Raw genomic sequence first — 57,671 nt, forward strand, 5'->3', positions numbered from 1 at the left:
ACAAATGGGAAGGCATCGACAGGAGTAGGAGTTCCGCTTGGGATGTTTTCCATCGCTCTAAAGAGCATTTCTTTGGTACCACACGCTCCAGGCAATACACCAACGCCTACTTCTACAAAGCCCAGATAGGTTTCCGCCGCTACTTGCACCTGATCAGCCATATAACAAATCTCTACTCCGCCACCAAGCGTCATTCCGAACGGCGCAGCTACTACCGGACGAGGCATTGTACGTATTCGGTTAACGGTGTTGTGGAATTTCTTTGCCAGCATATCTAGCTCAAACCAGTTTTCGTCCTGTGCCTCCATTAATGCCATCGCTAGGTTTAGTCCAACACAGAAGTTCTTACCTTGGTTTCCGATCACCATACCGGTGAAGTTTTTCTCTACTTCATCTGCTGCTTTATTGAACATTTGCAAAATATCTACGCCAAGCGCATTATGCGGGGTGGTAAATTCAAAGCAAGCAACCCCATCACCTAAATCAATTAAGGATGCACCTGCATTTTTGACAACCACCTTGCCCTGTTCTTTTAGAGCGGCTAGATTAATGACTTCCTTTTTCTCTTCTAGTTCTCTAAAGGCTCCGCCGATATGAAAAGCAGCAACCTTTCCTTCCGCTTTTTCATAGAATGAGGTTTTTCCACTAGCCAATAGCTCCTCTACCAAAGTTGGAATGGTTTCGCCCTCTTCTCTCATGCGAGCTACTGATTTCTCAAGACCTATGGCATCCCATGTTTCAAAGGGACCTAGCTCCCAACCAAAACCCCATCTCATTGCTTTATCTACTGAAACAATGTCATCTGCAATCTCTGGTACTTTTGCGGCTGCATACAGCATTGTCTTTTTCAATACGTTCCATAAAAATTCGCTGCCTTTATCTTTTCCATACACAATTGCCTGCAATTTTTGTGGCAATGTTTTGGCTTGCTTAGCAGCCTCCAATGAAGCAAACTTCGCTTTTACCCTTGGCTTATATTCCAACGTCTTCGTATCCAAGACTAAAATCTCTTTTCCTGCTGCTGTTTTCTCCTGCTTAAAGAAGCCCTGACCTGCCTTTTGACCTAACCAGCGATTTTCCACCATCTTGGTAAGGATCTCAGGAATTTCAAACATGGCTTTTTCAGCTTCGTCTGTAGCTTTATCGCGAACATTTTTTGCAACGTGCACATACGTATCCAAACCCACCACATCCAAGGTTCGGAACGTCGCACTTTTTGGACGACCAATTACTGGACCTGTAAGAGCATCTATTTCATCTGCGCCTAACTCAAGACGCAGCATTTCCTGAATGGACACTTGCAGACCATATGTACCTACGCGGTTGGCGATAAAGTTAGGTGTATCTTTACAAAGAACAGTTCCTTTTCCGAGTACAAATTCTCCAAAATGCATCATAAATTCAACTAAGGCTGGATCAGTATGCTCACCTGGGATAATTTCTAAGAGCTTTAAATAACGAGGGGGATTAAAAAAGTGAGTTCCCAGGAAGGATTTTTTGAACTCTTCTGAACAATCCTGGCACATTTCATTGATGGAAACACCTGAGGTATTAGAGGACACAATCGCGCCAGGTTTGCGATAAGCTTCTATTTTAGCAAATACCTGCTTTTTCACATCTACATTCTCGACAACAACCTCGATGATCCAATCCACTTCTCTTAGTTTGTCTAGATCATCCTCCAAATTGCCTACTGTGATGAGGGAGATGGAATCTTTATCATACAGAGGCGCCGGCTTTTCCTTTAGCAGTCGATCACGACCCGCTTGTGCAATACGATTACGAACGGCTGGGTGATCCAGCGTCAATCCCTTTTTGCTCTCTTCCTCCGTCAGTTCACGCGGTACGATATCCAGCAGATAAGTAGGGATACCTACGTTAGCCAAATGGGCTGCAATACCAGCTCCCATGACCCCTGATCCCAAGACCGCAGCTTTGTTAATTTTGCGTTCCATGAAGTCTCCTCCTTCATATGCCGTATCATGGCTTGATTTTAGCAGGTAGGCAGATTTGGTGTCGTTTTTCATCTTGAATGAATGCTCATTCATTATCTGCCTATAAAAACATTCCACAAAAATCGCCTTATTTTTTCGATTCTGTGGAATGTTGACATTTACTACCAAAAAAGTACTTGTTCAGATTCATTGTAAACCAAATAACCATACCTTGCAATCTTATTTTCTGAATTTCATCACTATTTGGTTAGATTCTATAATGATGTAAAGGATTCATCGCGCAGCATAGTTAATTCGCCCATAAAGAAAGCTAACTCCTCTGTTTCTTCCAGCTTGCCAGCTTCTTGAAGCATTTCAAAACGACGGAGCATCATATTTGCGAAATCTTGAATTTGAATAGGTGTCGAATCAGGGTCTACAGTGTCATGAATGTTGATGCTTTCTACCCCTTCATAATGCGTAATAATCTTAAAATCACCAAGCTCACCTAGATATTCTGTTGAATTGTATTTGGATTTCTCCAGCTTCGTAATCATACTCATAATATCAGCGGCCTGAGAGCTGTGAAAAGCGACTTGGAAAAAGTCACGGCCTCTGCCATCTTTTGTTTTTACCAGCAATACGTCATACGTCATTAATTTTCTTTGTTTATTTCCAAATCCGAACATGCGTTATTACCACCTCAAATAAACCGGGGCTTCCCCCTATTTTCGAATGCTTATCCCTTTTATGATAGTGGGAAAACAGCCAACAAACAACCCCTCGTCGTTCTTTTTTCCCTTTTCTCGTTTCAATATTGTCTTATCATAACCATCTCCTCCTTCCTCCATGCCCTTTTTTAGTAAAATCTAACGGGTTTGAAATCGACTTCCTACTCAAAAGCTAGCAAAAAAGGAGAAACGAGGTGCTTTTTTATGCACAAAAATTGGTATATTCCGTTGATAATAGCTCTGCTTATAACTGGTGCAACGGGATGTAAAGGTGGTAAACCACCAGAGCAATCAAAGAATACCAGTGAAAAGGAACAGAGCCAAAAGGCTGAGAAAACAGTCAAATCAAAAGGTGCTACAAATAAATCCAAGGACGATTCTGCTACAACTGCTGAAAAATCAGATCACATAAAAACAGCCAGTACCAAAAAGGAACAGGCTAAATGGCAAACGACAGCAATGGCTCATATGGAAACAAATCTCAATGATGTGTCGGTATTCTTACAAAAAGCCGAACAGGTCATTAATGATTTAGAATATGCTGCCGCTACCCTTCCTGATGGCAAAGAGATTAAAGAAGATGGGATCATTTATCGACAGCTTCCAAAGCCTTATCATACCAGAGATGGGATTCTCGCTTTCTTTCAGCAGTATTGGAGCAGACCATTAGCTGTTGCCCTGTACGATCATTTGGATACAAAAATCGTTGATGGACATGTTTATTTGTCTACTTCGACAAAACGCTATCCTGTATTTATCTCTACTCAGAATATGAAGGTCTCCGTTGAAAATAGCGGTTTGATTGTGGAGGTTTCTGGAATTTCACCTACTGTTGCATCCTCTAGCTCGCTTGTGAGGTATCACTTAGGACGGGATCAGGAATCCAAACGGTACGAAATAACAAAACGCTCTGGCATATATGGACAAGAAAATTTCCAGTAACGTCCCTTGACATTTTCCCGTCCTCCCCATCATAATGATGTAAATAATCATACTTCATCGCTTTGAAGGGAAATAGTAAAGCCCCCTTTCTGCTCCAGAGAACGCGATCCATTGGCTGGAAGATCGCGTGCATGAAACAGCTTGAACCCATCCCAGAGCGGCTAGGGATGACCTAGACAGGATTCTTTCCCCTGTTATCAAGGAAAGCGCTTATCGGCCATGTATGGCTTTCTTAAGTGTAAAGATAGATGTCGATCCATGTAAGGGTTGGTTCGGCATTTAATTAAGGTGGTACCGCGAAAGTAAACCTTTCGTCCTTATGTTTTTCTAAGGATGGAAGGTTTTTTTGTTTGTTAGAGATGAAAAAGGAGAGCAGATCAACATGAATCAGACCGGAAAAATGCGCATTGTGGTGAAAGTAGGAAGCAGTTCCTTAGCAAAAAAACAAGGCGGCTGCGACCAGCAAAAAATGAGTCTCTTGGTAGACGCCATTGCAGCTCTGCGTGGTGAAGGACACGAGGTCGTACTCGTGAGTTCGGGAGCTGTAGCAAGTGGATATTGCCTGCTAGGCTATGAACAACGACCGCGAACCATCGTAGCTAAGCAAGCCGCAGCAGCTATCGGACAAAGTATTTTGATGGAGCATTACTCAGCTTTGTTTGCTGCCTATAACTATCATATCGCACAGATTCTGTTGACTCGCAGTGACTTCTCTAATCAGGAACGATACCGTCATGCGTTTCAAACGATGTCCCTACTCCTTTCACGCAACATCACTCCTATCATTAACGAGAACGATACTGTCTCTGTTGCCGAGTTAACGTTCGGCGATAACGATATGTTAGGTTCATTAGTGGCTGGTATGCTGCATGCTGACATCTACATCATTTTGACTGATACAGATGGTATTTATAATAAAGACCCAAGAAATAATCCTGACGCAAAGCGGTTCGACAAGGTCGCTACCATTACAGATGAAATCAAAGCAGTAGCTGGCGGTTCAGGTTCATCTCTTGGTACTGGAGGAATGCAATCCAAGGTAATTGCTGCTGAAACGGCCTTAAAGGTAGGCACGCGTACCTTTATCGGCCGGTTATCCTCCAAGGATAGTTTATTGCATGTCATCAATGGGACAGGAGAAGGAACCTATATTGGAGATTTTGGCGGAATAAATTCGAACACCTCTACTACTCATGCTGCTGAAAAGCGCGAGAGTGTTTCTACACAGAAGCAGTGGATTGCCCTGCATTCCGCTATCGCCGGTCGCTTGCATGTAGATGCTGGGGCCCAAGAAGCGATTCAGCAACGCAAGAGCAGTCTGCTACCAGCGGGAATTACCAGTGTAGAGGGTGATTTTTCACAGGGGGATGTTGTTGAAGTGTATGCCCCTACTGGCTTAATTGGTCGAGGTGTCTGCCGCTATGATAGTGAACTGTTGCGCCAAATCATCAGTGAACCGCAGAGGGAAAAACCTTTTACAGAAGCTATTCATCGAGATCAATGGGTATCTCTGCCTCATCTCATATAAAAATAAGCAAGAAAAAGGAGCGGGAAACATGAGAGAAGGAAACCACCAAACGAATGTAGCCTCCAAGCAGGTGATTGATCAGGTTACGAAGCAGGCAAAATTAGCTCAAGTAGCCTCACGAAAGTTGGCACTTTTGACCAGCGAACAAAAGAACGCTGCATTACGCGCTATAAAAGAACAGCTTTTAGCTGATCAAGCTTATATTTTAGCTGAAAATAAACAGGATGTTGACAAGGCAATTGAAAGCGGACAGCTTACGAGCTTAATTGATCGTCTTAGTCTAACACCCGAACGAATTACTGCCTTAGCTGATAGCCTAGAGGATTTAGCTGCTCTTGCTGATCCTATTGGCGAAACAACTGCGGAGTGGGTTCAAAAGGACGGCTTGGCTATTCGTTCCGTGCGTGTACCACTAGGGGTAATCGGGATGATATATGAAGCACGTCCAAATGTTACAGTAGATGCGGCCGCCATTTCACTAAAAACAGGAAATGCCGTTGTCCTGCGCGGTAGTGCCTCAACCACTCGTTCTAACCTAGCTTTGGTAAAAAGTATTCAAACCGCCCTTCAAAATCTTGGGCTGCCACATGAAGCGGTTCAGTATCTTGGTACGACCGATCGGGCAGCGGTAGATGTGATGTGCAGCCTCCATGGAATTATCGACGTGATCATCCCACGTGGAGGAGCATCCCTAATCAATCGTGTTGTGAAAAACTCCATTGTGCCTGTTATTGAGACCGGAGTAGGTAATTGCCATATCTTCATTGATCAATCTGCTGATTCGGCTATGGCCCAAGCTATCGTACAAAATGCTAAGCTAAGTCGTCCTGCTGTATGCAATGCTCTTGAGTCCCTACTCATCCATCAGGATTTTGGACATGATCAATCCGCAGCTCTTTTGACATCCCTGCTAGATGCAGGCGTAGAGCTACGCGTATGCGAAGGAACAATGGCTTCCCACCCAGAGCTACGCGATCGCTTTGTCTTAGCTACCGAACCGGATTGGCATGCTGAATTCCTAGACACCATTCTTGCTGTTAAAACGGTTACGAATATAGATGAGGCCTTGGAACATATCGCTACTTATGGAACCAAGCACTCGGAATCAATTTTGACTGAGGATCAAACGCAAGCAGAACGCTTCTTGCAAGCCGTAGATGCTGCTGTTGTTTATCATAATGCTTCTACACGTTTTACAGATGGTGGAGAATTTGGCTTTGGAGCTGAAATTGGAATTAGCACACAAAAATTGCATGCTCGCGGTCCTATGGGTCTAACAGCATTGACTTCCATTAAATATCGTGTCTTAGGAAACGGACAAACAAGGTAATTGTTATTTACGAAAGGAGATCTCTCTCATGAACGATCATCAAGCTAACCAGATATGCCAACAACTTCACGTAGGTTTTATGGGAGCAGGTTCCATCGTAGAAGCCATTGTAAAAGGTATCACAGCTAAACATTTACTACCTGCAAATAGCATCTATGTGACTAATCATTCAGATGATGCTAGGCTCCGTGAACTACAAGAACAGTACGGAGTGATCCCAACTCGTGATTTATCAACTATGCTTCTACAGTCTCAAGTGATCATTTTGGGAATGAAACCAAAGGACGTCGCCTCAGCATGCCAGACCCTGCGCGAGTACGTAACTCCTGATCATTTGATTATCTCTGTCATTGCCGGAGTCCCTACTTCCTCTATTCAGGAATGGCTTGGCGTCGAATGTCCAATCATTCGTGCGATGCCAAACACATCTTCAGCCGTAGGTTTATCCGCAACTGGAATAGCTGCTGGTAAATTTGCGTCTGAGCAACATCTGGCTATAGCAGAATGTTTATTTCAAGCAATCGGTCATGTGTGTATCGTTTTCGAACAAGAATTAGATATTATCACTGGCTTATCTGGGAGTGGGCCTGCTTATATTTATTATCTTGTGGAAGCCATGGAGGGTGCTGGACAGCAAGCGGGTCTTTCCCAAGAAATATCCCGGGAGTTAACCGTACAAACATTGCTTGGCGCCGCTCACATGTTGATCGCGACCAAGGAAGAGCCAGCGGTCCTGCGTAAAAAAGTAACTAGTCCAGGCGGAACTACACAGGCAGGCCTAGAGGTATTGCAGTCACACGGCTTTAAACAAGCCATAACAGAAGCCATTCTGCGAGCTACTGAGCGAGCACGAGAGCTAGGGGCGCCTTATCGGTAAAAAAGTCATCTCAGACTTCTAAAAGCGATTTCGCTGTGCTTCTATTCGGCACCCCGCTTTTCTCCCTGCGCTTGATTAATCCATGCTATACTGAATAAAAAAGTGGAGGAGGGAAGTTTGTGCAAGTATATGCTCTCTATGGCCCTAGTGGTACAGGTAAAAGCACCAGTGCATTAAGTCTCGCTCACTCACGTCACATTGATGCCATCATTGATGATGGAATTCTTATCTATCAAGGTCGTAAGGTTGCAGGCTACTCAGCTAAATATGAAAAGACAAAAATTCGTGCAGTAAAACGCGCTATCTTTCATTTTTCAGATCATGTGGATGAAGTACAGCGCGTTCTGCACAAGCTTCCTATTGAGAAGATTTTAATTTTAGGCACCTCAACACGGATGATTGGAAAGATTATCACTGCGCTCGATTTGCCGGAAGTAACGGAATACATCCCAATAGAAGCGATTAAACCTGAAAAAGAGATTGAAGCAGCCCGCTATGTTCGTGAAACAATGGGTCAGCACGTAATTCCTATTCCACGCGTAGAAGTGGAGAAGGATTTATTTAAACGGATTGTTGATTCAGCATGGCAAATCTTTGCCTCTAAAAAACACATGGGTGAAACCACAGTTGTTCAACCTTCCTTTTCCCAAGGCCGGATTCAAATTCATGAACAGGTACTGCGGAAACTGGTACAGCAGGCCTGCTATCGAAATAGCACTGTCGTGAAAGTGCACAGGGTGGATTATACATTTCAAGCCATGCCTCGCCTTGAGGTAGCACTATCTGTACAAGCAAAGCTTGGAGAAGATTTACGTTCTCGGTTAATTGAGCTACAGCATCAATTACAGGAGGAGCTAGAATACTTCTTATTCATCGCTCCAGCCAGCATCGACTTTGAAATAATCGCTTTGCAATTCATCCAAGCTACAAACGACAACTCAAAGTAAACATACCCGATCAAGCATGAAAATACATACATCATAGCCCTTTCCTAACAGGCCGATTTGGCTTTGGAAAGGGCTTTTTTGTCTTGTATGAAACCTTCTGTTCAAACAAAAGCTATCCCTGTAAACTGTCCAGATTTGAAAGGAGGCTTTCCACTATGCAAACCATCTCTTCTAAATTAGCCAACACCCAAAATCAACAAATTCCATTCCCTACTCCGCCTACAGTCATTACGGGCAAGGATTTATCTTACCTAAAGGATGCTATGTCCTGGGAGTTAAACGCCTTTAAGAAGCTGCATTATTTCGCACAGCAGGTACAGGACCCTCAGATTAAAGATTTGTTAAACAAAACGGGCTACATGCACCAAATGCATTATGAGCAACTGTTAACACACCTTACTATCAATAATACAAATGTCATCAAAACGTTGCCACAGATGCAATAATTTTCTAGGAAAGGGAGGGAGTCTTCCTCATGCAAAACAAACAAATTGCGAATCCGCAATCCAATCAATTGCCAAAGGTCAAAGGCCCTGAAATGAACGATCGTGATTATATCAATGATGCGCTTAGCACTTGCAAATATTTAACTGATAGCTTAAATGATGCAGTGCGAGAAGCAAGTCACCAGCAATTACATGAAGCCTATATGCAATTATTAACGGAAACTCATCAGTCAGCCCGTGAATTATATAATTGTATGTTTCAAAAGGGCTGGTATAAGCTTGAAGCAGCAGATCAGCAAAAGGTAACACAAGCTCATCAGCAATTTAGCGGATATTCAACTCAATTCCCATATAACCATTAATCAACAACGAAAAGCTTATCGTAGTCTTGTAAAGACACGTAAAAAAGAATGGATAGCAGTCATAAATCATTTGACTCGCTATCCATTCCCTTTTTACTTTTTTATGACACTGAGGAAGCCTTGACTTACAATGACTTTTCAACCTGTTGGCTATTTATCTGTTCCCGAGCCTTCTTTCTTGCTATTTTCCTTTGCTTGCCAATTGCAAGAACCGTATACAGGGATGGAACTACAATCAGTGTTAGCAGCATAGAGAACAACAAACCAGAAATGATAGTAATAGCGAGCGGTTTGAACATCACGCTCCCCGTAATCGCCATTGGTGTAAGCCCTGCTATCGCTGCCACAGATGTTAACAGGATCGGTCTCAATCGGGCTTTACCAGCTCCAATAACTGCTTCCTTCAGTTCAACACCAGTATGTCTTGCCTCCTCGATAAACTCAATCAAGACAATCCCATTTCGAACAACAATCCCAGACAAGGAAATAAAGCCCGCCACTGTCATAAATCCGATTGGTGTTCTTGTGATGAATAACCCGATTAAGCTGCCGGAAATCGCCAGGTAAACCGTACTCATGACCAAAATAGGAATGGATAATGAATTAAACTGTATGACAATCAAGAGAAAAATGAGGAAAACGGCTACAACCGCCAGCATTCCTAAATCAAGTAAAATATCGGTTTCCTCTTCTGTTTCACCAGTTACATTCCATGCATACTCTGCTGGTAATTCTAGCTTCTCCATCTTCTCTTTCAATTCCCTCATCACATCATCGGCAGTCCGATCTCCTACATCACTTGTAATCGTGACACTGCGTGATAAATTGTAGCGAGGTATATTCTGTAATGATAAGGTTGGCTTCATTTCCGCTATTTGAGAGACAGGAATGAGCTGCCCCTGAACGTTGGGAACCGTGAGCTGTTGAAAGACTTGCTGAGTCGTCATTCCCGACTGATCCGCAAGCAGAGTGAGATCAACTAAATTCTTCCCATTATCAAATTGGCCCATAGGAATTCCTTGGCTAATCAGACGTAATGTCCGCGTTAAGTCAGCTTCACTGATCAGCTTCTTATCCATGTTTCCCTGATTCACATTAAATTGCAGGGAATATTGCTCGTTACCCAGAGTATCGTTTATATTATAGGTTCCCTTCGTCTCGGCAATCAGTTGTTTTATTTGCTCCGAAATGGCGTATAGCTGATGCAAATCGTCTCCATACACCCGAATGGCTACCGGACTTCCTGTATACATCGCTGCCTTTACACTATAGGGGATAATATTTGCTTCTGGGTACATCTGTTTAAACTGTACCATCCACGGCTCCAGAATTTTTCTTGAATCCATCTGCTTATTATCAAATGTAATCACCAATTGTGCCAAATTTTCTCCTGATCCGACAGGTGGTGCACTCGGAATCATCTGTGGCCCGTTCCCACCTACGAAAGCAGAGACCTTTTCAATATGCGGCTGCTTCTGAATCCACTCTGTAACACCCTGAACAATTCGATCTGTTTCCTGTAAATTACTACCAATAGGCGTGCTAATGTTGACAACCATCTGTGGTCTGTCATCATCTGGAAAAAGTTGAACGGGTATAAATGTAATCAGTCCATAAAATACGGTTGCTATCAATACCCCAGTGACTCCTGTTTTTAATGGATTCTTCAGCATAATCGGCATGACGCGATCTCCATACCAATGGATCAAGGAATTGATTTGGTTGCCTAATAGACCGGCTGGCTTTTGGTAGTTTGTCTGTTTTTTGTTCCGTCTCTGGTTCCATTCTCTAAAAATAGGAACTATCGTAAGTGACATGAGCATTGAGGCTAGCATCGTAAAGATGATGATCACCGGAACGGGAAAGATAAAGTGCCCCGCATCTCCAGGAAGAAAAATAATTGGCCCAAACGCCGAGACCGTAGCGAGAGTAGCTGTGATAATCGAAACCGAGACCTCTTTGGTTCCAAGTACGGAAGCCGTATACGCATCTTCCCCCAGTACAGACAGCCTTCTCTCGATATTGTCATTCACCACTACTGCGTCATCCACTAGAATACCAAGTACAATGATAAGCCCGAAGATCGTCATCTGGTTGAGTGTAATTCCAAAGAAGGGAAGGACAGCCATCCCTGCTGCCAATGAGATTGGAATCGCCAAAGCCACCATCATGGATGTCGTCAGGTTCAGGCCTAGCGTGCATATGAAAAGAACGGCCACAATGGCAATCAGCATCTCGTGAAACAGTCCGGAGAAAAGCTCATCAATTCGATCCATCTGGGAAAAAACAGGTTCTTTTTTTGCCCACGAAGGAAGATTCTTTTCTAACGTTTCTAGCTTTTGATCGATGGCTTTCTGAACACCAGGAACATCGCTTCCCAATTCGGCATTTATGCTGACCGTAACAGCAGGCTTTCCGTTATAATAGGTTCGATATTCAAGTCTTTTGGTACTGTCTGAAATCGTCGCGATATCCTGAAGATAAACAGGCACTCCCTCTTTTGTACGGGTTACAATTACTTTGTTGAATGTGTCAGCCTTGTAGCTAACAGGTAAGGTAAGCTGATATTTACGGGTGTCAACGTTAACGTCCCCAAGTGGCGTCGTTTCGTTTTTCGTTCGAACAGCATTCATTACCTGCGTCCAGGAAATTTTGTATTGTTGCAATCTTTGGGCATTTACATATATTTTTAGTTCCTGTTTGGGCAGACCGAGTATAGAGACATCTGAAACACCAGGTATGGTACGAAGCTGATCCTTCCAAAGATCAAGTGTATCGCGTAGCTGAAGGATTTCCTCAAATGATTCTGCCGTAATTTGAAAGGTCTGGATAAATGTACGACTCATGTCATCATTAATGATTGGTTGCTCTGCTTCCTCAGGTAAATCAGCCTCAGCATCCTTCACTTTTTTCCGCAGTTCTTCAAATACCTTTTTCGGTTCGACTTTGCTCTCTGACCGAACGGTAATAAGGGATATCCCCGAACGGGATTCGGAGCTAATTGATTTGATGCCTTGAACCTCATTGATCTTTTCTTCCAATTTCTTTGTTACGGTTTGTTCCATTTTTTCTGGAGTGGCCCCTGGGTAAATGGTTGTGACTGTAGCCATACTGACAATGGTGTCTGGTGATTCCTGCTTAGGAAGTGAGAGGGAGACGAATATCCCGATCAGCACCACCATTGTAAAGAAGACAAGCGTTATTTTTCGCTTTTTGATGAAATACTCAATCATGCTGTTTGCCCCCTCCCACGGCAACAATGTCACCGTCAAGCAATCGGTCAGCACCTTTCGTAATCAGCATATCTCCTGCTTGAAGCCCTGATGTAATTTCCAAAAAGTTATCAACGTACTGGCCAATGGCAACAGGCGTCTTTCTGGCTTTACCATCTTTTATCACATAAACGAAAGGACCGGACCCTCGGCTAAAAACAGCTTCGACCTGCACAAAAATTCCTTCTTTTTGTAACAAGGCGCGCTTGGCACTCACTACTTGTCCGGGAAACCAGTCATGCTTTGCATTATCAATCACAACTTCTACACTGATCGTACCTGTCTGCTCATTGGTGGCCGGATAGATTTTTGAGACCTTTCCTGTTCGTTTTTGCTCATACAGTGTAAATTCGACTGTATCTCCTACATTCCAGGCGGATATATCCCTGTCAGGTACGGGTAAAACTGTTTTCAATTGAGTAATATTGCCAATACGGTAAACAGGAACGCCCGGACTCGCCAGTTGTCCCACATCCACTAATTTGGATAGTACTGTTCCCGTAATCGGAGCTTTTATCTGTGTTTTTGCTAGAGTGGCTGCGGCCTGATTTCGACCAACAACAGCGCCCTGATAGCTCGCTTGAGTCGAGCTTATATCTTCTGCCCGAGCCCCTGCCATTACAAGCGAGTAGGATTGCTGGGCCGAGGCAAAGTCTTTTTTAGCAAGTTCAAGTGCATTTTTGACATTTTCAAGCTCAGTTTGAGGGATCGCACCACTCTTATAGAGTTGCTCCATGCGTATGTAATCTTTTTGTGCCTTTTCCAGCAAGATTTTCTTTGCATCAACCGCTACTTTTGCTTGCTGAACCTCTTGTTCTCTGAAGCCGTTTTTTACTTTAGCCAAATTAGCATTCGCACCATATACATGAGCCTCGGCCAAAGCTAGCTGGAGAGAGTAATCTGTGGAATCAAGTTGGGCCAAAATGTCCCCTTTTTTTACTTGATCTCCTTCTTTGTATGGTAGGGACTTGACCTCTCCTGCTACTTCAAAAGATAACGTTGTTTCTTCCTTGGGAGCAAGCGTTCCGGAAAGCTCACTCATCTCTTTAAATGTTTTCGCTTTAATTGTCTCTGCTACAACTATTTTCGCCTCCTGCGGTTGAACAGTTGCTTCCTTATCTTTACTGCATGCCGTCATCACGATCATCGAGAGGGAGAGTATGAGTAGAATCCAAAACCTTTTTTGTACGGTAGCATTCATGTTCTTATCACTCCTATTTTTTAAATCTGGTAGATTGTGAAAACTGACTTTGGCTCGGAATGAATATTCATTCCGTTTTGATAAGAGGGGTCTGAATTAATGAATTCTGACCGCATCCCAGCATGCTTCTTGTACACCTGCAATTAATTCTGATGGATTCTTAATTTCGCAAAATCGAATGGCCTTATTTAAAGCAATAAAGGCACCGTCAACAATCGTAAGCAATGCTTCAGCAGGTAGTGGGCGAATGATGTTCTTTTGTTGGCCCTGATGAATAAAGTCAATAAAGAAATCCCGTAGCATATTGTAGGATTGGCGACTAGCCTCGTCCAGATAATGCCTATTCGCATGTGAATCAAGAAACAATAATGCATACATGTTGTTCAATAAATAGCTAATCACCTGATTGGAAATGTGTTGAAATTGCTCATATACATCTTCAGAAGAATGAGGATATCCTTTTTTTACAGTCTCTAGTAAATCCATTACACATTCTTGAAACAAGGTATTGACGAGCGACTCCTTATTTTCGAAATACCGATAAAGAGTACCGGCACCAACTCCCGCTTTCTCTACAATCATCGGAACTGTTGTCCCATCAAAGCCTCGTTCCTCAAAAAGAATTAGTGCAGCTTTCATGATTAAATCTCGTTTAGATTCCGACACATCCTGTACTCCTTTGCGGAATGAATTTTCATTCTGTAAGGCGAGTATAAATCACAGCTCTGATGATTGTCAATTATTGTAAGTGACATCGTGTAGCACGCTTTATATCATAAGGTATAATGTAAAAAATTGAATTCTCTTTCTCTTTTTTTGTTTTCTAATCACGTTTTTAACATAAAAAAACCGACTGAAAGACCTTCTAACATGGGCCTTTCAGTCGGTTTTCAGTTATATTGTTGCCGATTCTAACCTTGTATCTTATTTTGTAGCAACCTCTTCTGAACGGCGCTTCCAAGGACCATAACAGATGAGCAATAAAGGGATGATTCCGAGTAAGGTAGAAATCCCAAAGAATGTATACGTACGCAAAATACCGTAATATTCCATAACCCAGCCTGCTGTGTAATTAGCAACCATGGAGCCTAATCCCTGTCCAAATGAAGCAAATAGGGCTAGAGCTGTTACCTGCAAAGCAAGCGGTGTATTATCCCGTACATATTGAGCAGCCGTAGCGAGGAATAGCCCAACTGATAATCCTTGTAGGAAAAATAAGCTTAAGACAATTGTCGTACTAGGAGCTGATCCGTAGAAAAACCACCTGACACCAGAGACAAGGCAAGCAAATAAGAGTGTTTGCTCCAGACCTATTTTTTTGACAAGGCTTGATGCCAGCTTCATACAAGGTACTTCACTACCTGCAAACAGTAAAAAAGCAAGTCCTAATGTGGCAATCTCTCCACCGATATGCTGATAGTATAGATTAAACCAGGTATTATGAGCAGTCATTGGACCAAATACGAAAAATGTAGAGACGAGAAAGAGGATAAAGCGTGGACCTTTAAAAAGCGTCCCAGCCTCTTTAAAGCTATTTCGCGTGATCGCCTTTCGCTCAATTCGCTCATCAGGAATTCTGATCAAAAAGAGTACAGCGATAAAATAAGCAAATCCTGTGCTGTAAAAAATAGCAGATGGACCCCACTGCTGAACAGCCAAGGCAGTAAGAAAAGCGGCAATAGCAAATCCAATCGCTCCCCATAAACGAATACTGCCAAAATGCATGGAGCGCTTGCTTACATAGCTAAGTGTTAAGCTATCTGAAATCGGGATAGCCGCGCATTGAAAAACAGACCAGAACGCAATGGTAAAAAACACCCATGCGTACGAATGAATAAAGGTAAACAAAAATGAGACGCAGGCTACAACGATAAGTGCTAGAATTAGCGCCTTTTTCCGAACCTGAAAGCGATCACAAATCATTCCCCAAACGGGTTGTAGCAGCAAGGATACTACAGGAGTGATCGAACTAAGCGTACCAATTTCAACTCCAGTTAAATGAATAGATTTAAAGTACTCTGTTAGTAGAGGCGAGTAAGCACCCATAGCGTAATACAAAAAGATATAAAGCCCACCTAAGGCTACATAAGCATTTGAAGCGCTTTCGTTTGTAAAAGTATGCTGGTTATTTTTGCTGTTCATGCAGTTTTCTCCTCTACTTTCCACATAAAGAACAGCTTCAATCGGAATTACCGAAGAAGCTGTTTTTGTATCAGATTGCTACTTTTACTCTTTTTTCTCTTCCTTTACGGTAGGTAATAGCTTACCGAAATTAACTGTCCGTACTTTTTCCCACGTAGAAGGATCAAGCTCATCAAACTGTTCAAGAAAAGCAATAACTTCCCTTGTTAATGGTGTCGGAGTAGATGCACCCGCAGTAACAGATACACTCTTTTTACCCTTCAGCCACTCAATATTAAGCTCAGACAGATCAGAAATGCGATAACTCGGAATCCCCGCAATCTCCTCTGAAACCTGCGCTAAACGATTGGAATTATTACTTCGAGGGTCACCTACAACGATCGTTACCTCTGCTTTACCAGCATGTTTTGCTACTGCTTCCTGTCTAACCTGTGTAGCCATGCAAATTTCATTGTGCACCTCTACCGAAGGGTATTTCTTTACAATAGCCTCCATAATGTGTCTGACATCCCATTGGCTCATCGTTGTTTGGTTGGTGACCACCAATTTGTCAGTCGTAATGTGGACGTTTTGCAAATCCTCCAGCGTCTGAACCAAATGAACACGATCAGGCGCTATCCCAATGGCTCCCTCTGGCTCAGGGTGTCCCTTTTTACCAATATAGAGAATATGGTAGCCTTCCTCCACCTTCTCTTTAATGAGATCATGCGTTTTCGTTACATCAGGACAAGTAGCATCCACAACCGTCAGACCTTTTTCCTTCGCCTTTTTGCGGACTTCTGGCGATACTCCATGAGCAGTGAAGATAACGGTTCCGTGATCAATTTTATCTAAAAGCGCTAGACGATCTTCTCCATCCAACGTGATAACTCCTTCACGTTCAAAGGCTTCTGTCACATGCGCATTATGCACGATCATTCCCAAAATGTAGATAGGGCGCGGCACATTTTGATTTTTTGCCGTTTTAATAGCCAGTACCATGGCATCCACTACGCCATAGCAATAACCACGGGGAGCAATTTTTACAACTTCCATTTCAGCATAGCCCTCCTTTTCTGCCCCTTATTATAACATTAGAATGTGCTTTGACGCTTTTGTTCATAAATTCTTACGTTATTATAAACAATTCGCAGCATTGGTGTTTCTATTCCCTGCTGTTCGGCAAGATGTAACAAGTACCCCTGCAAATGCTCTCCTTCAATTGGCAGACGTTTTTCCATATCCCGTAGCATGGAGGATTTCATTTTATAGCCTTGTTGCTTAAAAGTCTCCATCACACGATCTACTATGTCAGCAGAGATAGGTGCGCCAACCGCCATCATGACTCTCACACATTCCTCTGTTACTTGTTTCGTTAGCTCGATTCCAAATGGAGAATCGCGAATTGGTCCTACTGCGGAGTTCATCAAGGTGGTAATGCCTGAGAGCATCGTAATAAACAAATATTTTTGCCAAGCCTCCCGCTGAATGTTATGGGATAATTCGAAGCTCGCATTCGCTCCTTTTACATACTCATATAATCGCTCTACTCGCTCGGACGTGCCACCATTCCATTCCCCAAAAACGAGCCTGTGAGCCTTACTAGTTTGGACGATATCCCCGTCAGTGCTTAGCGTTGTCTCTATAAAACACAATCCGCCCAAAACCTTTTCTGCCCCAAAATGCTCCTGTAATGGCTGCATATGAGCAATTCCATTTAAAAGCGGGATGATCATCGTATCCTCACCACCCACATAGGGAGCAATATCATTGATTACATCCTCCAGATGGTATGCTTTTGGCGATAACATAATGACATCAAAAGGGGGCGCTTCTTCTCCAGCTACTAATAAGGCGGGTTGGACTGTGGAATCGCCATTTACGCTTTGAATAACTAGACCTCGCTCTTCTAGTTGTTCCTTACGTTTTTGACGTACAAGAAAAGTAACATCTCTGCCACTCTCCACTAAACGACATCCAAAATATCCACCAATTGCACCCGCACCTACCATCAGTATCCGCATTACACTTACCCCCTATAATCATTTCTCTTATTGTATCGTCTCACATATATTGTAGCTGGTTTTTGGGAAATCCCAAGCAGAATTTTTGAAAGCAATGTGTAGAAAAATCGGCATATAAAAAAGGAGTCTTTCAAAACGAAAGAGCTCCTTTTAGCAGAATTGCACCTTTATTTATGATCAATCCCAATAATTTCACTAATATGCGTAAATCCATCTCGCTTCATAAGCTGAACCAAACGCTTGTTAATCTCTGTGGCAGCACCAGGTCCCACATAGATCATGCTCGTGTAAATCTGGGTCATAGACGCACCTGCTCTCATCATGCGGTACGCATCATCACCAGTGAAGATACCCCCTACCCCAATGATAGGCATTTTGTCGCCTACTGCTTTATAAATATCACGAACGCATTCGGTTGCACGTGGCAATAGCATTGGACCACTCAGTCCCCCTGCTTCCTTCGCCAGCCTGCGATCGGAAACACTCTCCCGAGACAGAGTAGTGTTGGTAGCAATCAAACCATCCATTCCCTCTTCTAAAGCAACATAAACAACATCGCTCATATGCTCATCCGACATGTCTGGGGCTACTTTTAAAAGGATTGGTTTACGCTTCGCACCGTATTTCTCTAGCTGATCCGCTTTCTTACGGATTGTCCGCAAAAGATGACGTAAACTATCTACTTCCTGCAAGTCACGTAAGTTAGGAGTGTTAGGTGAGCTTACATTAATCGCAAAATAATGACCATAGGGATATAGCGCTTCGAGGCATTTTTCATAGTCACTTGCTGCTTGATCATTAGGAGTTAGTTTATTTTTTCCAATGTTTACCCCAACTGGCATGCAGGCATCCTGATAATGACTTAAGGATTTCGCTGCTGCTTGTACACCGTGGTTATTAAAACCCATACGGTTGATAATCGCCTGATCTTCCTTTAAGCGAAAACAACGCGGCTTGTCATTACCTGGTTGAGCTAGCGGAGTTAACGTGCCGACTTCTACATGGCCGAATCCCATTAATCCGAGCGGAATATACACCTCGGCATTTTTATCGAACCCAGCCGCCAGTCCTACCGGATTAGGGAAAATGATATCCCATACTTTGTTTACGAGCATTGGATTTTCATAGCCATACATCATGTTTAATACCTTTTTGCCTAAAGGAATGCTGTCAGCCATTCGTAGTCCATTAATCGCATTCTCGTGTGCCGATTCAGGGTCCATTTTAAAGATAAACTTTTTTAGGTGCTTATACATTGTTGCTACTTCACTCCTAACGCATATTCTGTTCTCGATATAAGAGCATACCACAAACCTTTGGCATTGGATAGAAAGTCAAAAAAAGAAAAAGTGCTATACCTTTTTTAACAAAAAGTATGGCACTTTTTCAAATGAATTATTTTTATAATTTGGAACTTCTTATTTACTTGCTACTAGTAACGCATCTTCCAAAGAAACAAATGGCAGATTGTGTGTATCCGCTACTGCTTTATAGGTTACTTGACCATTAATAACGTTAACACCTTTTGCTAGAGCTTGGTTGCTACGGATTGCTTCCACATATCCTTTATTAGCAATTTGCACAGCATAAGGAACAGTTACATTTGTTAGAGCAAGTGTAGATGTGCGAGCTACTGCTCCTGGCATATTGGCTACTGAGTAATGAATAACCCCATGCTTTTCATAGGTTGGGTTATCATGTGTAGTGATGCGATCAATCGTTTCAATAGAACCACCTTGGTCAATTGCAACGTCAACGATCACAGACCCTGGAGCCATTGTTTTTACCATTTCTTCTGTTACCAGACGTGGCGCACGAGCACCTGGAATTAGAACTGCTCCTACTAACAAATCTGCTTTTTTCACTGCGTTAGCAATGTTAAAGCTGTTAGAAATCAATGTGTGAACACGTCCACCAAATAGGTCATCTAATTGACGAAGACGATCAGCACTAATGTCTAAAATCGTAACATTTGCACCTAAGCCTACTGCCATTTTCGCAGCGTTAGTACCTACAATACCACCACCGACAATGACAACCTCACCTTTTGGAACGCCTGGAACGCTTCCTAGAAGTACACCTTTACCGCCGTATGGTTTTTCAAGGAATTGAGCTCCGATTTGAACAGACATACGTCCTGCTACTTCACTCATCGGCATTAACAGCGGAAGTGAGCCATTTGGCATTTGGATGGTTTCATAAGCGATCGCAATCACTTTTTTATCAACCAATGCTTTGGTCAATTCTGGTTCTGGTGCCAAGTGCAAGTAAGTAAATAAAATTTGTCCTTCACAGAAATAGTTATATTCAGAAGCAAGTGGTTCTTTTACTTTCATCACCATATCAGCTGCCCAAGCATCTGCTGCTGTTGGAACGATAGTAGCCCCCACTGCTTGATATTCAGTATCAATAAATCCACTGCCTAGCCCTGCATTTGTTTCAACTAATACTTGATGACCGCTTTGTACCAATGCTGTCACTCCAGCAGGCGTGATCGCTACACGGTTCTCATTGTTTTTAATCTCTTTAGGAATTCCGATAATCATAATTAAATCCTCCCCTTGATAGCCCCTGCTCAGTTCTCTTTCACTTACAATATTTTCTTCACTTCTCAATAATACAGCGTTTTCATAAAGGGGGCATTAGAGATTCTTTTGAGAGAAAAAGCGTTCGTTTGTGAATTTTCACAAATGCGCAAAAGAACTATCCCAGCTTCATTACCTTTAAATCAATATAGAGCGAATATCGCTGGTTCGGATCATCTAAATCAATCTGCATGATTTCTTCAATGCGCTTTAAACGATAGCTAAGCGTATTAATATGGATATGCAGATGAGCCGCTGTTCGGTTAACCTTTCCGACATGATCGAGAAAGACCTCCAACGTCTCGGTTAAATTCGTTTGGTTTTCTTGATCATAATAAAGCAGTTTAGCTAGCTGATCATTCTTGTAGGCTTGTTCTTTATTCCAGCTTTTCATCTGAGGCAGGAAACGGTAGATTCCCAATTGCTGAAATCTCAGTATCCGCTCTGTCTCCTGAGGAAACAGCCGTTTGATCACATTCATTTGCAAGGCCTCTTGATAGCTTTGACGCCCTTCAATGAGGGAACAAACCGGGCGGCCACAGCCAATATGGGCTTTTCCCTTTCCAAACTTATCTGTGAGCTTTGACATACATTCCCCTAAAAATTGCTCAGAATAAGTAACCAACGCGTCTTCTGTAGCAGCTTGCCCTTTAGGGTGCTGCATAAGCAAAATCAGCTGAGAACCATCTGTTAAGCTATACATTTTATCTCGCATCAATAGAGGATAAAGCAATTGGTGCAATTGTTCACCCTTGCCTTCCAGAACCTCTATGGTACAAACCATCAATGGAGGAGCAATCTTCATGTATAGATTAATCGCCTTCTGTTGCAGCTTCGTCTCCTCGCTATGTCCACCAAGTAAAAGCTCCCAGAGGAATTCTTTTTGTCTATCCTGCTCGGCTTTGCGCTTTCCTTGTCGTTGTAGCAGTCGAGGCACCGCTTCCTTAGCAGCCTGACGAAGAATTTCATCATCCCAGGAGGTCAAGGCACGATTTACCTCCTGTGCCCAGATATAGCCCAAGATATCATTGCCTCTGCGTATCGCAATTGCAACCCGTTTTCCAAGTCCAATCTCTTTCTTTTCAGGAATATGTACGGGGTCCTTTTGCGAAAAGAGCTGTTGAAAAACGCCATCCTTCCAAAGCCGTGCTAATACTGTTTCTGGCACACGCCGTCCCATAATCGTAGACCAACGCGCTGGATCGGTACTATCACCATGAGAGCTATAAGCAATCAGTCGATGATCCAAATCTTCAATGGTAATTGGATTTTGTAGTAATTCACCTATAACATCTGCCAATTCATCAATATCACTATGCTGATACTGCTCAAAAAAATTTTGCTGCATACATGAATTCCCCGCTTTTTTAGTTACCTACATGGATCCGTTATCATCCTTTTGTCTCTTCATTATAACGAATGGGCATAGGGGGAAAAAGCGATTTTTCAAACGAATTGTTTCCATCTATTCGCTTTTACATCTGTTGTTCAACAACTCGCTTATTTGCAAAATTCTTTTGAAAGATATAGTAGTAAAAAATGGCCGCTAGAAGCATACATGTGCCGTGTATGAAGAATAAGAAGCTTACACTTATATAGACAGGGAACGTAACTGCGATAATCCCCAACGTAACAGAATGTGACAGCATCATCATAGGCGTCAGGCACCCGTATACTCTTCCAATTATTTTGGGGTCAACGAGGCTTGGCAACCAACCACCAAAACCTATATTTAATAAGGGAAAAGCCAGAGAAATGAAAAAATCAAGGAGAATAAAAATGGAGACGTTGTTCGTAAGACCTGAGAAAACAACCGAGCTCCCCATAATTATAAGGGAAAGAACTGCTATGTGATATAGTTTCATTTTAGTTGCTAAATAGGACCCGACTACACTTCCAAACAAAGAACCTACCCCTGACACAATCCCCATCCAAAGCAATACTGTCTCATATGACTCTGGAGCAAGTTTATACTTCAATGCGTAAGTAGGAATGAGTGCATAACCGGCATTTATAATTCCAAATAGAAAAAAAGCACTTGATATGGCTAATACTAGTTTATTATTCCAAATATATCGAACACCTTTGCTGAAATCTGATATCAAGGCTACGATTGATACATCTTTCCACGATTTCTCACCATTTGGCAATCTGATTTCTACTTTGATATTGCATAATTGGATTAGCAATCCAGATACCAGATATGATATGGCATCTACCAAGATTGCTCCCTCTATACCAATGTGCCAATAAAGAAAGATACTAATGGAACTGCCTACTAATATAAGAATACTGTTTACCATTTGATTTAAACCGGTAGCTACTGGATATTCCTTTTCGGTTAAAATGCCTTGCATGATAGCTCTTTGTGCAGGACCAAAAAAATTAGAGACCGCACTCCTCACAAATATGATGAAAAAGGAAAGGACGATGGAATCAATGGCAATAGAAAAAAGTAATCCTAGAGAAAGAAAAGCACAAATAAAATCCGCCCAAGAAGCAATCTTTTTGCGGTCAAAACGATCTGCTACAGCACCAATGAACAAGAAAATGACAAGCATGGGGAGAGAGTACATTAATTCTGTAATGGTAGCAAAGATAGGCTGTGAAGAAAATCTTGTAAGAATATATAATGTGAATGCGATGAGACCAATTTTATTGCCCATAGAGGAGGTTACATTCGCCAGAAAAAGATATGTATAGTTTTTATTTTTGAATATTCTTATGATATCCAAACCAAAATCTCCTTCTTAACGTACAAATATTTTTAGATGCTACAGGGCATGATTGCATGTACTTACTTATTATCTTAGATGGTCATGCCCCAATTTGTTTGGCGTTGATATCCATCATTTTCGTTGTCATGATAGCAAATAGACACATTACCTAGGTAGTAAGTAACCTATGCCTAACTAATTCATCTAAAAACATCTGTATATCATTTGTAATCATCGTATTTTCTGTATTAACATTAAATTTTCCCGATATCTCTTTTAGCATCTCTTCAAGCGTAATTGTTTCTTTCGTGCAAATATGTGTCCACAGTGTACAGGCTACTTCATCCTCAAACAATATCGTTTGTCCTTCAGGTGTAAGGACAAATATACCCTCTGCATTTTGATCATAAAAGATATCTTTGTTTACTTGATAGGGAGACATCATTAGGAAGGAACCTCCTCTTTTGATTTTCTAAAATAATTCCACATATGTTTTTTCAAGTTGCTTTTTATAATTTTGCATTCTTCCGTGTTTGTGCCATCTATACTGTCTGTATCGCTCCATTGGATAGCTCTGCATCCACCTCCACACATATGTTTAAATGTACATTTTCCACAAATCGGTAAGTTATCCGTGATTCTGTTTCGTGATGCAGTAAAGACTGGAGATTCGTAATAAATTTCTTCTAACGATTTGTCTTTTACATTTCCACCTAAAAACTGGGGATTATGCATGATTTTACAGGGAAATACATCGCCTTTGCTATCAACCGAAAACTCACTGTACGCGTGACCACAATGATTTTTAATGTAAAACTGGTTAACAGCATCAAAATTAGGTTGTTTGTTGATGATTGTGTTTTCGATTTTTATACGTTGTACATAATTTAATTCGTGTTCGTGAGTCTTGCCTCTTCCTAATGAAGCTACAGGAGCTATAATGAGCCTGATGTTATTTTTATTTGTATAATCGATTACGTCCTCCACAGCATCCATATTATTTTTCGTGATTGTCTGGTTAATTTTTAACTTACAACCAGCTTCTAGCAATAAATCAATGGCCTTTTTCGCCTTCTGCCACGATCCTTTTCCCCTATTTTTGTCATGCTCGTCCTCGATCATGGAATCAAGGCTTATCGTTACTAATTTCGTAATCTCAGCAATTTTGTTAGCTATCTCTTTGTTAGAAATAAAAGAACCATTTGAAATCATATGGACATTTAACCCTAAGGAATCGGAATATTCCATTAATTCCACAAGATCTTTTCGTAAAAATGCCTCTCCCCCTGTAAAAACAATCGTTTTTGTCCCTAATTCCTTTACTTCTGTGATGACTCTTTTAGCCTCTTGGGTAGAGATATCATTATCCATAGATCTGCTGGGGCTACTTTCTGCATAACAATAGACACAATTTAAATTACATTTGTATGTTGTAACAAAATAAACAGATTTAGGTACAGGTTTATGCATACTTTGCTTGTTCTCAGTATCTACCTTAAAGCTATCAATCTTATACAGTCTAATCAAACCAACGACCCTTTTTACCAAACTTGCATCGTACTGTTCATCAATTAAACCCTGAGGTGACTTTTTGTTGTAAATCATTTCATGCGCTATTTCATATTCTTGCTGATTCAACACAATCCAACTACTCACCAAGTAATTATGAATAATATAATCTTCCTTTTCTCGATAGACAGCTAATTTTGGAAAAGTTAATACATCATCGGTTACTAACATCGTATCATTCCTTTCCTAATAGAAATAGTAATGGCACTATTTTTACAAGTAGTGCCATTACTAATATTGCCTATGTGTCTTACGCTCCTGCTCCATTTTTTGCACCACATTGACAAGAATCAACTACATCAATTACGCCAGGGTTTACTACTTTCACTTTTGGTGTTGTATAATTTTTCATACTCTCACCTCCCTTCTATAAATGGCATAATATAACTTTACTTAAATTTACTTTTAATTCAATATATTGTCAATAATTAAAATAATTTACTTTTACTAAAAGAGCCAGTTAAACATTGATATGTTAATGTAACTGGCTTTACTTATCCTATTATCTATTTAATAGAAATGCTTTCTAACCAACGAAACATAGCTTTCGTATATTCTCCAATCTGCTCCGAAGTAAATAAGTGGGACTCATCCTCTACCAACCACAACTCATGTGGTTTATGATGCAGGACAAGAGCTTTCGCCAAACGATTCGCATGCTCTACCCCAACATTCTGATCGATTTTGCCATGAATGATTAACACGGGACAGGTGATTTTTTCTACCTCCCTCACTGGTGATCGGCTCTCATACGCTTCAGGAGCAGAATCTGGGTCACCCATCATTTTTTTCAACAAGGGCCGCAAATCCTCCCGTTCTGCATACGTAAGATGCATATCACTTACACCGCTCCAAACAACTACGGACGCAAAACGGTTAGGTATCATGCTAGCGCGCAGTGCCATCATTGCCCCTCTGGAGAAGCCATACAGATGTATCCGGCTGCGATCTACGAAAGGCATGTTAGCAAGTAAACCATAAGCTTGATGCACATCCTCTAGCTCTGCTCCGCCAAATTCGTCTTTACCAGGGGCGCCCTCATTTCCCCGATAGTGAGGAGCAATAATAACATAGCCAAAAGCTGCCATTTGAGAGATTCGCATTGGCTGAACTCTTCCGACTTTTTTATAGCCGCCTCGGCAGTATAGAAGGGCTGGCAAAAGACCTTCTGCTTTAGGCTGAGATTGTAATTTCTGATCTGGAATAGCTAAAAGTGCTTTTACTAGGTGTATATCGCTACGATAGGTTACTGTGAACAATGCCACCTGCGGAATAGTTCGTTCTTCTTCCGTAATTTGAATGATCTCAGTAACACCCTGCAAAAGTTCTCTCCACATGCTTTATTACCACCTGTTCTCTATATTTATCCAGATTTTATGCTAAAACATGAAAAAGAAAAGAGGAACTATGATAGTTCCTCTTTTCTGTTTATAACATCGCTACGATTAGTATCCGCGCTTATTCTGTTTTTTATTGATGGTAGCTATATTTTCTTCGCTGTGCTTCAACCATTTTTTCATTTTGTCCTCAAACGAGTCCTTAGGAGTGTCACGCTTACTGAAGCTACGGTCTCCACCACGATTACCCCCACCACGATAGCCGCCACGTTCTCCACCACGATCTTTTTGTTCGTCGCGAGCTTCGCGTTCTGGTGCTGGTAAAGCTGCGCGAACGGAAAGGGAGATCTTACCCGCATCATCGATGGAGAGTACTTTAACCTTCACAGCAGCTCCAACGGAAAAGTGATCATTAATATCCTTTACAAAACCATTTGCAACTTGGGAAATGTGAACTAGTCCTTGTTGCGTTTCATCCACAGCAACAAACATACCAAAAGGTTTAATTGCCGTCACTTTTCCTTCAATGATGCTTCCAACTTCTACTGCCATCCATTTTGCACTCCTTTTATCTTTTCACCAAGTGTCGAGAACCTCACTTCATACAGGCTCATTTCCTAAGTATAGCAGACAAAACGATTTAATGAAAAGCCCATTCTTCACTTTTATACTTGTACCATATCTGTTTTATTTAGGAAAAGCTGGTAAGCATCGGTAGCCATCACTAATTCTTCATTAGTTGGGATTACCATAATCTTCACTGGAGAGTAAGGACTGTTGATGAAGCCCTCTCCTTTGTTGTTGCGATTTGCTTCTTTATCAAGAATAACACCAGCGTATTCTAGTCCGTTACATACCAATTGACGAACTAATTCACTGTTTTCGCCCACACCTGCTGTAAAGATGATACCGTCGATGCCGTTTAAGCGAGCCAAGTACAAACCAATGAAGTCATGTAGGCGTTGAGCGAATAATTCAAGTGCTAATTTAGCACGCTCATTACCTTCTGCTGTTGCTTTTTCAATGTCTCGCAAGTCGCTGGAGATGCCAGATAAACCTAGCACACCGCTTTCTTTGTTCAAAATCTCCATTGCACCCGCTGTATCTGTTTTTTCGATTTCAGCGATGTATGGCAAGATACCTGGATCAATGTTACCGCTACGAGTACCCATCATTACACCCGCTAGTGGAGTCATACCCATAGATGTATCAATGGATTGGCCATAGCGAACAGCCGTGATGCTTGCACCGCTACCAATATGACAACTAATTAGACGTAATTTTTCTTTTGGAGTACCCATTAATTGCTCAGCACGTTGAACAACATAACGGTGAGACGTTCCGTGGAAGCCGTATTTACGAATGCCGTATTTCTCGTAGTACTCATATGGCAATGGGTACAAATATGATACTGGAGGCATTGTTTGATGGAAAGCTGTATCAAATACGGCTACGTGCAGCGCATCTGGACGAATTTTTTGCGCCAATTCAATTCCTAGTAGATTGATAGGATTATGAAGTGGTGCAAATCGAGACAATGCATCAATTTTTTGTTTTACGTCGTCCGTAATAATCACGGATTCCTTGAAATCCTCTCCACCGTGAACGACACGATGAGATACCATAGAGATATCGTATTGCTTGTATTTATCAAAGATAGCATTAATAGCTTGTTCATAAGCATCGCGTTTTACTTCTTCTACAATGCCTTTATCGATTACCTTACGGGAAGGCAATTCGAACAATTGATATTTCACAGAGGAACTACCGCAGTTAAGAACAAGACTTAGCTTTTTCTCCTGTGCTTTAAACTTAGAATAGGTGTCACGATTATCAACTGGTACAATAACTTCTAATTCCATGTTGTTTTTAAGACCAGCAGCATTGGCTTCGTCCGTATCAATGTGCAATTCCAAACGGAAATCCTTATGCACACGGCACAATACATTTTCAAACACAATGGAACGAGTTCCTGGAACTTCAACGGAAACAAATTGTTTGTCTTTTACGCCAAATTCTTTTGCTTCTTCTTCAGAGAAGTGAATGTGACGGAATGCAATGATAACACCTGCATCAATGGTAACAGTTCCATGAGGACCTTCGAGAGTGATACCAGGGCTGCCCTTAATGTCTCCAGAATCACGTACTGGAGGCTCTACACCCAAAACAAAGCTGTCCGTACGGGATACTTCTAGTTGGGTCGCTTTACGTACCGGTCCTAATACACGCACTTTATTAATTCTACCTTTTGGTCCAACAATGTTAACCGTTTCTTCTGCTGCGTACTGACCAACTTGTTTTAGATCTTTTAGCTTCTTAAGTTCATAGCCAGGTCCAAATAATTGATCCAGATCTTGTTGTGATAAGTGAATATGACGGTTTGAAATACCAACAGGTACTTTCATTTAACAGACTTCCCTTCTTTTTCCTAATTCTATAGTGGTGTTATCTCTCTTTATGATGGTTGATTTTCTAAATTTTATCATCAACCCTACGTTAAAATGTTAACACCTGTGAGTATTCTGTTACAACATTTTTAAACTTTTTTGTTTTTTTCTGAAAATTGTATAGACAAATAAAAATATTATGCCAATGAAGGCTCCCGAAAAATCAAGCACAACATCCGTAACGAGTGCAGAGCGATCGGGTGTAAAGGACTGATGCCATTCATCTAGCACACCTAAAAAAAGGCTTAAAAACAAGCTCCATGGCAATGAATAAGCAGGGGAAGAGAAATAGCGAATGGCTTGGAACAGCATGATTCCAATGAACATAAAACCAAAGAAATGGCCTCCTTTACGAATGAAAAATTCTAAAACTCCTTCTACACCATTATTTTCAAAGCTTACCTCCTTGTTTACATATTGAAATGAAATATTTCCAACTTTCTCCTGAACATCATGTAGGTCGAGATATTTTTTTAATTGTCCGCGTATATCCTGTTGTCCATACGGTTGAGAAGAAAATACAAATTGAACAGCTAGTGCCAATAGTAGAATACATACGTACACCAGCCCCTTTCGACGATTCATGGGTCACCTCTTTGTGAAATAAACTGATTTTCACTATTATACCTGAAAGCTTGGCCAATGGAAAAAGGGCTATCCATTGAGTTGACAGCCCTTTTTGGTCTACTGTTTATGCCAAATCCATGGTTACCTGTTATTTAGTTATCTATTGGTATGCGGTAAGGGTTGAAAATCTTCCGAACATAGCTTTTCCCGTCTATCTTCTATTTCTGCCATATCCTCTTCTTTCCTCCCTTCATTTCGATTTAAATTACCATCATTTACATAATTTCTTTTCCGTCTATTATTCCGCCAATTACCAAATAACTGGAAAAGTTACCCCTTTGACAGCTCATCATCGGCTACCGCGAGCATCTGTTTCGCTTTATTTATTCTTGCTCCAAATGATAGGGAATTTAAAAAATAAAATTACCGCAAAAACAAAAATAAAAGAGCAGCCCCACATGATACGTGGAAGCCGCGTCTTATATTCCTGCTATTTAGATGGATATGAAGGTGTCAACTGCCAGCCGTTTTGCAAAGCGACCCACTCTGCTGCCTCGCGCACGCTCTTTACTGTATGAGCCGCTTTTTCTTTAATAGGCTCATCAGCATGTCCCATGGCAAAGCTGTGTGTCACCGCTTCAAACATAGGCAGATCATTGTAGGAATCCCCGATGCAAGCCACTTCATCCGGTGATAGACCTAGGTTGTCCATCAATCGGCTTACACCATCTCCTTTACTAACATGTAAAGGCATTAAATCTAGACAATCGCTAAAGGATACAAATGAATCAAATTGTTCAGGGTAGAGCTCATGAACCTTTTGCTGTAATTGCTTTAATGTCTCCATTTCCCCGATATATGTTAATTTAGTTGGTTTTAGCTGATCGCTGAACAAATTAATAAGGTTTGGCTCCTCTTTAATTTGTTCCTTATGAGCCTCTTCTATTTCCTTGTACGCTGTTTTTTTCGTCAGGTACACATCATCGCCCACACTCACCAAGCTTATTGCATCGAATTCTTTCCCAGTCTCACACAATTTCCGAGCCATCTCTGGATCAAAATCGCAAGCATGCAGTAACTGCTCTTCTCGCGTAATAACAAAACCACCATTTTGGCTCACACGATGGCACTGATGACCTAGCTCCTCAATGACCCATTTAATATCTCTATCAATACGACCGCTGGCAATACAAATTTGGATTCCCTTTTGAGCTAAAAACAGCAATGCCTCACGATCGGCCGGATCAATTTTTTTCTCATCTGTTAGTAAAGTGCCATCCAAATCGCTTACAAACATTTTTATCATGCAGGTTTCCTCCGTTTCAAAACTCTCTATCTATCCTTAGTAATCTTACCTTAAAAAGAAAAGATATGATAGGTCGCTAAAGTTGTGTTCTACCCTTTTATCTTTTTGAATAGTCTGATAAAATTCATCTTATAAAACGCTTACACACATCCCAGATCGTACAAAACTGTGATAGCTTTTTTTAAACAGGAGGGAGAGGTGCATCGTGGCAAAGATTTATGAATCATATAACGACATGGTTGCGGATATTCATGATGGGGCTACGTTATTAGTAGGTGGGTTTGGTCTCTGCGGTATTCCGGAAAATATGATCATTGCCTTGCGTGATAAAGGGGTCAAGGGGTTAACCGTGGTTTCAAATAATTGCGGCGTGGATGATTGGGGGCTTGGCCTCATGCTACAGCAAAAGCAAATTAAGAAAATGGTCAGCTCTTATGTAGGGGAGAACAAAGAATTTGAGCGGCAATTCCTCTCCGGCGAACTGGAGGTAGAATTGACGCCACAAGGTACGTTAGCGGAAAGAATTCGTGCTGGTGGGGCTGGCATTCCTGCCTTTTATACACCGGCTGGTGTTGGTACACCTATTGCCGAAGGACGTGAAACTCGCATATTTAATGATAAAGAATACGTACTGGAAACTGCGATTACCGGTGATTTTGCATTAATCAAAGCTTGGAAGGCAGATACGCTCGGTAATCTCATTTATCATAAAACCGCACGTAACTTTAATCCAATGATGGCGGCGGCTGGTAAAATCACGCTTGTTGAGGTGGAAGAAATCGTATCGGCAGGTGAACTTGACCCTGATCATATTCATACTCCAAGCATATACGTACAACGCTTGATTAAAGCCCCTTCCTTTGAAAAACGTATCGAACGGCGCACTGTTCAGAAAGCTTGATATAACATTATTAAAATATTCTTGAACAACCACAAACATTGATAATGTTTAATCAAACGCTTACTCACTGTTTAAAATAAGGAGGTAGTTATCCATGACCTTGTCTCGCGAACAAGTGGCCATGCGTGCCGCTCAGGAAATCGAGGATGGTTTTTATGTAAATTTGGGAATTGGTATGCCTACACTGGTGGCTAACTATATTGCGGAGGGTAAAACCGTAGTTTTACAATCAGAAAATGGACTACTGGGCATCGGCCCTTATCCGTATGCTGATGATATCGACCCTGATTTGATCAACGCTGGAAAAGAGACCGTTACTGCCATTTCTGGTGCTTCCTATTTCTCCTCTGCTGAGTCCTTTGGCATGATCCGCGGAGGTCATATTGATTTGGCCATTCTGGGTGCGATGGAGGTATCCGAGAAGGGTGATTTAGCTAATTGGATGATTCCAGGGAAAATGGTAAAAGGAATGGGCGGGGCCATGGATTTGGTCCACGGTGCAAAAAAAATTGTGGTGATTATGGAGCATGTAAATAAGCATGGAGAGAGCAAAATTCTTCCTGCCTGCACGCTTCCTTTAACCGGGAAACAAGTGGTTAACCGGATTATTACTGATCGTGCAGTATTTGACGTAACGTCAGAAGGCCTTACTTTAATCGAAGTAGCGGATGGCTTCACAGCAGATGATATTAAAGCCTGCACCGCCGCTTCCTTCCAAGTGGCAAACGAGTTAAAAACCGTTACCGTCTAACACGGTTACTTTCATTTCATTTCGCATAACCTAACAAGACATCGTAAGCTTGGCTTTGCACATATGCAAAAGCATCTCCTCTGTTGCGCTTGTTAGAGCTAAGAATCCCTGTATTCTAGGCAAAAAAAGGCAACCCTTAGGTCGCCTTTTTTATTTAGAAAGGAGCTTGCAAATGGCTATCACGCTTGGCTTTCTTGTTTTACATGGATTTGCAGGCAAAATGAATGATGTACTACCTCTCGTTCAATTTTTGCGTAGTCAGGGCTATACCGTTGAATGCCCTACATTAGAAGGTCATGGGACCGATCGTTATCATTTGAAGCATTCTACTCGCCAGCAATGGATACATTCAGCCGAGCATGCCTATCAACGACTTAGCATGCGCGTAGATATCACAGTGATAATCGGTTTTTCAATGGGTGGCCTACTTGCCTTCCATCTAGCCGCTCGTTACCCCGTTCGACTCTTGTTTACTCTGTGTACACCATACTACTATTGGGATATTCCCCAATCCCTTTCTAATTTAAAAGAAGACTTCAGTAACTACAGCAACAAATATCTGGCTAGCCTGTTCCGTATTCCGCTTACTAGCATGCTTCAGTTCCGCAGGCTTTTAGCTGAAACAAAGCTCATGATGCATCGTGTTACATGCCCGTACTACATTATTCAGGGGAAAAGGGATGATACTGTTCAAGCTGTTAGCGCAGAGTATCTACAGCGAAAGGTGACGAGCAAGCAAACCACTGTTCAATACTTCCCAAACTCTGGTCATATTATTTTACATGGCCCTGAATCTCAGCAGGTCATCTCCTATATCAACCACGTTCTACAGCAAGAATTGCCCGATCTTTATGGGAAAACTACGGTTTTATTTTGATGAACCAAAACTCGATCTTCTAAATGCCAATGAACAGCGCGGGCCAACACGGTCCGCTCTATTTGTTTACCCAAACGCTTAAGATCATCTACATCATCACGGTGAGTCACACGTTCTACTCCCTGCTCAATAATCGGGCCCGCATCCAGTTCTTCCGTTACGTAATGCGCAGTAGCACCAATTAATTTAACGCCACGCTCATACGCTCGTTCATATGGCTTTGCTCCTACGAAAGCTGGTAAGAAGGAGTGGTGAATATTGATAATTTGGCATGGAAAATCTTGCAGGAAGGTCGGTGATAAAATCTGCATATAACGAGCTAATACAATCATATCTACCTTGCCTTTGATGAGCTCGATTTGCTTTTGCTCAGCTTCTTGTTTCGTGTCCTTTGTCACAGGAATATGATAGAAAGGAATCCCCATCGCTTCTACAATATCTTTCGTATCCAAGTGATTACTGATAACCATCGCAATATCCGCATGTAAGTATCCTGCACTGTACTGCCACAGCAATTCTACTAGGCAATGATCTTCTTTCGATACAAAAATGGCCATACGCTTACGCTTGCATGCCTCTACTAGCTTCCATTCCATCTCAAATTGTTTGGCAATCGGTGCAAACCCCTGATTTAATGACTCCCAGCACTCTTGTAGACGGCTTTGCTTAAATTCAATCCGCATGAAAAAGCGTCCACCTTCTGGGTCGGTTGTATATTGGTCAGATTGAATGATATTAGCACCTTGTTCATATAGATATCGAGAAACTGTCGAGACGATCCCGGGACGATCAGGGCACGTAATTAGCATAATTGCTGTATCTTCATGCTTTTGCTTAAATTGGTTCCATTCTTTGTCAGATATTGGTTGCATCGTAGGGTTCCTCCCGAATTTTTTCTTCAAAGTATAGCACGTTCCCCTTCGTTATCCAATCACCGTAATAAAGAACAGATTTATGGCATTTTTTCCTGTAACCTTTTCGGCCTGCCAAGCGTAAAAATGAGTGAGAAAGGAGAGGGGATTCATGTTAAAATCATTAAGTTTAGGTTTACTTGTCTCACTCCTCGTCTCATTACTCATTCAAGACCACCTGCTCATGCTTAAAGTAGCTGTTATCCTTGGTGCCTTATTCTGGGGGATCAGCGCATTCATTTCTACCTTTCTATTAGATAGTAGCAGAATGCATGAACGCTCTCTTTTTTATGATAAAAAACACAAAAAACAGCAAATGTGGGCCGTACATTTTTTTTTAGTAGGCCTTCCCAACATGTTATTATCTCTTTTTTTATATGTAGAAATGTAAAAGCAGGCATGTCTTTTCGCATATAGCAAAGGACCATACCTGCTTTTCTATGTTAGTAATTATGATGAATCTATCATCTATGATGCCAGCAATAGAAGAAATCATGCGGTACGAAAAGAATGTCATCATCACTTGAACCATTCAGGCAGTTTCCGAATAAAATAGGCAAGCAATAATCCTAAGGAGACAGGTAGCGCTATTGCAGTTAAGGCCCCCATAAACTCCATATATTCTCTACTTTCCATATCTTTCTTCCCCCTCCATACTAGTACGCTAAAAATCGAGGGAAGTTGCGGTCAACTGATAAGAAAACTCACATGTTGCCGGTAACGTGATTACTCATCACTAAATTTCCTGTTTAAAAATTGGATAAACTAAGCCAACAACACAAGGATGGTGATGTTTATTTGTTAGGCATAATCATGATAGCTATCATTACCTTTTTGGGCTTATTCTCCATTTCCTACTTTCTGTACATCAAAAAACCTGGAACCTTGTTTCTTATGTATATCCCTTCAACGGTCGTATTTATTGTCAGCAGTATAGCAGTTCTATATAGCATCAATGTTAGTGGATTTGAAGGCTTGGGAATTGCATTTATTGGTGCTACGATCGGCATCACTAGCCTTCTGACTTGTATTGTACTCACTATGATGGTGCTGATTAAACAAGATAAAAAATAAAACGAAGAGGCTTCCCTCTTTCATTTCGATTTTCGGGAAACCTCTTCGTTTTTTCAATCGTCCTTACTCTTCATGCAATGGAACCGCAAGTCCTGTTGACATAGCTATCAAATAGCGGTTCGCAACTGGCTCTTTCCAGCTCTCCTCAAGAGCGAGTGCGTACAAGCTTATTTGCTCCTTGTATCTTGTCCGAAGCATCTGAGCTGCTTTAGTCTCATCTGCTGGTAATCGATCTGTTTTATAATCGATCAAAGTCAATCCACCGTCTACCTCACGAATGACACAATCAATTACCCCCTGCACAAGTACCCGTTCGTCACCTGAATCAGATAATAATAATTCTGCTTGTTCAGCAAGCAAGCGAGATCTAATATCACGTAATGGGACGGCAAGCGTAAATGGTAGCTCTCTGTACACCTTGGTAGCCTTTTGCATGCGCTGTCCTAAATCACTGGCAAAAAAACGAGCTATAGAAGCAATATCCACCACATTGGCTTGCTCCCTAGTCAACATCTGTCCTGCTATCATCTGCTCGATTTGATCAGTAACGTCCGCCTGATCTAAGGCTCTATTCAACTGTAGATTTTGCATAATCAAATGCGTAAAGGTACCTATTTCTGCCTTCGTAAAAATAGGTTTTTCATACTTCGTTTGATTTACCAGCTTCTCGCGTCTTTCTTCCTTGATGATTACAGAATCATTATTTGTTATGATTTTCGGATCACATTTTTCGCTGTTTATATCCTTGCTCTTCTTGTCCATTTCAGTTAGAAATCTCGGCTTCTTTGTGAGCCTTGATTGACGTAGCCTTGGACCCTCTGCTATTTGCTCAAGGCTTGCATTAAGGTGACCGCGCTCTTCGGCTGCAGCCTGAGTGGTTAACTGTCTATCTATTTGGCTTCCTATTCCTGCTACCACTTGAGATTGCGTGTCAATACGCTCATTCTCCCAATCAAGCTTCACTCCAGCTCCTTCTGCTCCATCGGCTAGATTTACAGCTTGGCTCTTCAATTCGCCAACAGTCCATTTAGCCGGCACCTGTGACACAACCTGTGAAGCATACTGCCACTCCAGTACAGACCTAATCTGATCACGCCATTCCTCTGCATGTGGATGATCAGGAACTGGCTTTCGTTTCTGCAATAAGGAGAAAACCTCCTCATCATGCTCACTTTGTTCGGTTATCGCCATCAGATCACTCGGCTGATAAAACTGGAACTGCCACACAGACGGATCTCGCACTAGCGGAATCGAGGAAATATCCTGATTTTCTGGGCACAGCAAGCGTAAAGGTTCTCCATGTTTGTGCCGGACTAATGCTCGACCAATCCAATCAAGATATCCTTTCGCTTGGATTAAATCTTCATCAGATAGGGTCTCTTTATCAGTAGACTGGCTGCACCAGGCGATGGCTGATTTGCTCAAGTCCTTAGCTGAGCCTACAAGGATAAGCTTCTCTCTAGCCCTAGTCAGCGCAACATACAGTACACGCATCTCTTCAGCTAGCATCTCTAATTTAAGCTTTTGACGAATTCCTAAAAAAGCTAAGCTTGGATAACGCAGGCGCAAAACCGCGTCGGCCACCTGTGGGCCAAAGCCCAAGTCCTTGTGCAGTAAAAAACGACCTTTCATATCGCTTTGGTTAAACTGTTTACCCATTCCAGCCACAAATACGACCGGAAACTCCAATCCCTTACTTTTATGGATCGTCATTAAACGGACTACATTTTCACTTTCTGTAATGGTCCGCGCCTCTCCAAGATCATTCTCTTGCTCCTGCATTCGATCAATAAAGCGTAAAAATCGAAACAATCCACGATACGAGGTAGCTTCGTATTGCTTCGCTCTATCATATAAAGCGCGTAGATTTGCCTGGCGCTGTGATCCATTTTCTAGTGATGCTACATAATCAACATAGCCTGTCTCTGTATAAATATCAGACAATAACTCTGCTACCGAGCTTCGTCTTCCCCTTGTTCGCCAGCCCTGCACCATCCGATAGAATCGGCGAAGCTTGGCCATTACGACCCGATTCAACTGCTCCTCCTCTGTCATAACATACTGTTCGACTGCCTGATAAAAAGGCCCCGTAGGAGTCAACACTCGAATCTGAGCTAAATCTTCTTCGCTAAGGCCAATAAGAGGAGAGCGAAGTACCGCCGTTAATGGGATATCCTGCTTTGGATTATCTATGACACGTAATAATGACATGATTACATCCACTTCATTCGCGGAAAAGTAACCCTGATTCTGTTCTACATAGATAGGTATTCCAGCCTGCTTACATTCGTCTGCTATTGCTTGTCCCCAGCCCGCTGTAGCTCGAAGCAAAATAACAATATCCCGGTATTCTAGGGGACGCATTCCCTGTGTTTTCTTATCAAATACAAGTAACGGCTGACCGCCCACACCAGGCTCTAGCCATTCCTTAATACGCTTGGCAATCAATCGTGCTTCTAGCTGAGCAACAGAGGCTTCTTCTTCAAGAGTAGGTAGAGCTTCTCCTTCACTATCATAGCTATCTATACTTCCTGTAGAGCTAGTACCTGCTCGCTCTGACACTTGCCCTAAACTGGACTCCTCCGATTCAACCCCCGTACGATCGATTAAATGTACTTCTACCACCAACTGCTCTGGCTCTATCTCTGGATAGGAAGCTCGACCAATCAATTCTGCCGCTTGATCGTAAGTAATCTCACCTACACGCGAAGTCATGACTAGACGAAACAGATAATTGACAGCATCCACTACTTCCTTTCGACTGCGGAAGTTAGCCGCTAAATCAATTCGCTTTCCCTTCAGCTCCAAAGGCACACTCTTTTCCTTAGGAGCAAAAGGGTCCTTTTCTTCATCGGTTTCATACGAATCGTACTTTTGCATAAATAGATTAGGCTCAGCAAGTCGGAAGCGGTAAATACTCTGTTTAACATCCCCTACCATGAAACGATTTGCTGCCACTCCTGCTGTCTCTTTCCTTGAGACCAACTGTAAAATCGTTTCCTGCACAAGATTGATATCCTGATACTCATCGACTAGCACTTCAGCAAATTGTTCCTGTAGCTGCATAGCAATGGCAGAGGGGACGAAGCTGCCATCCTCTTGTTCCTGCTGCAAAATTCGCAGTGCCATATGCTCCAGATCGCTAAAATCAACCAGAGCCCGTTCTTGCTTAGCTTGTCGAAAGGCCTGTTTAAACTCACTAACAAGCCGAGCCAGTGTATGCATATAAGGAGCCATTCGGTTGAGGTCTGTCGCATATTGCTCAGGCGTCATCGTGAAATATTCTTCCAGTAGCTTCTTTATTTTATCTTTTACACCATTGCGTAGTTTTTGGACCTGTTCTTTAAGCAGCGGATCAGCATCCTTTACTGCTGGCAATCGACCGAATGCAATGCTTCTCATACTGTCATCTAACTGCTTCCAGCCTTGCTCAGCAGCACATTTCGCTTGATGAATAAAAGTAAGCTCCTGCTGTAATAAAGGCACATATGCTCCAGGTCCGTCTGGTTCTTCTGCAAGAGCTATTGCTTTTTTTACTTGCGACTCAAGGGCAGATAACTCTAAAGAAATAGCCCCTGTCAATGTCACGACCCAAGGAGATTCGTGTAACTCTTCCACTTGTGTATGGGCAAACATATCGGCTGCATTTTTTAGCCAACGATCTGGATGCGGATGACTTTGGGAGAAGTCAAACAATCGCATAAATAACCCCATTAACGCATCGTCATCCTGGCCCTCTACCATCACGTCAGCTAATGCTGCAAAGCTTTCATCAGATTCATACCAGTGTTCAAATTGCTCTTCTAATACGTCCTGACGCAGTAATTCTGCCTCCATTTGATCTGCTATGCGAAACCCTGGATCAAGCTCCACTATGAAATAATACTGACGTAACAAGCCCAAACAAAAAGAATGCAACGTGGTAATAGTTGCTCGTTGCAGTAAAACCAACTGCTTACGTAAATGGGCAGAGGTAGGATCGCTTTCCAAGGCTTTACGCAGAGCATCGCCAATTCGGTGGCGCATTTCGGCAGCAGCCGCATTTGTAAATGTTACAACCAGTAACTGATCCACACCTACAGCATCGTTAACATCAGAGATTTTACGAATAATCCGCTCTACTAAAACTGAGGTTTTACCAGAACCGGCAGCGGCAGCTACCAGCAGGTTATCTCCCTTTTCGATAATGGCTCTCCACTGCTCATCCGTCCAATGACTCGGCTTTTGTTCCACTACATTCTCCTGCTCACTCATGCTCCTACCTCCCTTCCCTCGTCATCTTGTTCGTAGACTTCTTCACGAATTAACTCCCAAACTTCCTTATCGGTCTTTTTACTTAATAAACGTGGCTGATTGCCTTCCAATAAACTATCGAACTGACAAACCGACTTATACGGACAAGTCTGACATGCAAGTCTTGGCCCCTGCATATAAGGCGCGATGCTTATATCTCCATCCGTTAATCGTTTTCCCAGCTTCACAATACATTTGCGCACAAATTTTTGCAGGAGATCAAACTGCTCCTTGGAAGCTACTGATGAATATTGTGTGAAGCTTCCATCCTTTTTGATCCCAAACGGAAGCAGATCAGAATTCCCCGATTCCGTTTGGCTATCCATTAAGCGTGCTAATTGTGAGTCCGCTAGCATAAGCCCCTTCATTTTCAGCTTATTCTGCCGTTCCGCTTCCACCTGCTCGGCTGATAGCATTTGTTTAGCAGCAACAAACGGATCTGCTACTTGGTAATAGAAGACACCGCCTACCTCAGCCTGCTTGCCTACCCATTTCTCAGCGTTGCTCACAGCCACATCCAGATATACTAGCAATTGAAGATTCAATCCATTCCACACATCGGACAAAACAAGGGCTTTCGGGCCCGATTTATAGTCAATCACACGTAAAAATTCAGTTTCTGTTCCTACAGAGTGATCAATTCGGTCAATTCTACCTAACAAATGTAATTTGATTCCATCTTCCAGCTCCAGAGTCAGCCCCGGAATTTCTCCGCCAGGCCCAAAAGCAATTTCCAAACCGATCGGTTCAAATTGACTTCTTCGTGCATGCTCACCCAGTACAGAGATCGCACGCCCAACAGCACGTTTTAATTTCTTTGTGACATAACGATAACGAGCCGTGCGTTGCAAAATACTGCTTCTGGTTTGTGGAACAAGCTCCTCCACCACCTGATCAGCCAACTGCATGCTACCTTGCTCCGTCATATCACTCCAATTAACCTGCTGTTTATTCATTTGCTCTACTGCCATTTTCAAAGATGCATGAAAAAGCTCACCAACATCAAATCTTTCGAGACGATACATTTGACGCTCACTTAGCCGCAGACCATGTGAGGAAAAATGAGAATAGGCACAGGCTTGGAATCGTTCTAATCGGGAAACACTTACCCGAATCTCATTTCCGTATAAGGAACGACTAACTTCTTTGGAAAGTGGATAAGCACGGTTTTGGTATCCCAGCCCCGATAACAGCCATTTCTCTCGTTTTTCATCTTCTGCATGCTCAAGGAACCAGTCATACACCTCCCACCAAAATGGAGGAAGCGAAATTCCTTTTTTTAATTGACGAATTAATGTGAGTAAATGACTAAACACCTGTCGCGGTCTTCCCAGCAATCCTATATCCAACTGCGGTTCCGCAGTTGGTTCGTTGTGAAAATATCCAATCGTAAGGCCAGGTAAGGTCTTTTTCATCTCTTCGTACAAGCTAGATGGCAACAGGGCTTTGCCTTCTTCATCAGCCAGCGAGCAACTAATCCATAGTCGCTCCGATGGTCGTGTCATTGCACGATAGAGAAGATATTGCTCATTCATTAGCTTTCGCTTCGCTGTTGGTGCTAGTTCAATACCTGCCTTTTCCAGCTTTTCTCGCTCTGCTTCGTTTAAAATCCCCTCTTCTTTGGGACGTAGGGGGATCACACCTTCGTTTGCTCCCATCAAGAACAAAGCTTTTACGTCAGGTTGACGGGAGCGCTCCATGGACCCAATGACTACTTGATCCAGCGAAGGAGGCACTAAGGCAAGACGAATACTATCCAGACCTGTATCAATGATCCGAGCAAATGTAACAAGCTCCATTTGTTCATCGCCCATTACTTCTACAATCTGATCCAATAAATCCATCACATCATTGTAAACCTGCTCGTGCTCACGGACAGCTTCCAAATCACCTTCTAATTCGGCCTGCTCCTGCCACTCCTCCAGTTTGGTAGGAACATCCTGCATTTGTAAAAATTCATATAGGACGGTCGCCATTTGGCGTACACCCGCTTTGCAAGCCACTCTCATATTAGCCTCAAATGTTGTAAGAGGTGTCGCATATTGTTGACGTATGGATTCAATTTGCTCGTATAGAGTATTAGTTCCGTGAAACCCCCACTCATCCATGGACCAATAATATCCCTGAATGCCATAGCTCAGCACATAGTTTTCTAGTAAATCAATCTCAGCCCTCGATTGGCTAAGCGGCTGATTCAACGGGGACAGTAAATCAGTTTTTAAACAACGAAAGACGGCGTCATATCTCCAATTTTTAGAGATCACCTCAAGTGATGAACGAATAAATTCAATTAAAGGATGATGGCTTACGGTTCTCTTTTGATCAAGAAAGTATGGTATATCATAGCTCGTAAATACATGAGCAATTTCTTCAGAATAAGTACCCATTTCTCGCAAAAGCACAGCCATATCACGATACCGGTAGCCATAATCACGTGCAAGTGACAAAATTTGCAGAGCGACCGCTTGTACCTCAGCCCTGCGATTGGCGGCTGTAAACAGCTTTACCTCGTCAACATGCTTAGGTGAAGGCAGAACAGCAGGCTTTTTCCAGTCAAAATATTTTTGTTCTACCTGTGCAAGCCATGGACTACTAGTAACACGATGGTTATGCTCAAACAAACGCGGCTCCTCAATTGGAATATTGCCTCGCATCGCAATATCTAGTAGCTTTTGATACGTTTCCATTGTTGGATAGAAATGCGAAAGATCATCTAGCGGTTTCATTCGATCCTGCGGGTCTAAACACAAAGTTATATTTACTTGTTTAGCGCAGTACATCAATTGCTCAATTAACGCATATTCCTGTTTTGTAAAACCACTAAAACCATCAATCCAAATCTCTGCCTCTGCAATAAAACTAGATTGAGCTAGCTTGCTGGCAACTGTGGAATAAAGTTCATCGCTATCAAAATATTTATCTGCAACATACTCTTCATACGCCCTCATGATTAATAGCAAATCATGTAATTTATGCTGGAGGGTTGCATTTTCTATTTGTAGCTGCTCCAGCATTTCCAGACTGACACTATACTTTTTACATTCACTGATCATTTGTACCAGTTCTTCAGCAAATCCTGGCTGCAAGGCAGACCGATGAAACACCTTTAATTCATCCTGATAACGTTCTAATAGCAGACGTAGCACCATCTGCTTACCACGTTCATCAATAGGCAACGTTGTCAGTCCCCCAACCTCCTGTAATATTCGGTAGGAAAGACGGCCAAAGCTTAACACCTGTGCCCTGATATGACTCGAATACCCGGGCAAATTAATTAATTTATATTCTTCCTGAAAAGTTGATTGCTCGGGAACCAAGTAGATTAGAGGGGGACCCATCCGTTCCTCATCGAGCTTTTTTATTACGTCAGAATAGATCGCAGCCGTCTTGCCAGTACCTGCCCGACCTAGTAAAAACTGTACAGCCAATTGTCTCCCCTCCTATTCCATCTCCATATGAATGCGACTACCAGACCCAAGCGGTTCAGCAGGGGTAATGACCAGCCGTCGCGGCATACGCAATTTTAGTTCCGGTACATGGCTAATTAATCCTATCGTAAATTGGCTCATTCTTAGCTTCTCTAAAGCATCCAACACAACCTCTAGCAATTCAGGATCTAAGGTTCCAAACCCTTCATCTAAGAAGAAGAATTCCAAACGACCTCCCCGCATTTGAATTTCAACTGATAAGGCCAATGCTAGAGATAAAGCCGTTAAGAATGTTTCCCCTCCAGATAGGGTGTTAACAGCACGGCGCAGTCCACCCGCTGCTTCATCTCGCAATACGAATTCTCCGCCATCTCCAATTTCCAGTGCATAGCGGCCTTTCGTCATACGTCCTAAATGATAGGTAGCATCACGGGCGATCGTCATCATCTTTTCTTCAGCAATATACTGAACAAATGCTTTTCCTTCAAACAGCTTTCGTAACTCTTCTAAACGGCTCTGCTCATCAATGACAGCACCGAATTCCTTCTCTATTTTTTTCCATTTCTCGTGATTTTGTTGCACGATTAGAAGTCTCTCTTTTGCCAGTGTTAAAGCTTCCCTACATGCAGACAAGCGTTGCTCTCCTTCTGAAAAGGAGGTGTATAACTCATTGTAAGACTCCTCGCTTACAGACCGATCAGCAAGAGATTCAACCAAGCGTGTCTTAGCATATGCCAATTCCGTTAGCTGCTTTTGGTAGCTTTCTACCTCTGTCTGATACGACTCCAATAAAGCTCGGCGCTCATAATATTCATAGACGGTTTCCCGATCAGCAAACATAGCATGCGACAAAGCTTGTTCAACTTCCAATTCCAATTCCTTAGCTTGCTTCGTAAGCTGTAAATTTGTTTCTTCTAATGAAACTAATGATTCCATCAATTGTTGCCGCTGATTTGTCAGTTGAAGCTTTAGAGTATCGGCTTGTTCTGCTGCTGTCTGTAGCTCTTGTAGATTCTGCTCCAACAACTGCAATAATTCATTAGCCGGTCTACCTTGTGTACGTATCTGCCATTGCTCTTGTTTAGCTTTATATTGTGCCTCTCGATCGTCATAGCGTTGGTGTAACGCTGTTAATCGGGCTTGTTTTTCTCCGCGCTGTTCTATCTGAACTTGTTTTTGTTGCTGTAATTCTTCAAGGGATTTTTCCAAATTCACGCGTAGCGTACGCAGCTCTTCCTGTCTTTGCTCCATCTTTTCCATTCTGGCGTGATGAGCTTCAATCTGATCACGTGGAATTTCCCCCCGTAGTTCATCCAATTGCTGTTCTGCCGTTAATAAAGCCTTTTGATGATCCAATAGACGCTTGTTAACTTGTTGTAGCTGCTCCTGCTGACCCTCCAGCCAAGCGGTGATTTTTTGTTGTTGCGCCTTTTTTTCCAGCTCTTCATCACGTTGCTCACGAAGAAGCTTTTGCAATTCATCTAGCTGTTTCACATGGCTGTGACGTTGTTCTGAGAGTTCTTTTACTTCTTGACTAACCTGTTTGAACTTCCCTCCCAATTCATCGACAGACGCTACAACCCACTCTTCACCCAATTGAATTAATTGGTGTTTGATATGCTGCAAATCTTGATCAATCTGTGCATTTTCCTTTTGCAAGGAATCCTTTCGTTCCAATAACCCAGCCAGCTCGACTCTTATCTGCTGACAAGCCTCCGAAGCAATCCTCCATTCCTCTTCCACTTGTTCCAGCATGTGATCTAAGTTGGCCCGACGGTCACGTAAAGCCGTTTCCTGCTGTTGTAGCGAAGGAGTTTGGACTGTTGTCTGCACGATATTACCCGTATCCGCATCTGTATCCTTATAAGGATGATGCGTTGATCCACAAACTGGGCACTCTTCATTAGCTCTTAACTGTAAACGCAACGCATGAGCCATATTAGCCTGCTGCCAAGAATCCCATTGCGTCTCCCACTCTTTTAACTGATTCTGGCTAGCCCCTCTCTTGCTTTCTATGTGGTTCAACGTTTGTTCTGCCTGCTGTAATCTGGTTGTTACATCCGCATGTGAAGCAGTCCATTCCGTCCATTTTGACCGCCAATCATCCTGTTTTTTTTCGAAGCCACGCCAATCAATGCCGATCCGTTTTACATCTACTAGCTGTTCACGTAATCGAGTAATGTCTTCTTCACTTCTGATCGGCTGAGCCTCTTTTTCAACTACCGCGATTTCGGTCTCTTTACGTTTTTGATGAGCATGAATATAGAAGCTATCTGCTTCTTTTAATCGGGTTTGACCAAGCTGTACCTTTTGAGACAGCTCCGTTGCTTCACGATCGGTGCTTACAAAACGTTGCTCTTCCTGAACAAAGGCAATTTTGGCCTGTTGCATCGCACGGATCGCTTTGCGTTCCTCTGAACGTAGTGTGGTCTGTTGCCATTCAGCATCAATCTTTTGCAGGTCCTGAGCTACTACCGCTCTTTGCTGATCAAGTACTGACAGCATAGCTTCATCCTGATCTATTTGCTGCTGTAATAAACGGATCTCTGTCTGGTATTGCCCGATTTCCTGAGCTAATTTTACTATTTCTTGCTCCCACTCTGCGGCTTGCTGTAGTTCGATTCGCTTCTGAATGAGCTGTGGCTCCTCTTGTCGCAATCGTTGTTGGGCTTGTTGGCTTACTTGTTCAGCCTCTTGGCAACGCAGCTCTACTTGCTCCCGTTCTACCCGTTTTGCAAGTAACTGTTGCTTACCATCTTCCCATAGCTTTATCGTCTGTCGTTCCTTTTGCACCAATGGATAAAGAGAAACAGATGCCTCCAGTCTAGCTATTTCATTTTTTCGCAGCATGATTTGCTGAGCCTGCTCTTCAAGCTGTGTCAGCTTTTGTTGAATTTCCCCCAATTCGAACTGCCACTTGCGAATTTGTTCCCATTCATTCTTTTGATTCAACAAAGCCTTGTGAATCTGCTCTGCTTCCGCATATTCCTTCTCTAATCCTGCTGCCTCCTGAGTCGCCGCTTCAACAGCCTCCTCACTCGCATCACCCAGCCGTGCTTCTTCCACTTCTAACTGATGTAGAGAGGCTTTATTGCTGTCTATCTGCTCCTTGACCCGTTGCATCAACTTTTCGCCATACTCGTGCAAATGAAAAATACGCTGGAGCATTTCATTTCGCTCACTGCCTTTTAAGGTCAAAAACTTAGAAAATTGGCCTTGCGGTAGCACGACTGCCCGTGTGAAATCATGAATGGTTAAACCCACCAGGTTCTCGATCATGGATGTAGCCGCTGTTGCTTTAGATTCCAGTACCTGATCTTGTTCACCATCAAGTAAGCCGTGTTGAATTAAACGTACTTCCGGCTGCTTTCGATTACCATTTTTATTTAGACCAAACTCCCTCTCGATGGTAAAGCGCTGTCGTTGGCTCGCCCCTCCTAATTCAAAGGTAAAGGAGACAAATAGCCGTGACTCCAATTGATTGAGAACCTCATGCGGATGCGAACCTCCCCCTGTACGAACAACCTGTCCATACAACGCCAGCGTAATCGCGTCTAAAATGCTGGATTTACCGCTACCAGTAGGGCCAAAAATCCCAAACAATCCGGCTTCACACAACGTTTCAAAATCAATCTCCTGCAAATCTCGATAACTATTTAATCCTGATAGCTTCAAGTAAATAGGCTTCATTATTCATCTCCTCCTGGCTGTTTCTTTGTCTCAGCATCAGAGGCTATCATCATACGGGAAAATAATTGAATAACCTGTTCATCTGGTGATGTTCCACGCTTTCGTTCATAGAAACGAGTAAAAAGCTGTACGGGATTTAATTCCTCGCGTTTTTCTATTTCCTGCCTCTCTTGTTCTGTAGAGACAACCAGCACGCGCTGTACCTTTACAAAGTTATCGCTCAGCTTACGAATACGTTGAAACTCTGCTGGATCAATCACATCATCCACGTGAATTTCTAAATCAATCCAACAATCTGCATCTTTTCCTTCCTCCAGCCACTTTTCAACCTCTGCTATTCCGCCAGTCGCTTTCCATCTTGCTAGAGTACGACCGCATTTTAAATAAATAATTTCTTCTGTCGGCTGCTGACCCGGAATAATCTCCACCATCACCACCGCCTTGCTTTGTCCCGCCTCCGAAAAGCTGTACGATAACGGTGAGCCACTATAGCGAATCAATGGTGCTTCACTCAGTTTTTGCAAACGGTGCAAATGACCTAAGGCAACATAATCTGCTTGTGGAGGAAACGCATCCAGCGAGACAGTATGTGTCCCACCAATCTGGATGGGACGCTCCGAGTCAGTCTCCATTCCGCCCATAGCAAACAGATGGCTTGTTATAATATTGACCGTATCCTGCCGAAAATGGCTGGCTAAATCATGGAGGAGGTCCTTGATTCTCTCGCTAAATGCCTGTTGCATTTGCTCTGGTGTAAAGCTTTCACTTATCAATTCTTTTAATCGTGCTTCTGAAGGATATGATAAAGCCACCACTACAGCGGTATGGTCTACTCCTGGAATAGCAATCTCAAACCAGGATGATCCTCCATCGATGATTCTTACTTTATCTGCTGACGCCTCAGCCTTAGTAAGCAAAGGTAGCTCCTTAGGCAACCCAAGCAACACAATTCCATGCTTATGAGCTAGTGGCGAAGCAGCGCGCACCCGTTCTGGTTGGTCGTGATTACCTGCAATAACGACTACCCCGCGCTTACCTTCTGCTGACAATCTCTCTAAGGCTTCATAATACAGCTCCTCCGCCCATGCCGGTGGGTTTACAGAGTCATATACATCACCTGCTATCACTACTAAATCTATTTGTTTATCCTCAACAATTTGGCATAGTTCGTCTACAAAAGCCGCTTGTTCTATACGTCTATCCCGACCTTCCAGCAATCTGCCGAAGTGCCAGTCTGCTGTATGCAAAATACGCATCTTTCCACCTCTATCGATCATTTGTTTGCTTTTACCTATTGTACCAGAAGTAAGAGGGTTGCTTCAGAAAAGATAGTGATGAAAGTTTTGGAGATATTCTTTTGTTTCTACCAAAACCTGTGATATACATAGAATAAGAAAAAATAGGTTCAAGGAACTAATACATATAAAGGAGTTGGATCAATGATAACCGACTACCCTGTTCTCGTAACCGAACGACTCATGCTCCTCCATCTATCCTTACATCAGGCCGATGACCTTTTTGAAATCTTTTCAAAGGAAGAAACCACGCATCACGTTCCTAGAAAAATCCATAAAAGTAAATTAGATACGGTTCTGTACTTAGAAAAACGAATGGCCGATTGCGCAGAGAAAAAAGCTTTTATTTGGGCGATCTATCATCGAGAATCTGGTAAAACCATTGGAGTCGCAGGTCTTTTTCAATATGCAGAAAAAGAAAAAAGCGCTTCATTAGGTGCAGTCCTTCATCCTGACTATCGCGGAAAAGGAATGACCTACGAATCGCTTCGGGCAGTAATGGCTTATGGGTTTAAAGAAATTGGCCTTGTTCGCATGGAAGGTAAATGTGAAGCAACTAACACGCTATCTGAGCGTGTCATGCAACGATTGGGGATGGTTTATGAAGGAACACTGCGTAAAAATGTGTTAATCAAAGGGGAACTGCGGGATTCAAAGGTTTACTCCGTCTTGCAGGACGAATACATGGAGGATGATTAGGCTTCCTCAGCTACTCATCCGTCTACCAAAGAAAAAGAGCGAGAACACCTCGCTCTTTCCATTTCCGCTTTTTAGGATGGCCTCTTCAATGTCTGTAAGCCTAAGTAGCATAGTATGCCAAAAAATACTGTTATGATGGCAGAATGTGTCAAAGTAGCATATAATTCTAAATTAGCAAATACCACTAAGCCTCCACTAAGAACTTGAAGAATAACCAATACAAGCGCTAGCTTAGAGCAGGTATAAATATCTTTGCGTGATTCTTTATAATGTTTGGCAGCATATACATAAATTCCGATAATCAACAGCACCAATACAGCAGCAGCCACCCTATGTACAAACTGAACACCTACCTGACCGCTCAATTCTGGAATAAGCTTTCCATTACAAAGCGGCCAGCCCGAACAGCCCAAGCTGGAGCCTGTATGACGCACGTAGGCACCCAAATACACAACCCCGTAAGCGTATAAACTTACCATCCACACATATAAACCAAAGCCTTTTGTAACAGTTCCCTTGATTATTTTCTGGAGGCGTTCATGATTAATCACAAACATGGTGAGCATAAATACCCCTGTATAGGCGAGTAAAGAAAAGCCAAAATGAAGAGCCAAGACAGGTGAAGATTGTGGCCAAATGACTGCAGAGGCTCCTAGGATAGATTCTACTACAATAAAAAACATTCCGAAAATTGCTAGCCCTAATACTTCTTTATTGCCCTTGTATGTAAAGATCGAGTAAATAGAAAAGACAACCACTACAATCCCTGCTAGACCGGTGGTTAATCGATGAACATATTCAATGATCGACTCCAAAGCATAGGAGGGAACAAACTTCCCGTTACACAGTGGCCAATCATTTCCACAGCCGAGACCAGAATTAGTTTTGGTTACTAAAGAACCGGCAATCATCACGATAAACATAACAAGGGTCGAGAGGATCGCTAATCGTTTTACATTTTTGTCCATTTCCATACCTCTTTTATTAATGTAGCAAATCGTTTTGAAGAAGCAACGAACCTAGCTGGCGCAAAAATGTAACCGCCATCTTTTTAATAAATTCCTTTATTCCGAATTTTTTCTTACTTCCTTTAACAGTAAAGAAACATCCCCCGCTTTGCAAGAGATGTTCCTATATTAATGTGTGATAAACATGTCAACTTTTCAAACTTTTTTATAAGTGAACCAAAATAGCGCTGATAACCATGGCTGCACACATCACTGTTAAGTAAATGAGCGAATAACCAAATAGCTTTTTCGCCCATGCCATATCATCCTTGGCAGAAAAACCTTGGAAGAGAAGCACTACATAAATAATCCCCATGATGGATGCGACAATAAAATATAACATGCCTACATTCCCATATAGGAATAAAATGAGTGATGCCGGCAGTAGTGCAGCACCCCAGAAGAACATCTGACGCTTGGTCTCTTCAAATCCGCGTACCACCGGAAGCATTGGGATACCGCCTGCTCGGTAATCCTCCACCTTCATCATAGCCAATGACAAGAAGTGCGGAGATTGCCACAAGAAAATGATTAGAAACAAAGTCCAGGCTCCTAAATCAAGCGTTCCTGTTACGGCAGCCCAGCCAATTAAAGGCGGCATAGCTCCTGAGACACTACCTACCACGGTATTCAAAGTGCTGACACGCTTCATCGGGGTATAAATTAACACATAAAAAATGTGCCCCACCAGACCACAAACTGCTGCCAGTGGATTAGCTAGAAAGAACAGCACTATCAATCCAAGCAATAATAAACCTAGTCCAAAAATCAATGCATTGCGTGGTTGAATTCGTCCTGTTGCTAAGGCACGGCTTTGCGTTCGTTTCATTCTTTTATCCAGATCGCGATCCAGATAGTTATTCAGCACAGCACCAGAGCCAATAATGACAGAAGTTCCAATCAACGTATAGATCGTCAGGTCAAATTGAAAATTTTTAAAACCTGCTGAAGCAAGCCAAATACCAGCAAAAGCAGTGAGCAAGTTAGAAAAAATAATACCTGGTTTCATTAATTGTACATAATCTGATAGCGTTGCGGGTTCAGTTTGCACTTGTTTTGTATCCATATCATCTAGGAAAGAGGTGCCGGACTCCTTTAAGTCAACCTCGTGTTCCATATTGCAAGGCTCCTTTCCTTCTTTCAAAATAAGTGATCCCATATCCTATAACAGCGGAATATTTACTCGAAAGTCTATAGCTAAGAAGTGATTTTTTTCATAAATAGATTCGCATTCATTGTAGCGAATCTTTCCATATACAGTCAACAATAGAAACGCAGTTAGCACATAACAACTGCCCCTCGCCCATTTTTTGATCGATACGCACCCTGATTCTCTCTGCTCCATACCATGTAAGGTACATTCGCCCATAGAAGAGAGGGTTTCGCATGATCGATCTTTCATTAACTCTCATCGGTGTATTAGTTGGCTTTCTTGTCGGATTAACAGGAGTAGGTGGGGCAGCAATACTGACGCCCTTCTTAATCATGATGGGAATTCAACCAACGATCGCCGTAGGAACAGACCTTGTCTACAACTCCATTACAAAAATATTTGGTACTCTCCAGCATTGGAGACAAAAAACGGTGGACTGGACCATTGTATTCTACTTAGGTATTGGAAGTGTACCCAGCGCCATTCTCGCCGTTCATTCTCTACATTGGATACAAACAAATTTCGGTTCGGCTGATGTAGTAGTAAAAAAGGTATTAGGTTTTGCGCTGATTCTCATTCCTATTGTCATGCTGATCAAAACGATTCAATCTCATAAAGAAGTGAAGCCAAACAAATGGCAACTAAAAACGACGCAAGAAAAAAGTATGTTAGTCATTACTGCGGGGGCCATCTTAGGTTTTATCGTAGGCTTTACCTCTGTTGGCAGCGGTTCCCTATTTGCCCTTGTTTTGCTTTACCTTTTTCAAATGCGAGGTGCCTCAACGGTCGGAACCGATATTGCTCACGCTTTTTTTCTTGTTACTGCTGCTGGTTTTATTCATATCCTATATGGAAACATAAATTATGCTACCGTGTTCCAACTGTTAACAGGTTCAATTCCCGGTGTTTTTATTGGGAGTTTGCTTGCTCTTAAAGTACCTACCATTCATTTACGCTACATGATTTGCGTTATTATTTTAATCAGCGGTCTAAAAATGATTTAACAATCATGACATTTTACAAAATAATACAACAAAGGAAAATATCATGATATAATAAATTTTAAGCAGATAAGTCAAACGACGGTAAGGCGGACCGTATCCCCACGGAAAGGGGGTGGGCATATGTCAGTGTATGAAGGCTTATCATTGATGATTACATTTGGGACACTCATCATAGCCTTGCTGACCGCCTCTGCCAAACGGAAATGACCACTAGTCTGTCTACTAAACAGAAAAGTGGCCATGGCTGACTCGAACGGCTACCTACCCCGTACGACTATTTGCGATCGCCGCAGGTGTTCGGCCACCTGCGGTTTTTCTATGCGGATCGACAATATTTTTTGTAATTTTTTGTCGAAATAGGTTGCTGTTTCCAACAATTCATATGTTATCACAAATGCTCGAATTCATGTAACCTATTTTCTAATTTTTGGTGAAGACTTTCTAACAAGTCGTCTTTTTTTGTCCTATTCTCTAGTCTTTCCACACTTCGATTGTAGCCTTTGAGAAGTCCTCCTCGACATCCTTAATCTTGATGGTAAGACCTACCTGTGGCAGTACCATTCCTACATCCTCTAAGCCTGGCATCGAGTAATCCTTTTCATCCGAGAAGGTTGTTACACCCTTCCTCGACGGACTCCACATCTTGCCCAAGATATAATCAAGATTAATTTCACTGGTACGATTTGGACTAAATGCAGCATCACTTACTTGGTAACGCGCATCGGCTGGTTTCTTCTTGTTATCGTCCCAATATTTTATTTGTTGATGGGAATCAACGACGCCAAGCATTCCATGACCAGGATGCAAGCTGGTTTTATTATCTTCGGTTGCACCATATTTCCCATCGTAATACCAAATAACCATTCCAGGATCATAGGTTAAAAATGTTTCTCCACGGCGAAAATATTTCAATCCTTCGTCAGCACCGTTATAAGAGCGCAATTCTACGAGATAATAGGCATCATATTTTTTACCTTTTCCATCGAATTGAGTGAAGCCGTCTAAATCCATCTTCGGCTTCCCTTCTGCGTCATCTGTAAATACCTCTTCACCATCAACTGATACTACGATGTTATCCAGATATACTCCTTGCTTCGTCATAGCAGCATCTGTCACATATTCGAATTGGAATTTCATTTTTTTCCCGACATAATCAGAGAGATCAATCTCTACTTCCTCCCATTCCTCGGGATCATCGCTCCAATCCTCTACTAATTCCTCCTCGCCTGTATCTACATCAATAGCATTTAGGTATAAGAAATCGTAATTTTTTTCAATACTCCTCCACATATCTACAGTCATTGTTGCTTCCGTAGCATCCGTGAGATCAATTTCAGGAGTGGTAATCGTACTGGTTAAATTATCACCCTCATCCGAAAAATAAGAATATTCACCTTGGAAGGGCTTCGTAGGTGCATCCTTCATAATCTCAGGCATATCAATTTTAAGTACCATGTTATTATCAATATCTTTGTTTACCGCTTCGTGCAATGTAAACTTCTGTTTCTTGCGAAGGTCAGCATAATCTACTACCTTCGGAGATACCCATTTGCCTCCGTACATTTCTTGCAGCATCATCTTAGACCACGGATCAAGACTAGTTGGTTCTGTTTGAAATACATAGCCTGTGTGACTACCGCTTGACATTAATGACCAAGCTCCAACTGGAGAATCGTGTCCGCCTTTATTCGTATCATATAAGTCCGGTAAGCCCAAATTATGTCCATACTCATGACTGAAAACACCTGGCGCTCCATCTTCTGGTTGAATCATATAATCATATGCAAGTAGATTGGTTCCTGGTATCTTAACAGGCTCTTCCAGCGTCCAACGATGTGACCAGATCGCATCGTCATCCTCCCCTGTTTCTTCTCCGATACCGGCATGTACCAGCATCAGATTATCCAAAATGCCATCCGGTTCATTTAAATCTCCGTCCCCATCAAGATCGTAAGGGTCACGTTGATCGTATTCCTCCTCATGGCCAGCGATTGCCTTACCTACCTGCTCCAAGGATTCAATAACTAGCTCACGTGGGTGAGCATCCCCACCATTTCTATTCTTCCCATAGTATTTATAGGAATGTTTAGCGGTTATCCAAGGTGTTACTATCCCATTTACGGACCAAGTATCACGCGATTGCTCTTCGTAATATTTAGCCATTGTGGTCATTGAAGTTCCCTCCGGCGTAGTATATCCGCCCGGTTCAAACAGCATTTTTTCATAATGCTCTTCATTAAAATCAGCCGTCCAGATCGAATCCTTCACTTTTGGTAATTCATTGTGAAGCCGATCGGGAAACTCAATGAGACTAACAACGATATTATCAACAAACATATTGTCATCAAAATTTCTGGAACGCTTCTTTCCTTTAAATTCAGCTACATTCTGGATGACCTCTTCTTTAGCAGCTTCTTGACTCCGCTTTGCCTCAGCACCAAATGAGCTTGAGGTATCTGGCCCGCTCGGTATACGCTTATCCTCCAGATATTCCTTGATAGAATCTCGAATCTCATCCTGAGTAGCATCTTCAGCGATAATGCCTCTTGCCTGTAGATTTTTCACTAAACGATCGAGGTTAAGACTAGACTCGTCTACGGGTGAAAAATTGTCTTTTGTCGTTTCTTTGTCTTTTTTCTTCTTCTGGTGATGTTTTTGCTGTTTGGTATCTTTCTTACTCTTAGCTTCCGTAATGCTTGGTACGCCTGCCATTGTACTAAAAAGCAGCGCGGTGGCAAGAATCGCAGACATTGTCTTTCTCCACTTCATCTGAAAACCTTCCTTTCCTCCTATAAAAACTCATTATTCGGGTATCTTTTTACCATTCTTTTCATTATCTTAAAATCCTTTTACATTTTTTTATTTTTTTCGATAAACCAAATATATATTTCGACAATCGTTCAACTTTCATTTAACTATTCCTCTCAGTCTCTAGGAGGAGATAAAAATCATTCGTTTGCTGGTATAAAAAACATTGATTCATTTGTAAAATAAAAGTGTAAAACAAAGAAATATTTTGAGTATGACATTTTGAAAATTCATTAGGAACATGATATCATGTGAATCTATTGTTACTTACGTGATATTTGCCTTAACGAATAGGAGGTTTTTGCTATGGAAATGAATCAAGTGTTAAAATTACTTTCCCATGCCAGCACTTTTTTTGCTCCCATCATCGGGCCCATTCTTATTTGGTTACTTGCATCTGATCGATATGTCAAAAATGTAGCTCTGCAAGCACTCGTTTTCCATATTTCCATGTCTGTATTGATCGGTATTTCTTGGGCTTTGTCGTTTATACTAATTGGTATTCCGTTCCTCATCGTGTTCGGAATCATGGCTCTCTACTGCCCAATCAAAGGTATTTTCTACTCTCTTACAGGTAGAACGTACTACTATCCAATCATTGGTCGTCTGATCAACGGCTAATAGGGATTTTCATATAAAAAGCCAATGCCTAGGTCCTTTGTCCATAAGCATTGGCTTTTGTATTTTCATAGTTTCGTTTGTTACGACAGTAAATATCGATCCTCTGTAAAGCTCTCGCCCCGCGCTGTTTCAAAAGCCTGTAACAGCTCTTTTGTCGTCATGCTAGCTTTTTGCTCCTGCCCTACGTCCAAAATAATTTTACCCTCATGCAGCATCAGCAATCGATTTCCTAGCGAAAGTGCCTGCTCCATGTTATGTGTGACCATGAGAGTCGTTAGCTGATCACGTTCGACAATTCGCTTAGTCAGTGCTGTTATCAGTGCTGCCCGCTTCGGATCAAGCGCTGCGGTGTGCTCATCTAATAGCAAGATTTTTGGCTGAGTCAGGGTTGCCATTAACAAGCTTAGAGCTTGACGTTGACCTCCAGACAATAGACCCACCTTAGCCTGCAAGCGATCTTCTAACCCTTGCTCCAAAATGCTCAGTTGTTCGCGAAAGAAGCTCCGTTTTGACTTCGTGACCCCTAGTCGGAACAATCTCCGCTCCCCTCGCGCTAGTGCGATAGCTAGATTTTCCTCAATAGTCATATGAGGTGCGGTTCCCGCCATTGGGTCTTGGAATACTCGACCTATATATTTAGCGCGTTGATGCTCTCCCCTGCGTGTTACATCTTTCCCATCAATACATACTTGTCCACCATCCGGCAACAAAGCTCCGCCGATCATATTTAGCAATGTTGATTTACCTGCTCCATTACTGCCTATTACGGTTACAAAATCGCCCGGCTTCAAATGTAAATGAATTTGCTGTAAAGCAATCTTCTCGTTTACGGTTCCTCTATAAAATAGCTTAGATACATCTGTTAGCTTTAGCATGATTTATTCCCTCCTTTACCTAAGACAGGCAGGTGCTTATTCATCCCACGCAATACATTCGGTAAAGTAAGTGCCACAATCACTAGTAAAGCGGTAATCAGCTTCATATCCCCAGGCGACAAGCCAACTTTTAGTGCATAAGCAATGACAAATCGGTACAATAAGGAGCCAATAATAACTGCAAATGTAGCTCTCATGATGCTCTTATCGCCAACAATCACTTCTCCAATAATAACAGAGGCGAGTCCAATGATAATCATGCCGATTCCCATGTTTACATCACCAAACCCTTGAAATTGGGCAATCAGCGCCCCAGATAAGGCCACGAGTGCATTAGATAGGGCCAGTCCCATAATTAACGTTCCATCCGTACCAACACCATAGCTCCGTATCATAGTTGGATTATCTCCCGTAGCACGCAGATCAAGCCCTATATCAGAATGTAAAAAATAATCTAAGATTCCTTTTAAGAGAAAAACTCCCACTAGGAAAAGGAACGCAACTCCTGAAAACAATGTAATACCATTCACCGTGAAGTCTGGAATAGACATATCCTTTGCTATTGAGTACAGTGTCGTTTCACGTAATAGGGGAACATTTGATTTACCCATGATTCGTAAATTAATCGAGTATAGGGCAATCATGGTTAAAATCCCTGCAAGTAGCCCGTTAATTTTCCCCTTCGTAGTAAGTACTCCTGTAAAAGCTCCCGCTAATGCTCCACCTCCTGTGGCAACTAAAGTAGCTAATACAGGATTTGTTCCTTCCGAAATCAAGGTAGCTGCCATTGCTCCACCTAAGGCAAAGCTCCCATCTACTGTTAGATCAGGAAAGTTAAGAATGCGAAACGTAAGATAAACACCTAAAGCCATTACAGCAAATAATAATCCTTGTTCCAAAGCTCCCATCATTGCTACACTCATCTGTCATCCTCCTGTGCTCGTCTCAGCTTACTAATCTCAACCTTCTACATTAATCGGATTTTTGCTCTCTTCAAGCAGTACCCTGTCTAATCGCACGCCAAAAAGAGGGCATCGCTGCCCCCTTTGTTATTTCACGATTTCTTTCGCTTCTTTACGCAAATCATCTGAAATAGTCAAACCAAACTTTTGAGCAGCCTTCTCGTTAATGACCAATTCGGTATCCTTTCCAACTTCAACCGGTGTATTTGCCACACTCTGACCATTCAGAATACGCGCGACCATTTCCCCGGTCTGTTTGCCCATCTTGTAATAATCAATGCCATACGTAGCCACTGCACCGCGTTTTACCGTATCCATATCGGATGCAAACACCGGTACTTTAGCCTTCTCCGCTACACCAAGCACGCCTTCAATGGAAGCAACCACTGTATTATCAATCGGGATAAAAATAGCTTCCACTTTGCCAAGTAAGGATTGAGCGCCCATTTGCACTTCATTTTGACTGCTGATGCCTGCTGGGACTACTTCGATACCCATTTTTTGACCAGCCGCCTGTAAATCCTTAACCTGAACCTCTGCATTTACTTCTGATGTAGTATAGATGACACCGATTTTTTTGATGGTAGGAATGAACTTTTGAACGAGCTGCAACTGCACTTCCATTGACAATTTATCAGAAGTTCCTGTTACATTCTTATCTGGTTTATCTAAAGAAGGCACTAATCCTGCTGATACAGGATCTGTCACTGTAGTAAATACTACTGGAACATCTTCAATAGCTTTAGCCAACGATTGAGCGGACGGAGTAGCAATCGCCACTGCCACGTCTTTCTTGTCGCTCGCAAATTTCTGAGCAATTGTGATGGTATTATTCAGTTCGCCGTTTGCGTTCTGATAATCTACTTCCAGATTTTTACCCTCTTCAAAGCCTTTATCTTTTAATCCATCCTTAATTCCTTGATAAATGGAATCTAGGGCAGGATGCTGTACAAATTGGGATACACCAATTTTGACCTGCTTCTCTGATGTATCTTGTCCAGCTGCTGTTACTCCCTCCTGCTTTGCAGTTGGTGCAGCACCACATGCAGCTAATGACAACGCTAATCCAATAGACATAA

At 42.2% G+C, this 57,671-nt stretch carries 46 protein-coding genes, 1 pseudogene and 1 other annotated feature (2 of these 48 cut by a window edge); of the genes and pseudogenes, 16 read left to right on the forward strand and 31 right to left on the reverse strand.

Going from position 1 to position 57,671, the window contains the following annotated elements; all coding sequences use genetic code 11:
- Positions 1 to 1,955: the 5' portion of a 3-hydroxyacyl-CoA dehydrogenase/enoyl-CoA hydratase family protein gene (locus GOP56_RS13540; RefSeq protein WP_163245840.1), read on the reverse strand. Its footprint begins 454 nt before the window's first position; 1,955 of the gene's 2,409 nt are visible here — the first part of the coding sequence; the start codon lies at positions 1,953 to 1,955; its stop codon lies beyond the left edge, outside the window.
- Positions 1,956 to 2,209: 254 nt separating this feature from the next.
- Complete coding sequence (locus GOP56_RS13545; protein ID WP_003334513.1) at positions 2,210 to 2,623, reverse strand: hypothetical protein; 414 nt, start codon at positions 2,621 to 2,623, stop codon at positions 2,210 to 2,212.
- A 246-nt stretch (positions 2,624 to 2,869) separates the two neighbouring features.
- Between GOP56_RS13545 and GOP56_RS13550 the strand changes: the two genes are divergently transcribed.
- From GOP56_RS13550 to GOP56_RS13580, 7 genes are all read left to right on the forward strand, one after another.
- The gene (locus tag GOP56_RS13550) at positions 2,870 to 3,607 is read left to right on the forward strand and encodes a hypothetical protein (RefSeq protein ID WP_003341008.1); all 738 of its coding nucleotides are present in this window, start codon (positions 2,870 to 2,872) and stop codon (positions 3,605 to 3,607) included.
- 53 nt (positions 3,608 to 3,660) lie between these two features.
- Positions 3,661 to 3,929 (forward strand) — a binding site (T-box leader).
- Positions 3,930 to 3,989: 60 nt separating this feature from the next.
- Positions 3,990 to 5,135, forward strand: coding sequence for a glutamate 5-kinase (gene proB / locus GOP56_RS13555; RefSeq protein WP_163245841.1), 1,146 nt, complete (start codon positions 3,990 to 3,992; stop codon positions 5,133 to 5,135).
- Between the two features lie 28 nt (positions 5,136 to 5,163).
- Complete coding sequence (locus GOP56_RS13560; protein WP_163245842.1) at positions 5,164 to 6,465, forward strand: glutamate-5-semialdehyde dehydrogenase; 1,302 nt, start codon at positions 5,164 to 5,166, stop codon at positions 6,463 to 6,465.
- Positions 6,466 to 6,493: 28 nt separating this feature from the next.
- Positions 6,494 to 7,342, forward strand: coding sequence for a pyrroline-5-carboxylate reductase (gene proC, locus GOP56_RS13565; protein WP_003341014.1), 849 nt, complete (start codon positions 6,494 to 6,496; stop codon positions 7,340 to 7,342).
- Between the two features lie 119 nt (positions 7,343 to 7,461).
- Complete coding sequence (locus GOP56_RS13570) at positions 7,462 to 8,289, forward strand: nucleoside/nucleotide kinase family protein (RefSeq protein WP_003334502.1); 828 nt, start codon at positions 7,462 to 7,464, stop codon at positions 8,287 to 8,289.
- A 155-nt stretch (positions 8,290 to 8,444) separates the two neighbouring features.
- Positions 8,445 to 8,735 carry a hypothetical protein gene (locus GOP56_RS13575; RefSeq protein WP_003341029.1) on the forward strand — a complete coding sequence of 97 codons (291 nt, stop codon included), beginning with the start codon at positions 8,445 to 8,447 and terminating at the stop codon, positions 8,733 to 8,735.
- A 29-nt stretch (positions 8,736 to 8,764) separates the two neighbouring features.
- Positions 8,765 to 9,097, forward strand: a complete 333-nt coding sequence (locus GOP56_RS13580) for a spore coat protein (protein ID WP_003334500.1) — start codon at positions 8,765 to 8,767, stop codon at positions 9,095 to 9,097.
- A 125-nt stretch (positions 9,098 to 9,222) separates the two neighbouring features.
- Here GOP56_RS13580 and GOP56_RS13585 read toward each other — a convergent pair whose 3' ends face one another.
- The 18 genes and pseudogenes from GOP56_RS13585 to GOP56_RS13665 form a co-directional block, all read right to left on the reverse strand.
- Entirely contained in the window at positions 9,223 to 12,330 is a 3,108-nt protein-coding gene (locus GOP56_RS13585) for an efflux RND transporter permease subunit (RefSeq protein ID WP_163245843.1), read from the reverse strand.
- A complete protein-coding gene (locus GOP56_RS13590; RefSeq protein ID WP_163245844.1) occupies positions 12,323 to 13,570 on the reverse strand; it encodes an efflux RND transporter periplasmic adaptor subunit in 1,248 nt (415 codons plus the stop codon). Before GOP56_RS13590 ends, GOP56_RS13585 begins: the two co-directional genes overlap by 8 nt.
- A 96-nt stretch (positions 13,571 to 13,666) precedes the next feature.
- Complete coding sequence (locus tag GOP56_RS13595) at positions 13,667 to 14,236, reverse strand: TetR/AcrR family transcriptional regulator (protein ID WP_003334495.1); 570 nt, start codon at positions 14,234 to 14,236, stop codon at positions 13,667 to 13,669.
- A 258-nt stretch (positions 14,237 to 14,494) separates the two neighbouring features.
- Positions 14,495 to 15,712, reverse strand: coding sequence for an MFS transporter (locus GOP56_RS13600; RefSeq protein ID WP_163245845.1), 1,218 nt, complete (start codon positions 15,710 to 15,712; stop codon positions 14,495 to 14,497).
- An 84-nt stretch (positions 15,713 to 15,796) separates the two neighbouring features.
- A complete protein-coding gene (locus GOP56_RS13605) occupies positions 15,797 to 16,747 on the reverse strand; it encodes a 4-hydroxy-3-methylbut-2-enyl diphosphate reductase (protein ID WP_003334493.1) in 951 nt (316 codons plus the stop codon).
- Positions 16,748 to 16,785: 38 nt separating this feature from the next.
- Positions 16,786 to 17,715, reverse strand: a complete 930-nt coding sequence (locus GOP56_RS13610) for a ketopantoate reductase family protein (protein WP_163245846.1) — start codon at positions 17,713 to 17,715, stop codon at positions 16,786 to 16,788.
- A gap of 167 nt (positions 17,716 to 17,882) precedes the next feature.
- Complete coding sequence (locus GOP56_RS13615) at positions 17,883 to 18,971, reverse strand: quinone-dependent dihydroorotate dehydrogenase (protein ID WP_096887074.1); 1,089 nt, start codon at positions 18,969 to 18,971, stop codon at positions 17,883 to 17,885.
- Positions 18,972 to 19,133: 162 nt separating this feature from the next.
- Positions 19,134 to 20,261 (reverse strand): alanine dehydrogenase, encoded by a 1,128-nt coding sequence (gene ald, locus GOP56_RS13620; protein ID WP_163245847.1) that lies wholly within the window; start codon positions 20,259 to 20,261, stop codon positions 19,134 to 19,136.
- Between the two features lie 157 nt (positions 20,262 to 20,418).
- On the reverse strand, positions 20,419 to 21,648 hold the full coding sequence (locus GOP56_RS13625; RefSeq protein ID WP_163245848.1) for a PucR family transcriptional regulator: 1,230 nt from the start codon (positions 21,646 to 21,648) through the stop codon (positions 20,419 to 20,421).
- A gap of 127 nt (positions 21,649 to 21,775) precedes the next feature.
- Positions 21,776 to 23,035 (reverse strand): MFS transporter, encoded by a 1,260-nt coding sequence (locus GOP56_RS13630; protein ID WP_096887075.1) that lies wholly within the window; start codon positions 23,033 to 23,035, stop codon positions 21,776 to 21,778.
- A gap of 151 nt (positions 23,036 to 23,186) precedes the next feature.
- Positions 23,187 to 23,462, reverse strand: a complete 276-nt coding sequence (locus tag GOP56_RS13635; RefSeq protein WP_003334486.1) for a PqqD family protein — start codon at positions 23,460 to 23,462, stop codon at positions 23,187 to 23,189.
- Positions 23,462 to 24,757: a radical SAM/SPASM domain-containing protein gene (locus GOP56_RS13640; protein ID WP_163245849.1), complete on the reverse strand. Its 1,296-nt coding sequence runs from the start codon at positions 24,755 to 24,757 to the stop codon at positions 23,462 to 23,464. The genes GOP56_RS13635 and GOP56_RS13640 overlap by 1 nt, the downstream gene beginning before the upstream one ends.
- Before the next feature lie 335 nt (positions 24,758 to 25,092).
- Entirely contained in the window at positions 25,093 to 25,923 is an 831-nt protein-coding gene (locus GOP56_RS13645; RefSeq protein WP_163245850.1) for an alpha/beta hydrolase family protein, read from the reverse strand.
- Between the two features lie 108 nt (positions 25,924 to 26,031).
- Entirely contained in the window at positions 26,032 to 26,475 is a 444-nt protein-coding gene (locus GOP56_RS13650) for a S1 RNA-binding domain-containing protein (protein WP_003334483.1), read from the reverse strand.
- 113 nt (positions 26,476 to 26,588) lie between these two features.
- On the reverse strand, positions 26,589 to 27,680 hold the full coding sequence (locus GOP56_RS23985) for an acetate/propionate family kinase (RefSeq protein ID WP_233882867.1): 1,092 nt from the start codon (positions 27,678 to 27,680) through the stop codon (positions 26,589 to 26,591).
- A gap of 150 nt (positions 27,681 to 27,830) precedes the next feature.
- A pseudogene (gene pduL, locus GOP56_RS23990) lies at positions 27,831 to 28,328 on the reverse strand (phosphate propanoyltransferase); the annotation flags it as partial.
- Between the two features lie 120 nt (positions 28,329 to 28,448).
- Positions 28,449 to 28,955, reverse strand: a complete 507-nt coding sequence (locus GOP56_RS13660) for a VanZ family protein (protein WP_003334481.1) — start codon at positions 28,953 to 28,955, stop codon at positions 28,449 to 28,451.
- A 472-nt stretch (positions 28,956 to 29,427) separates the two neighbouring features.
- Positions 29,428 to 30,243: an HAD family hydrolase gene (locus GOP56_RS13665; RefSeq protein WP_163245852.1), complete on the reverse strand. Its 816-nt coding sequence runs from the start codon at positions 30,241 to 30,243 to the stop codon at positions 29,428 to 29,430.
- 205 nt (positions 30,244 to 30,448) lie between these two features.
- Between GOP56_RS13665 and GOP56_RS13670 the strand changes: the two genes are divergently transcribed.
- From GOP56_RS13670 to GOP56_RS13680, 3 genes are all read left to right on the forward strand, one after another.
- Positions 30,449 to 31,144 (forward strand): CoA transferase subunit A, encoded by a 696-nt coding sequence (locus tag GOP56_RS13670; protein ID WP_163245853.1) that lies wholly within the window; start codon positions 30,449 to 30,451, stop codon positions 31,142 to 31,144.
- A gap of 94 nt (positions 31,145 to 31,238) precedes the next feature.
- A complete protein-coding gene (locus GOP56_RS13675) occupies positions 31,239 to 31,895 on the forward strand; it encodes a CoA transferase subunit B (protein ID WP_068792579.1) in 657 nt (218 codons plus the stop codon).
- Positions 31,896 to 32,067: 172 nt separating this feature from the next.
- A complete protein-coding gene (locus tag GOP56_RS13680; RefSeq protein ID WP_163245854.1) occupies positions 32,068 to 32,772 on the forward strand; it encodes an alpha/beta hydrolase in 705 nt (234 codons plus the stop codon).
- On the opposite strand, the gene purU is transcribed toward GOP56_RS13680, so the two are convergent.
- The gene (gene purU, locus GOP56_RS13685; protein WP_003341052.1) at positions 32,745 to 33,644 is read right to left on the reverse strand and encodes a formyltetrahydrofolate deformylase; all 900 of its coding nucleotides are present in this window, start codon (positions 33,642 to 33,644) and stop codon (positions 32,745 to 32,747) included. The two genes, GOP56_RS13680 and purU, sit on opposite strands and share 28 nt — an antisense overlap.
- A 151-nt stretch (positions 33,645 to 33,795) precedes the next feature.
- Between purU and GOP56_RS13690 the strand changes: the two genes are divergently transcribed.
- Both GOP56_RS13690 and GOP56_RS13695 read left to right on the forward strand, forming a co-directional pair.
- Positions 33,796 to 34,074, forward strand: a complete 279-nt coding sequence (locus GOP56_RS13690) for a DUF5316 family protein (protein ID WP_022585532.1) — start codon at positions 33,796 to 33,798, stop codon at positions 34,072 to 34,074.
- 407 nt (positions 34,075 to 34,481) lie between these two features.
- Positions 34,482 to 34,757: a YesK family protein gene (locus GOP56_RS13695; protein WP_003341054.1), complete on the forward strand. Its 276-nt coding sequence runs from the start codon at positions 34,482 to 34,484 to the stop codon at positions 34,755 to 34,757.
- A gap of 63 nt (positions 34,758 to 34,820) precedes the next feature.
- On the opposite strand, the gene addA is transcribed toward GOP56_RS13695, so the two are convergent.
- From addA to GOP56_RS13715, 4 genes are read right to left on the reverse strand one after another with little or no spacing between them, the layout of a single operon-like run.
- Positions 34,821 to 39,011: a helicase-exonuclease AddAB subunit AddA gene (gene addA / locus GOP56_RS13700; RefSeq protein WP_163245855.1), complete on the reverse strand. Its 4,191-nt coding sequence runs from the start codon at positions 39,009 to 39,011 to the stop codon at positions 34,821 to 34,823.
- Positions 39,008 to 42,478, reverse strand: coding sequence for a helicase-exonuclease AddAB subunit AddB (gene addB, locus GOP56_RS13705; RefSeq protein ID WP_163245856.1), 3,471 nt, complete (start codon positions 42,476 to 42,478; stop codon positions 39,008 to 39,010). The genes addA and addB overlap by 4 nt, the downstream gene beginning before the upstream one ends.
- Positions 42,479 to 42,490: 12 nt before the next feature.
- Positions 42,491 to 46,168, reverse strand: a complete 3,678-nt coding sequence (locus tag GOP56_RS13710; protein WP_163245857.1) for an AAA family ATPase — start codon at positions 46,166 to 46,168, stop codon at positions 42,491 to 42,493.
- Complete coding sequence (locus tag GOP56_RS13715) at positions 46,168 to 47,424, reverse strand: exonuclease SbcCD subunit D (RefSeq protein WP_003334467.1); 1,257 nt, start codon at positions 47,422 to 47,424, stop codon at positions 46,168 to 46,170. The genes GOP56_RS13710 and GOP56_RS13715 overlap by 1 nt, the downstream gene beginning before the upstream one ends.
- A 183-nt stretch (positions 47,425 to 47,607) precedes the next feature.
- On the opposite strand from GOP56_RS13715, the gene GOP56_RS13720 reads away from it, so the two are divergent.
- A complete protein-coding gene (locus GOP56_RS13720; protein ID WP_003334466.1) occupies positions 47,608 to 48,162 on the forward strand; it encodes a GNAT family N-acetyltransferase in 555 nt (184 codons plus the stop codon).
- Positions 48,163 to 48,233: 71 nt separating this feature from the next.
- On the opposite strand, the gene GOP56_RS13725 is transcribed toward GOP56_RS13720, so the two are convergent.
- Together GOP56_RS13725 and cyoE are read right to left on the reverse strand one after the other, a co-directional pair.
- Entirely contained in the window at positions 48,234 to 49,130 is an 897-nt protein-coding gene (locus GOP56_RS13725) for a COX15/CtaA family protein (protein WP_003334465.1), read from the reverse strand.
- A gap of 205 nt (positions 49,131 to 49,335) precedes the next feature.
- Positions 49,336 to 50,286, reverse strand: a complete 951-nt coding sequence (gene cyoE, locus GOP56_RS13730; RefSeq protein ID WP_022585527.1) for a heme o synthase — start codon at positions 50,284 to 50,286, stop codon at positions 49,336 to 49,338.
- A 269-nt stretch (positions 50,287 to 50,555) separates the two neighbouring features.
- On the opposite strand from cyoE, the gene GOP56_RS13735 reads away from it, so the two are divergent.
- Both GOP56_RS13735 and GOP56_RS13740 read left to right on the forward strand, forming a co-directional pair.
- On the forward strand, positions 50,556 to 51,326 hold the full coding sequence (locus tag GOP56_RS13735; RefSeq protein ID WP_163245858.1) for a sulfite exporter TauE/SafE family protein: 771 nt from the start codon (positions 50,556 to 50,558) through the stop codon (positions 51,324 to 51,326).
- A gap of 147 nt (positions 51,327 to 51,473) precedes the next feature.
- Positions 51,474 to 51,533 (forward strand): putative holin-like toxin, encoded by a 60-nt coding sequence (locus GOP56_RS13740; protein ID WP_231929061.1) that lies wholly within the window; start codon positions 51,474 to 51,476, stop codon positions 51,531 to 51,533.
- Between the two features lie 264 nt (positions 51,534 to 51,797).
- Here the strand turns inward: GOP56_RS13740 and GOP56_RS13745 are convergent, their stop codons facing one another.
- A complete protein-coding gene (locus tag GOP56_RS13745) occupies positions 51,798 to 54,095 on the reverse strand; it encodes an immune inhibitor A domain-containing protein (RefSeq protein WP_163245859.1) in 2,298 nt (765 codons plus the stop codon).
- 345 nt (positions 54,096 to 54,440) lie between these two features.
- Here GOP56_RS13745 and GOP56_RS13750 point away from each other — a divergent pair, with 345 nt between their 5' ends.
- Positions 54,441 to 54,755 (forward strand): DUF4870 domain-containing protein, encoded by a 315-nt coding sequence (locus GOP56_RS13750; protein ID WP_003334459.1) that lies wholly within the window; start codon positions 54,441 to 54,443, stop codon positions 54,753 to 54,755.
- Positions 54,756 to 54,835: 80 nt separating this feature from the next.
- Here GOP56_RS13750 and GOP56_RS13755 read toward each other — a convergent pair whose 3' ends face one another.
- From GOP56_RS13755 to GOP56_RS13765, 3 genes are all read right to left on the reverse strand, one after another.
- A complete protein-coding gene (locus GOP56_RS13755; protein WP_163245860.1) occupies positions 54,836 to 55,630 on the reverse strand; it encodes an ABC transporter ATP-binding protein in 795 nt (264 codons plus the stop codon).
- Positions 55,624 to 56,553: an ABC transporter permease gene (locus tag GOP56_RS13760; RefSeq protein WP_022585524.1), complete on the reverse strand. Its 930-nt coding sequence runs from the start codon at positions 56,551 to 56,553 to the stop codon at positions 55,624 to 55,626. Before GOP56_RS13760 ends, GOP56_RS13755 begins: the two co-directional genes overlap by 7 nt.
- 126 nt (positions 56,554 to 56,679) lie before the next feature.
- A protein-coding gene (locus tag GOP56_RS13765) for an ABC transporter substrate-binding protein (RefSeq protein ID WP_121472995.1) crosses the window boundary here: on the reverse strand, positions 56,680 to 57,671 show its 3' portion. It continues 22 nt past the right edge of the window; only the last 992 of its 1,014 coding nucleotides appear in the window; its start codon lies off the right edge, out of view — the gene reads right to left on this strand; its stop codon occupies positions 56,680 to 56,682.

Source organism: Brevibacillus sp. 7WMA2 (genome assembly GCF_010748895.1).
Taxonomy (GTDB): domain Bacteria; phylum Bacillota; class Bacilli; order Brevibacillales; family Brevibacillaceae; genus Brevibacillus_B; species Brevibacillus_B halotolerans.

What these genes read in the sequence shown, in the direction of transcription:
- GOP56_RS13545 (WP_003334513.1), bottom strand. Translation starts at nt 2,623, where the DNA reads ATGTTCGGATTTGGAAATAAACAAAGAAAATTAATGACGTATGACGTA.
- GOP56_RS13550 (WP_003341008.1), top strand. Translation starts at nt 2,870, where the DNA reads ATGCACAAAAATTGGTATATTCCGTTGATAATAGCTCTGCTTATAACT.
- proB (WP_163245841.1), top strand. Translation starts at nt 3,990, where the DNA reads ATGAATCAGACCGGAAAAATGCGCATTGTGGTGAAAGTAGGAAGCAGT.
- GOP56_RS13560 (WP_163245842.1), top strand. Translation starts at nt 5,164, where the DNA reads ATGAGAGAAGGAAACCACCAAACGAATGTAGCCTCCAAGCAGGTGATT.
- proC (WP_003341014.1), top strand. Translation starts at nt 6,494, where the DNA reads ATGAACGATCATCAAGCTAACCAGATATGCCAACAACTTCACGTAGGT.
- GOP56_RS13575 (WP_003341029.1), top strand. Translation starts at nt 8,445, where the DNA reads ATGCAAACCATCTCTTCTAAATTAGCCAACACCCAAAATCAACAAATT.
- GOP56_RS13580 (WP_003334500.1), top strand. Translation starts at nt 8,765, where the DNA reads ATGCAAAACAAACAAATTGCGAATCCGCAATCCAATCAATTGCCAAAG.
- GOP56_RS13585 (WP_163245843.1), bottom strand. Translation starts at nt 12,330, where the DNA reads ATGATTGAGTATTTCATCAAAAAGCGAAAAATAACGCTTGTCTTCTTT.
- GOP56_RS13590 (WP_163245844.1), bottom strand. Translation starts at nt 13,570, where the DNA reads ATGAATGCTACCGTACAAAAAAGGTTTTGGATTCTACTCATACTCTCC.
- GOP56_RS13600 (WP_163245845.1), bottom strand. Translation starts at nt 15,712, where the DNA reads ATGAACAGCAAAAATAACCAGCATACTTTTACAAACGAAAGCGCTTCA.
- GOP56_RS13605 (WP_003334493.1), bottom strand. Translation starts at nt 16,747, where the DNA reads ATGGAAGTTGTAAAAATTGCTCCCCGTGGTTATTGCTATGGCGTAGTG.
- GOP56_RS13610 (WP_163245846.1), bottom strand. Translation starts at nt 17,715, where the DNA reads ATGCGGATACTGATGGTAGGTGCGGGTGCAATTGGTGGATATTTTGGA.
- GOP56_RS13615 (WP_096887074.1), bottom strand. Translation starts at nt 18,971, where the DNA reads ATGTATAAGCACCTAAAAAAGTTTATCTTTAAAATGGACCCTGAATCG.
- ald (WP_163245847.1), bottom strand. Translation starts at nt 20,261, where the DNA reads ATGATTATCGGAATTCCTAAAGAGATTAAAAACAATGAGAACCGTGTA.
- GOP56_RS13625 (WP_163245848.1), bottom strand. Translation starts at nt 21,648, where the DNA reads ATGCAGCAAAATTTTTTTGAGCAGTATCAGCATAGTGATATTGATGAA.
- GOP56_RS13635 (WP_003334486.1), bottom strand. Translation starts at nt 23,462, where the DNA reads ATGATGTCTCCCTATCAAGTAAACAAAGATATCTTTTATGATCAAAAT.
- GOP56_RS13640 (WP_163245849.1), bottom strand. Translation starts at nt 24,757, where the DNA reads ATGTTAGTAACCGATGATGTATTAACTTTTCCAAAATTAGCTGTCTAT.
- GOP56_RS13645 (WP_163245850.1), bottom strand. Translation starts at nt 25,923, where the DNA reads ATGTGGAGAGAACTTTTGCAGGGTGTTACTGAGATCATTCAAATTACG.
- GOP56_RS13650 (WP_003334483.1), bottom strand. Translation starts at nt 26,475, where the DNA reads ATGGCAGTAGAAGTTGGAAGCATCATTGAAGGAAAAGTGACGGCAATT.
- GOP56_RS13660 (WP_003334481.1), bottom strand. Translation starts at nt 28,955, where the DNA reads ATGAATCGTCGAAAGGGGCTGGTGTACGTATGTATTCTACTATTGGCA.
- GOP56_RS13665 (WP_163245852.1), bottom strand. Translation starts at nt 30,243, where the DNA reads ATGATAAAAATGTTTGTAAGCGATTTGGATGGCACTTTACTAACAGAT.
- GOP56_RS13675 (WP_068792579.1), top strand. Translation starts at nt 31,239, where the DNA reads ATGACCTTGTCTCGCGAACAAGTGGCCATGCGTGCCGCTCAGGAAATC.
- GOP56_RS13680 (WP_163245854.1), top strand. Translation starts at nt 32,068, where the DNA reads ATGGCTATCACGCTTGGCTTTCTTGTTTTACATGGATTTGCAGGCAAA.
- purU (WP_003341052.1), bottom strand. Translation starts at nt 33,644, where the DNA reads ATGCAACCAATATCTGACAAAGAATGGAACCAATTTAAGCAAAAGCAT.
- GOP56_RS13690 (WP_022585532.1), top strand. Translation starts at nt 33,796, where the DNA reads ATGTTAAAATCATTAAGTTTAGGTTTACTTGTCTCACTCCTCGTCTCA.
- addA (WP_163245855.1), bottom strand. Translation starts at nt 39,011, where the DNA reads ATGAGTGAGCAGGAGAATGTAGTGGAACAAAAGCCGAGTCATTGGACG.
- GOP56_RS13710 (WP_163245857.1), bottom strand. Translation starts at nt 46,168, where the DNA reads ATGAAGCCTATTTACTTGAAGCTATCAGGATTAAATAGTTATCGAGAT.
- GOP56_RS13715 (WP_003334467.1), bottom strand. Translation starts at nt 47,424, where the DNA reads ATGCGTATTTTGCATACAGCAGACTGGCACTTCGGCAGATTGCTGGAA.
- GOP56_RS13720 (WP_003334466.1), top strand. Translation starts at nt 47,608, where the DNA reads ATGATAACCGACTACCCTGTTCTCGTAACCGAACGACTCATGCTCCTC.
- GOP56_RS13725 (WP_003334465.1), bottom strand. Translation starts at nt 49,130, where the DNA reads ATGGACAAAAATGTAAAACGATTAGCGATCCTCTCGACCCTTGTTATG.
- cyoE (WP_022585527.1), bottom strand. Translation starts at nt 50,286, where the DNA reads ATGGAACACGAGGTTGACTTAAAGGAGTCCGGCACCTCTTTCCTAGAT.
- GOP56_RS13735 (WP_163245858.1), top strand. Translation starts at nt 50,556, where the DNA reads ATGATCGATCTTTCATTAACTCTCATCGGTGTATTAGTTGGCTTTCTT.
- GOP56_RS13745 (WP_163245859.1), bottom strand. Translation starts at nt 54,095, where the DNA reads ATGAAGTGGAGAAAGACAATGTCTGCGATTCTTGCCACCGCGCTGCTT.
- GOP56_RS13750 (WP_003334459.1), top strand. Translation starts at nt 54,441, where the DNA reads ATGGAAATGAATCAAGTGTTAAAATTACTTTCCCATGCCAGCACTTTT.
- GOP56_RS13755 (WP_163245860.1), bottom strand. Translation starts at nt 55,630, where the DNA reads ATGCTAAAGCTAACAGATGTATCTAAGCTATTTTATAGAGGAACCGTA.
- GOP56_RS13760 (WP_022585524.1), bottom strand. Translation starts at nt 56,553, where the DNA reads ATGAGTGTAGCAATGATGGGAGCTTTGGAACAAGGATTATTATTTGCT.